The following is a 57,671-nucleotide window of genomic DNA, read 5'->3' as shown; positions in this document are numbered from 1 at the left end:
GCGATGGCAAAGCAATTTAACCCCACGCAGTATAATGCAGACGAATGGGTACGCATGGCGAAAGATGCCGGGATGAAATATTTGATTATCACGGCCAAACACCACGATGGTTTTGCGCTCTTTGAAACAAAAGCGAGTAAGTGGAATATGGTGGATGCGACGCCTTACGGTAAAGATGTTTTGAAACCTTTGGCCGAAGCCTGCCGAAAATATGGCCTGAAACTTGGCTTTTATTACTCACAGGCGCAGGATTGGAATAACCCCGGTGGATCGGCTGCTCGTAAATTAATGCGAGAAGGCTGGCCTAATCCAGATTCAACCCGTATAGATGATTACACACTAGCACATCATGGCCATTGGGATCCCAAACAAGAAACGGCGAGTTTTAGTGACTATATCAAAAACGTATCTGTGCCTCAGGTCAAAGAATTGTTGAGTAACTATGGGGATATTGCTGTGCTATGGTGGGATACACCAACCAATATGACCGACGAAGCCGCAAATATGCTTCAGGACCAATTGGCATTACAACCCAATATTATCACAAATGATCGATTGAAACGGCCTAATTTCCCCGGCGATACCAAAACGCCGGAGCAAAAAATTCCAGATTGGAGTGAACTCGAAGGCAAACATTGGGAAACCTGTATGACCATGAATGGCACTTGGGGCTACCGCACATCAGATCATAAATGGAAGTCTGCCGAAACCTTGATCCGCAATCTCGTTGATATTGCTTCCAAAGGTGGAAATTACTTGTTGAACGTTGGTCCAAAACCCGATGGATCCTTTCCACAGGAGAGTATAGAACGTTTGGCTGTTATTGGCAAATGGATGAAAGCCAATAGTGAAGCAGTCTACGCGACCAAGAGTAGTCCTTTACAGCCATTTGAATGGGGGAGATGTACCATGAAGGAAGATGGAAAGCGGACTTATTTGTATGTCTCTGTATTTGACTGGCCAAAAAATGGCATAGTTGAACTTCCGATTGAAAATAAAGTTTTAAAAGCTAGTCTTTTAGCCAATAATCAAGTGTTAAAGGTAAAATCGAATGCCAATGGTATTCAGATTGCCGTGCCTGAGCAGGCCATTGATGCTGTTGCTACAGTGATTAAGATCGAAGTGGCTGGCAAATTTAAGCGCGAAAAAGGGGCCGGAGCAAAAAACATGAAAACTGGAGCTTTGGACGAGTAAGGCCGATAAGATGAAAAGCAGATACTAAAATAGCATAATGAAGAAAAGTAGATTGAATAAAATAATTGCGTTGTTGTTGACTTTTGGAGTTGCTCAACTCCACGCTCAGGAAGTTAAGCGGATTGATCAAGGCTGGGATTTCTTAAAGAGCGATCTGGGGGGAATCTGGGAAGCTGTAAGACCGGTGGGAGCCGGTAATCCCGAGTCTGTTCCACTTTGGGAGCAGATAAATCTGCCGCACTGTTATAATGCGCTGGACGCTGTTGATCCAGCTATAAATTATTATCAGGGGCCAAGCTGGTACAGAAAATCGCTGGAGATCGATAACCCCTATTTAAATGGTCACACCCTTCTTCATTTTGAAGGAGCCGGACAAAAGACAGCTGTTTATATCCATACAAATAAAGTTGGGGAGCACGTTGGCGGATACGACGAATGGACTGTGGACATTACAGATGCCGTTGAAAAGTTTAAAAAAACAGCCGCTTTTAAAAAACAGTTTAAGGGCAAAATACCGCTTTCAATTCGTGTGGATAATTCACGTGATCTCGAAATGATCCCTTCTGATCTGTCTGATTTTAACGTCTATGGAGGTATTTACAGACATCTAAACCTGAAATATGTTCCGCAGACAGCTTTGGAGCGTGTGTTTGTTGAGGCGTCAGTAGGGGCCGATGGTAAGCAGGGAGTGGTCAACGTCCGCGGACGGTTGATGCCATTTTCGGCTCAGACAAATTTTGAAGTCGAAACGCAGCTCTATGACCCCGCTGGAAAAATCGTGCAAACCCAGCAACCACAGGTAAATAGGGGGACGTTGAATCTTGAATTTGGACAATTCCTGGTCAAGAAGCCACAGCTTTGGAGTCCTGATCAACCGGCTTTATACCGTTTAGTTACGACAATCAAAAGCAATGGACAAGTATTTAAAGAAGAGAGTGTCTTTGGCTTTAGACATGTAGCGTTTAAAGAAAAAGGTTCTTTTCTGCTGAACGGGAAAAGGCTTTTGCTTCGTGGTACCCATCGTCATGAAGACCATGCCGGCGTTGCTGCAGCAATGACTGACGATCAGATTCTACAAGAGATGACCCTGATGAAAGAGATGGGCGTAAACTTTATACGCTTGGGACATTATCAGCAGAGTCGTAAAGTGCTTGAGGCCTGTGATAGTCTGGGCATTTTGGTTTGGGAAGAGATTCCATGGTGCAGAGGTGGATTAGGTGGTGAGGTCTATCAACTTCAGGGAAAACGGATGTTAACCCATATGATTGAACAGCATTATAATCATCCATCGGTCATTATCTGGGGGCTTGGTAATGAAAATGATTGGCCTGGTGATTTTACGGAGTTTGATCAGGCAAAGATAAGGGCTTATATGAGTGAACTCAATGATTTAGCTCATCAATTGGACCCGAGTCGGAAAACAGCAATACGACGTTGTGATTTCTGTAAAGATATTGTTGATGTTTATTCGCCCTCCATTTGGGCGGGTTGGTATAGAGGTGTTTATACCGACTATAAAACAGCGTCCGAAGAAGAAATGAAAAAGGTAAAACATTTCCTTCATGTGGAGTGGGGCGGGGATAGTCATGCAAGACGACATGCAGAAGACCCTGATCGCGCTTTAACTAAAATCAAAGGTGATGGCACAACAGATGAACGGGCAGGCGATGCGTCGCTCATTGGTGGTGCAGCACGGGTTTCTAAAGATGGCGATTGGAGTGAAAGCTACATCTGTAATCTCATCGATTGGCACTTAAAGGAACAAGAAACAATGCCTTGGCTCACGGGAACAGCCTATTGGCCATTTAAAGATTTTTCAACTCCGGTCCGGCCAGACAATCCTGTGCCTTATGTCAATCAGAAGGGTGTTGTTGAACGGGATTTTACCAAAAAAGAATCGTACTACGTATTCCAGTCGTATTGGACAGCGAAACCAATGCTGCATATTTATGGCCATACTTGGCCGATCCGTTGGGGTGAAAAAGAGGAGTCGAAAATGATAAAGGTATATTCCAATGCCAGTGAGGTTGAGCTTTTTGTCAATGGAGAAAGTCAAGGATTAAAGAAAAGGAATAGCCAAGATTTTCCAGCGGCAGGTTTGCGCTGGATGGTGAAACTGAACGAAGGAAACAATCAGATTAAAGCTGTCGCGAAAAACGGACGGGAAATTCTAGTGGATGAAATTGAACAGCAGTATCAGACAAAAAAATGGGGTAAACCTGCCAAATTACTTGTCGAACAGATTGCTGCGGAAGGCGAAGTAATCACTGTGCAAGCCCAAATTGTGGACGATACCAATACCCCCTGTCTCGATGCAAAGGACTGGATCTATTTTGGTTCAACCGGCGATGGTCAGTTGATCGTCGATCAAGGCACTTCTACGGGGTCGAAAAAAGTACAGGCCTACAATGGTCGTGCATTGATTAAACTTCGACTGCCTTCGGGAACAGCCGTGGTATCAGGCAGGATGGAAGGATCAAAGAGTACCTTGTTAACAATAGAAAAATAGTACAAGATGTTAAAAGCAACGAATCATTTGAACTTCTTTTTACTGCTTGGCCTCCTGGGGACGATTGCTCCATGCCGTGCACAAAGCAATTCGCCGCAGCTGAAGCTTTGGTATAATCAGCCGGCCTCACTGTGGGAAGAAGCACTGCCACTTGGAAATGGCACAACAGGAGCGATGGTCTTTGGAGGGCTAAGTAAAGATAGGTTTCAAATTAACGATAATACGCTGTGGTCGGGTGAACCCGATGCGGGCAATATTCCAAACGGCCCGCAGGTTTTACCCCAGGTGCGCCAAGCCATCTTTGCTGGAAAATATGAAGAGGCAGCAGTTCTTTGGAAGAAAATGCAAGGACCTTATTCTGCTCGGTATCTACCCATGGGCGATTTATGGTTGGACTTTCATCAGGACGAAAAAAAGGTCAAAGATTATAAACGGGAGCTGGATCTTGAACGAGCGATCAATCAGGTGAGTTATTCGTATCAAGGTGTTCGATACCAAAGGGAAAGTTTTGTCAGCTTTCCGGATAAAGCATTGGTGGTTCGATTGAAAGCGGACAAGAAAAAATCAATTACCTTGGATCTTTCCTTGACCAGTAAGCTCCGATATAGCGTTTCGATCCAAGGTGATAATCAACTGACCCTTCAGGGTAAGGCGCCGAGTTTTGTCGCCAATAGGGATTATGAACCTCAACAGGTGCTGTACGATAGTGTTGGCGGAAAAGGGATGACCTTTGCGATGCAGGTCAGTGTAAAAACTACCGGTGGTGTAGTGAAAAAAGAGCAGGATAAGCTTAAAATTATAGGCGCTGATGAGGTGATTTTATTTTTGACAGAAGCGACAAGCTTTAACGGTTTTGATAAGTCTCCGAGTCAGGAAGGTAAAGATGCCACGCTGCTCGCAAAAAAACGCATGAATACGGTCTCCAAAAAGAATTTTCATACCTTACTTGCAAACCATCAAAGGGATTATCAAAGGCTATTCAATCGTGTAGCCTTTGCGCTGACCGGTACTTCTGTTCATGATAAATTACCTACAGACCAGCGTGTCATGCAGTTTTCCAAAGGACCGGCCGATTTGGGACTTCTGACGCTGTATTATCATTTTGGACGCTACTTGTTGATTGCCAGTTCTAGGCAAGGAGGAAGGCCTGCAAATTTACAGGGGATCTGGAATGATCATGTGCAACCACCGTGGGGAAGTAATTATACGACCAATATCAATACAGAAATGAATTATTGGCTTGCGGAAAATACCAATCTTGCAGAATGTCATCAGCCTTTGTTTGATTTTATGGATGAGCTGGCGATCAACGGGGCTAAAACAGCATCGGTAAATTATCATATCGATAAGGGCTGGGTTGTGCATCATAATTCCGATCTATGGGCTAAAACTTCCCCTCCGGGCGGATATGATTGGGACCCCAAAGGAATGCCACGCTGGTCGGCATGGCCTATGGCAGGTGCCTGGTTGAGCACACATTTATGGGAACACTATCGTTTTACGGGTGACAAAACTTTCTTGAAGGAGAAGGCCTACCCATTGATGAAAGGGGCGGCCCAATTTATGCTGCAATGGCTGATTGCTGATCCTGGAAGTAAATATCTCGTGACCAATCCTTCCACTTCACCTGAAAATACAATTAAAATAGCAGGTAAAGAATATCAATTGACTATGGCCTCTACCATGGATATGGCGATCATTCGTGAGCTTTTTACAGCTGTTATTCGTTCATGTACGATATTGGGTATTGATCCTGAATTTAAATCGGCTCTAGAAGAAGCGAAGGAAAAGCTTTATCCCTATCAGGTGGGCCAATATGGACAATTACAAGAGTGGTTTAAAGATTGGGATGATCCAAAAGATCAGCATCGGCATATTTCCCACTTATTTGGTTTATACCCGGGCAATCAGATCAACCTTGCGGAAAACAAGGCTTTGGCTGCGGCCGCCAAGCGTTCATTGCTTTTGAGGGGCGATGTCAGTACCGGCTGGTCGATGGCCTGGAAGACAAATTGGTGGGCGAGGCTTCAGGATGGAAATCATGCCTATAAAATCCTCAAGGATGCCTTAAATTTTATCGATCCTAAATTGGATCGTGCTCAGATGAGCGGTGGTGGAGCTTATCCGAATTTATTTGATGCACACCCACCTTTTCAAATTGACGGTAATTTTGGTGCTACGGCCGGAATGACTGAAATGTTGCTGCAAAGTCACGATGGTGCTGTTCATTTATTGCCGGCTCTACCTGATGAATGGTCTGCTGGGACGATTAAAGGAATTAAGGCCAGGGGAAACTTTACCGTAGACATTGCCTGGAAAAATAACGTATTGACCGAAGCAATGATCGTATCCAATATTGGAGGTGTTTGTCGTTTGCGTACACCTTTACCCGTTAAAGTTGTCGGCATCGAATCAAATCAGGCAGCTGTCACAGACAACACGCTATTATATAAACCGGAACAACTACCGTATACGATCGCTGATCCGTCCAAATTGCCATCGTTAGCAGCTACGAAAATGTTCGAAGTTCAATTTGAGACGATAAAAGGTAAACGGTATCGTATTGTTCCGCTATAAATCAAAATCCAGGAAAAATGAAATCAAAATCAATTGTTCGCATCATGGGCTGTCTTCTTGGGATCGCAATTTCCCCCTTATTTTTGAAGGCAAAAATTAAGAAAGGTGTTTTTGAGCAGGAGATCATCCAGACACTGCGTCCTGTTATCCTAAAGCAGTCCAAATGGGCGATGAAGCAGAAGCCATTGACTGTCACAGCATATAGCGCGGTCCGGAGTGCCGGGGGTATTCATGATTTTTATTCTGAAGGCGATTATTGGTGGCCCGATCCCAAAGATCCAGCTGCACCCTATATCCAACGGGATGGGATGACTAATCCGGCCAATTTCGTTGAACATCGTAAAGCAATGATCCGCTTCAGCCGAATCGTGGGTGCACTGGCCTCAGCCTATCGTTTGAATCCGGATAAAAAATATGTACAGCAGGCACTTCGTCATTTAAAGGCTTGGTTCGTTGATGCAGAAACGATGATGAATCCGAATCTTCTTTATGCACAGGCTATACAAGGGCGTTTTACAGGGCGCGGAATAGGTATTATTGATACCATTCATCTGATGGAAGTTGCACAGGGCGTAAAGATATTTGAAAATGACCCCAATTTTCCACAGGCAGCCAAGGATGCGATACATCGTTGGTTTGCGGCTTATTTACGCTGGCTTACAACGCATCAATATGGAATCGATGAAATGAATGCCGCCAACAACCATGGTACATGTTGGGTGATGCAGGTAGCCGCATTTTCGAGTTTAGTGCAAGATACTGTATTACTCAATACATGTGCAGATCGTTATGCGCATGTGCTGCTGCCGAATCAAATGGAAGCTAATGGAAGCTTCCCGAGAGAATTGCAGCGGACAAAACCTTATGGATACGCGTTGTTTAATCTGGATGCGATGACCATGATCTGCCAGATTTTGTCCAAGACCAATACCCCCCTTTGGCAGTATACATTGTCTGATGGGCGGACCATAAAAACGGGGATTGATTTTATGGTCCCCTATATTGCAGCTAAAGAAAAATGGCCTTATCAGAAAGATGTCATGTATTGGGATCAATGGCCAATTGCACATCCGGCACTTGTCTTTTCGGCAGTGGCTTTCCAGAATAAAGACTATCTGCAGCTTTGGGAGAAGCTTGATCATGCACCCGAACAAGAAGAGGTTATTCGAAATTTACCCATTCGAAACCCAATTATATGGCTTTGATTTTCCTAGCCCCCTTATAAAATAACTTAACCATTTCACCTTAAAAACCTACAGATAACATGAATGTTAATGCGACGTCTTTGCGAAGATATACCCTCTTTTTGCGCTTTCGAAATTTAAAAAGGTCATCTATTGCCAAAGCACTCTTTTTGACTGGAATTTTGTGTGCTTTTCAACATGTTGAGGCACAGGGCACAAAGCAGCTGCAAAAAGCTTGGGGGCTCGCAGATCAACAAGCCCAGCTACTTTATAAAGAATTGCAGCTCTTGAAAAAAAGTGATTCATCCTTGGTATCGCCACGTACGCTTTCCTCAGATAACGAACTTGTTGCCGTGAAAAGGGGGGACTGGACCAGTGGTTTTTTTCCTGGCGTCCTGTGGTATCTCTACGAAAAATCGGGAAAACAAAAATGGAGAGATCTTGCTTCAGAAACGACAAGGTCGATCGAAGCGGAGCAATTTAATGGAAAGACCCATGATATGGGCTTTAAGATCTACTGTAGTGTAGGAAACGGTTATCGGTTAACCGCAAATCCACAATACCGGGAGGTGCTTGTTCAGGCCGCTAAAACGCTGGCAACCCGCTTCAATCCGACAGTCGGCTGTATACGTTCGTGGGATCACAATAGCCATCGCTGGGATTTTCCGGTCATCATCGATAATATGCTCAATCTAGAATTGCTGTTTGAAGCAACCAAACTCACTGGAGATTCTACTTATTATCATATTGCGGTGAGCCACGCCAATACAACGCTAAAAAATCATTTTAGGCCAGATTACAGCACCTATCATGTAATAGACTACAATCCGAAAACAGGAGCTGTGCAGCATAAAAACACCCATCAGGGCTTAAGTGATGAATCGACATGGTCGCGAGGTGAAGCCTGGGCACTGTATGGCTATACAATGTGTTACAGAGAAACAGGAGATGCGAAATATCTGCAGCAAGCCGAAAAAGTTGCGCAGTGGCTGTTTGCACATCCCAATATGCCGAAAGACTTGATCCCTTACTGGGATTTCGATGCGCCTCATATTCCAAATGAACCACGGGATGTGTCGGCAGCGACAGTCATAGCGTCGGGGCTGTTGGAATTAAGCACGTATAGCAACCAAGGGAAAGATTATCGTGCAAAAGCACAGACCATATTGGCTAACCTGATAGACAATTACATGTCGCCGCCAAATAAAAGTAAAGGTTTTATATTATTACACAGTACAGGATCGAAACCTTCCAATACTGAAGTGGATAAACCCTTGAGTTATGCAGATTATTACTTTTTGGAAGCACTGCATCGGCAAGAAGATCTACAGTCCGGAAAAGTTCAATCGGATCTGGTCCGGAAAAATCCAGCGGGACAACTGATCTATTTTCCAGATGCACAGGGAAACGTAATCCCCGACTTTAGCCATGTGGGCTATCATCAAGGTGATCAAAAGCTGCCCAATGTTCCTGTTGTGATTACTGTAAAACCCAGCGTAAATGGCGATGATCAACAAATTATACAACAAGCCATCGATGCTGTATCTGCAAAACCACTTGATAAAAATGGTTTTAGAGGTGCTATTTTGTTAAAAAAAGGCCTGTACAATATACCTGGAAGCCTGGAAATTCATGCCAGCGGTGTCGTGTTGAGAGGGGAGGGTGATGCAATAGGGCAAACCCTGCTTAAAGCCACAGGCCAGGACCAACGCAGCTTATTGAAGATTTCGGGTACGGGCAGCTATTCAGTGGACCAAGCTAGAAAACAGTTTGTTAAGAATGGATATGGACCTGTAGGGGCTAAATATGTCCTAATCGATCATGCGAAGGAAAGGAAAGTGGGCGAGCACGTACTGCTCTCGTATGAGATGAACGACGCCTGGATCGAAGCGCTTCGAATGAACCAAATTGAAAAAAGAGAAGGGACGAAACAATGGACAGCGCAGGAATATAAGCTAAATTTTGAACGTACTATTTTGGCCATTAAAGGTGACTCCGTATTTTTTGATAATCCCTTGGTGATGGCGATTGATCCGAGGTATGGAAAAGTGGCTGTCATTCCTTACACCTTTGACGGACGTATAAGTGAAGTTGGAATCGAAAATATACGTTTCGAATCCGATTTTGTAAGTGATGAAGACGAAAACCACGGCTGGATTGCAATTGATATGGATAAAATAGCGAATGGTTGGGTGCGCAATATCACCGCACGTTATTTTGGCTATGCAGCGGTGAGCCTTGGCGCTTTTGCCAAACAGATTACAGTAATGAAGTCGCGGTGTCTGGATGGAAAATCTCAAATTACAGGTGGCCGAAGGTATTCATTCAATAATGACGGTCAGCTTAATTTATTTAAAGAACTTTATACCACGGAAGGACGCCATGATTACGTAACAGGGGCTAGGACCCTCGGTCCAAACGTTTTTAGCCTTTCTAGCGCGGAGCGAACACATGCGGATATCGGTCCACATCATCGATGGGCTGTTGGCACCTTATACGATCAAATCGTAACGGATGGTGAAATTAATGTTCAAGACCGGGGTAACTGGGGAAGTGGACATGGCTGGGCCGGGGTGACACAAGTCTTATGGAATTGTACGGTCAAAAGTGCTGCAGTACAACAGCCCTGGGCTTCCGGACAAAATTTTGCCATAGGAGTAAAGGGAGAAAAAGTTGCTGGAAGATTGAAAAATAGAAATGCTGGTTACTGGGAAAATCAAAACAGCATAATGTCGATCAGCTCACTTTATGAGCAACAATTAAAAGATCGATTAAAGTGATTCTTGTTCGTGTTTATTCAATGGAATGATTATTTTTATCATCCATTTCAATTATATACCTTATGATGCCATTACGTGTTTTTATGCGCTGTTTTTGCTGTGCGTTAGCTTTAATTTCTGTTTTGCATGCGCAGGAAAAAAACTATCGTTTTTTACACTTGGATGTCAACGAAGGTTTGTCTCAAGGCAGCGTTTTCGCTATAGCCCAAGATCATTTGGGTTTTATGTGGATCGGTACCCGTGATGGCTTAAATAAATACGACGCCCGAAAGTTTACGATTTATCGCAGTAATCCGCAAGATAGCCTTTCCTTAGAGCACAACTTTATTCAAGCAATTACGGAAGATAACAAAAGGCGGCTTTGGATAGGGACAATGACAGGTTTGAATTTATACAATCGAGAATCAGACAATTTTATCCGTATACCATTACCTACGGTAGAGAGTAGCAGTGGGAAAATGGATGTCAACGTTCACCAGATTTTTCAGGATTCCAATGGAAAGATTTGGATTGCGACAAATATAGGCTTGTATAAGATTAAAGAGGGCCGGCATCCTGAAGCGGAATTGGTCTTCAATGAGATTACCGTTGAAAGAAGCCAGGGAAAAGAATACTATCGTAATTTTCGAACCATGTATGAGGATCGCCGCAAGCGATTATGGTTTTGTACTGATGATGCCATTGTACTCATGCAAGCCGCATCGAAAGATGGAAATAGCTTAAAGGTGCTAAGGACTTACTTCAAAGAGAAATCGGTAGATAATAAGATTAATCAACGGTTTCAGGCGGTTTTGGAGGTTAGTCCAGGTATATTTTGGGTAGGTACAAAATATAATGGTATTCGGATTATCAATGAGAATACAGACCAAATATCCTCGTTAACCGAAGAGGGAAATCATACAGGTTTGGCCAATCAAGATGTGCGGTCCTTAAAAAAAACAGATGATGGAAAGATTTGGATTGGAACATTCAATGGCCTATATGTTTATCAAAACGGAAAATTGCTTTTTATCCAGGCAGACGATGGAAATCCCAATAGCTTAAGCAATAATTCCATTCGCCCTATATTTCAAGATAAGCGGGGGTCTATTTGGATTGGAACCTATTTTGGAGGGGTTAATATTTATGACAAGGATATTCCTAATTTTCAGAATTTTACCCATCAATCTAAGCGCAATAGCCTAAGTTACAATGTGGTGAGTGCATTTGTTGAAAATGCTATGGGAGAACTTATGATTGGAACTGAGGGGGGCGGACTGAATTATTTTAATCGGCATACGAATTCGTTTTATAGTGAACGTCACGATAAAAATAACCTGAATGGATTAAGTCATAATAATGTGAAGTCTATCTGTTTGGATAGGGAAGGGAATTTATGGGTGGGTACTTATGATGGTGGGTTGAATTTAAGGCGAAAGGGGCAGCAAGGCTATGAACATTTTCGTTTCGATCCCAATGTAAGTAATGGCCTGGCAAATAATAATGTGTATGCGATCTTAGAGGATCGTAATGGCGATATTTGGATTGGTACTTTCGGCGGAGGACTACAGGTACTTCGTAAAAACCAGAAAGCAGGAACTTTCCAGACATTTGATGTTGCCAGAAAGCAGTTGAGTTCCAATATGGTGCGCACTTTACTAGAGGATTCAAAAGGTAATCTTTGGATTGGTACTTCAAATGGTTTAAATCTAAAATTAGCGGGGACCAATAAATTTGTTTCCTTTCTAAATGACAAGAAAGATTCCCTTTCAATTAGCGGAAATGATATTGTGAGTATCCATGAAGATCGGAAAGGACATATTTGGATCGGTACGTATATGGGCGGGCTGAATCTTTATCTTCCAGAGAAGAAAGCGTTCAAAAGGTTTAATGAGCGAAACGGATTACCGATCAACAATGTTTTTGCTATTCTAAGTGATCTGAAAAACAAATTGTGGTTGAGCACAAATACGGGGATTTCTTGTTTCGATCCCCTATCTGGTCATGTGCGAACCTATACGAAGATCGATGGTCTCCCTGGTAACGAATATATTCAAAATGCAGCAGCAATGTTGCGGGATGGAAAACTTGCCTTTGGAAGCTTCTCGGGCTTCACCCTATTTAATCCGGATAGTTTAAGTGTCAATAATTATATTCCCCCCATTCAGTTTACGGAGTTGAAATTATTCAATAAAACAGTTCTTCCGGGCCTCGATGGTGTTATCCCTAAAGATATATCCATGATGGATGAATTAACTCTTGATCACAATCAAAATGTTTTTAGTTTGGAATTCAGTGTATTGAATTATGTTCATCCGGAGAAAAATCAATATGCTTATTATCTAAAAGGCTTTGACCAAGACTGGAATTATGTGAGCAATCCCGTGGCTACTTATACCAATTTAGACCCCGGTACTTACGAGCTTTGGGTAAAAGGGGCCAACAACGACGGGGTATGGAACGAAAAGGCAACGGTTTTGAAGATTAAAGTGCTGCCAGCGCCATGGAGGACATGGTGGGCTTATAGCGGCTATTTTCTTCTTTTTGCTGCGGCCAGTTTTTTGGTTATCCGATTTTTCCACGGTAGAAACAAACTGAAACAAGACCTTTTGATTCGGCAAATAGATTCGGAAAAACAGGAGGAGCTTCATGAAGCAAAACTGAATTTCTTTACCAATATCTCCCATGAATTCCGTACGCCATTGTCATTAATTATTGGACCGTTAAATCAATTAAAAGACGATCGTTCGCTTTCAGCATATGCCCAGGAACACCTTGGTTATGCAACAAGAAATGCGGATCGCTTGATGAATCTGGTTAATCAGCTGCTTGATTTCAGAAAACATGAAGGCGGAAAGATGAAATTGTTTTGCCAAAAGGTTCATGTTGCTGCGTATTTGGAAAACATTCGCCAGAATTTTTACTTTATTGCCGAGAAAAATAATATTCAGTTTTTCCTGGATAATAAGGTAAGCCCTGATTATGTTGGAGGTTTTGATCCGGAGCAATTTGAAAAAGTCCTTGTCAATTTGATTTATAATGCGTTTAAATTTACGGACAAGGGGGGTAAAATAAAGATACAGGTTGAGCTAGAAGGGGAAGGCGAGTTGGAGAAATTGCTTGTTTCCGTTTGGGATTCTGGGCGTGGAATCCCAGCCAAAGATATACCTTTTGTATTTGAACAATTTTATCAGGCCAATGCAAAAGGCCTGTCGGCTACCAATGGCGGAATAGGTTTGGCACTTTGTCGTTCGATCATACATCTGCACGGCGGAAAGCTCACTGTTGAAAGTAATATGGCACAGGAGCCGGCAGACTTCAATACGGTATTTCGGATCAGCCTGCCACAGGGGAATGTCCGCATCGAAGAGCTCATGGCTTTGGACGGTACTGTAGCCACAGTATGCTCAGACCCTACAGATGCCGATATGCCACATGTGGATGCTATAAAAACAGAAATAGAGCCTTCTGCAGCGGATGAAGATAAGCCAATCATACTTGTTGCCGAGGACAATGTGGAGCTTCGTTGTTTTCTATGTGAAAACTTACGAAAAAAATATATTGTTTTAGAAGCTAATGATGGTATTGAGGCGCTGGAATTGGTACAAGCAAGACAGCCCGATATTATCATTTCAGATGTAACGATGCCCAACTGTGATGGAATCACACTTTTGCAGCAGATTAAAAACGATAGTAGTTCAAATCATATTCCTGTGATTCTTTTGACAGCTCGTACAGCTGATCCTTATATCACAGAGGCGTTTGAAATCGGTACAGATGATTACATTACCAAGCCCTTCAGCATGCCGCATCTCATTCAGAAAATTTCAAACATCATACAGACGCGGAAACGATTGGAGGAAAAATTTGTGCAGAATTATCTTCTTGGAGCACAGGGAACAGATCTGCCTGAAAGAACTCGTTTCTTGGATCAGGTATTGAAGGTTGTCGAAGAAAATCTGGGCTGTGAAGATTTTGGAGTGCAGGATCTTACAAAAGCCATCGGCGTGAGCCGCTCTGTTTTGTACCGCAAGATTAAGCAGCAAACAGGACTGAATTTGGTTGAATTTATTAATATGGTACGTCTTAAGAAAGCAGCCTATATTTTAGTGAACGATACTGGTTTGAGTATCAGTGAAGTGGCTTATCAGGTCGGGTTCAATGATCCAAAGTATTTTAGCAAAACATTTAAGAAATTCTATAAGGAGAGCCCACGTACCTATGTTGAAAAATTCGGTATCAAGGAAAGCAGCAATTAAAAAATAAGCAAAGGTCTTCCTAATTTGGTAAGCATAAGCAGCCCTAAAAGCAGACCGAAGTTTTTTTTGCAGGCAAAAAAAAAGGTTTTCAAACGGGGAGAATGAAAACCTTCAATAACCAATTATAAACCTAAATTATGATGCTACAAATATAGTTGTTTTTAATACTATTTTAAAAATAATTCACCTTTTAAAAACTGTTTTGTGGCTGGTCAGCTACAGGCTGTTGTTGCGCTGTCGCTGGAAGAACCAGCGCATAGCTTATACGCTTTTGACCAGCTTATGAATAACGTATAAAATGGTCAATCCCAACAGCGCAAATATGCCATAACCTAATCCAATTTGAAACTGCGAAGAAGGGTTTACCAAGCTTACGGTGATGTAACTGAGTGAAGAAGTAAGGAGGTAGGTAATTCCGCCAACCAATCCACCGGCAATACCTGCCGACAATGGAAACCTACCTAAACAGTAGCTGAAATAATTGTTAAAGATAAATCCTGCAGTGCAATGTACAGCAAATGCGAAAAATGTTAATGTATATAGGTTTGACAGGTAAGGTGAAACGATCAGCATACAGACAATCAGACTGATCTGAATAAAATTGGCGATTCTCAACTTTGGAACCAAGGCTCTTTTAATAAGGGCTTTACCAATAAAACCACCACACATCCAAGCTAAGCCCATAATAAGTGAGGTATAGCCGGTTGTAATCGCACTATATCCCAGTTGATGTTCAATAAAAAAAGGACCACTGAGATTGTAGAACATGACGAGACCGTAGGATATGCCGCACATGAGTATACCGAACGTAAAATCGTTGCTTTTAAGCATCATTTTAAATTCGCCGATCAGGTAGTTGATATGGAGTGGTTTTTTCTGTTTGATTGTTTCGCCGGAAAAGATCAGTTCAAGGATGAAAAGTACGGCACTGTAAACGGCCAGAACCATAAAGTTAGAACGCCAACCAAATTGTGTTTGGAGGTAGCCGCCAATAAAAGGAGCGACAATCGGCCCGATCGACCAGACGATGGTCATAATGCTGAGGTAGTGTTTGCGCTGCTCGCCTTCATAGACATCCACAAAATAGGCTCGTTTTGATATGACCACAAATGCCGATAAGATTCCCTGAAGGATGCGCATCAGGTAAATAACCCAAATATCTTGCGTGCTTGCTGTGATCCAGAAACTGACAATGAAAAGGAAAAGAGATATCAGGTTGATGCGATATCTTCCCCAAGCGTCAACTAATGCTCCTGTAAAGAATTGAGCAACACCATAGCTGATTAGAAAAAGCGAAAGTGTTAACTGGATTTTGCTTTCGTTCAAGCCAAGCTCCTGGGCCATTTGTGGCATTGACGGAAGATAAATGTCGGTGGCAAGTCCCGTAATCGGAACAAGTGCAAATGCTAGTATCGTCGGGATAAAAGATTGCTGTGGTTTAGTGTTTTTTTCCATCCTTTAATTTTTTAAATTACCCGTCTCTATGGACGTTTACGTTGCCAGCCACTTTTTCTCTTTGGCCCTGTAAATATGATGTCGACAAAAGTAGCTTCATTGCCTGTTTCGAAAGATATAGAATTCAAACAAATTATTGTGAAAATCAAACAGACTTATTGCGGAAGGCTAAAGGTGGTACACCAGCATGTTTTTTGAAATAATTACTGAAGTTCGCCGGTTCTTCAAAACCTAAGGCATAAGCGATTTCATTGATGTTCCAGCTGCTATGTTGAAGGAGTGCCTTTGCTTCCTGTGTGATGCGCAGTGCGATGAGTTCTTGCGTAGTTTTTCCTGTATTTTGTTTCAAAGCCCTGTTTAGCGAATTGACATGGATGTTGAGCTGTTGCGCGTAATCCGTTGCATTTTTAAAACGAAGTAAATTTTCTGTGTCAATCGGAAATTGACGTTCCAATAGTTCTAGGAAAAGATGGGAAATACGCTGATTTGCGTTTTGGTAAGGTGATACACCCTCATTTGGCGCTAGTTTTAACGTTTCTAAAACGAGTAATTGTAACTGATTTCGGATAATTTCATATTTGAACGGAAAATCAGATCGTAGTTCCGTATTCATACGCTGAAAAATGTGATCGAAAAGATCGACCTGCTCGTTCGTTAAGAAATAAACCGGGCTACCACTTGGGTTGAAAAAATGACTTTCGAGAATGTTATGGTTATAATGTTTGTCTTCCTGAATGAACTTTTGTGTAAAAAGACAGAACCATCCCTTTTGATCAGGATTGTCTGTTTCCCAAGAGTAGGGAACGAGTGGACTTGAAAATACAAGTGCGGGACGGTCAATAGGGATCCACTGATCACCATAGTGCAATTGACCCTGGCCGATCATGAGGGATATTTTGAAGTAATCTTTTCTGTTGTAAGGTGATTTTAAAGGACAATGCTCACGTGAAAATAAGTTAAAATGAGAAATTTGTTCGGACGAGGAGCCAATTGGGTAATTGGATTCTCGAAATACCCGTTGATAGAAATCAATAATATTTTCGGAGGTTGCCATGATACAAAGTTATAAAAATCAAACATTTCATGCGGCGTACTATTTCTCCTAATCGGTCATTGATTCGTAAAATATGAATTGGAACAAAAAGAAAGGTCCCATAACCTCGTTAGCTATGACTAGCCCGGGTGATGAGACCTTATAAAAGGAAGCGATTATTAGGATCTCGATTTTAAAAATTCCTTGACAAATTCATCGTCGTTTAAGTCTGGGTAGTCTTTATATACACGATCAATTTCTTCTCGCTGTCCGATGGATAGATTTTCGTCGGGGTTTAGACACCAGATACCCTTCATCAGACCTTGTCTGCGGAGCACCTCATGTAAGCCTGGTATACAGCCATGGAATGCATTTGCTGGGTCAAAAAAAGCTGCATTACTGTCTGTTACAGCAATCGCTTTGCTTAGGAGATGACTCGCATGGAGGTTATTGGGGTCCTGTTTGTATGTTTTTATTTCCTGAAGGAGTTCAACAGCTTTTGCCGTCCAAACAGCCCAGTGGCCTAATAGTCCGCCTTTAAATTCTATGGCGACGTTTTCCCCAGCTACGGGGAAATTATACACGCTCATCAGATCGTTGACAATATTGTCATCATTGCCCGTGTACATGGCAATTTGATTTCGCCGGCTGGAGTTCGCTATAGCACGCATAACGTCTAATGTCTGGTAGCGGTTGAACGACGCACATTTGATAGCGACGACGTTGTCGATTTCGGCAAACTGCTGCCAAAAGGAATAGGAGAAAATACGGCCACCAACGGCGGGTTGAAGATAGAATCCAAAGACAGGAATAATGGCTGCTATTGCTCTGACTCGATCTAATATGGCATTTTCCGTCCAGCTCTGCAGGCCGCCCATACTCAAAAGTCCGATATCATAACCGTATTTAAGTGCAGTCGTTGCCTCCTGTACCGCTTGATCTGTGGCACCGCAGATGCCTGCAATTTTGATAAATGGTCGTTGGAGTTCCGCTTTCTCGACTTCTTCGCTAGCCCATCTCAATACGGTTTCAAAAAGGTTGATCTCGGGGTCACGGATTTCGAATTGGGTTGAATGTACAGCTACGGCGATTCCGCCGGCTCCACTGGCTATGTAATATTGAGTCAGGAGCCGTTGATGTGCCTCGTCAATGCTGCGGTCCTCATTTAAGGCAAGGGGGTGTGCCGGAATTACCGTCCCTTCCCAAAGCAACTGTTGTAATTTGTTGTCTAAAGTTTTCATTAGAATTTTCCTTTTCGTTCTTGAAAATGCGTGTCCTTATTCCATAGTTCGCCACCTTGGGTCAACCATTTGGCTGTAATGTCTATCGCTTCGCGTATGGTTGTTTTCGGATAGCCAAACAAACGATGGCATTCGGACGCATTGTTGAGTAAAGCGGTTCCGGCGGGTTCATTTACAAATATTGGCCTTGTGTTGAAATGCTCGGCAAACCGCTCTGCGATCCATCGTGTAGAAAGGATTTCAGGTCCCGTGACATTCAGTATTTTGGCTGGAGACTGACAGTGCAGTAGTGATCTTAAGGCAATTTCGTTGGCATCTCCCTGCCAGATGACGTTGACGTTTTCGGTTGTCAAATCTATTGGGAGCTGCCCTTTGACCGATTTGGCAATTTCTACGAGCACACCGTAGCGAAAATCCACCGCATAATTCAATCGGTAGATCAGGGTAGGTGTACCGTTTTTCTTCGAAAAATACTCGAATATACGCTCTCTCCCCAAACAGGATTGCGCGTATTCGCCGACAGGCTCCGGAGTTCTTTCCTCAGAAACGCCGCCATTGCTTATCGGTACAAATGGAAGTACGTTACCCGAAGAAAAAGCAACAATGTTGGAATCTTGAAAATGAGAAGCCACCATTCCGGGAAGATAGGTATTCATCGCCCAGGTAAAATCTTCATTTCCCGTGGTGCCGAATTTATGTCCTGCGAGGTAAATGACATTCGGGACCTGCGGGATCTTTTTGAGTTCTTCCTCATTCAGTAGGTCGCAGGCGATTGTCTTTATGCCTAGATCCTCCAGTTCCTGCTGAAGTTCTTTGGTTGAAAAACGCGAAACACCAATGACCTTTTTGTCTATTCCTGCAGCTTGAATGGCCCGCATGGCTAGCTTTGCCATGCTTGGCCCCATTTTTCCGCCAATACCTAGGAAAAGGATATCACCTTGTATCTTTTTTATATCTTCAATTAGATCTAATGATGGTGCAAGCAGCTGCTGTTCCAATTCCGCTAAATTGTTATGGTCCATGTCTGAATTATTTGATTAAATTATAGAGATTACTAAATGCAAGAAAAACGAGTAATATAAGTCCGAGTATAGCCCATAACCGCGTTAAGGGGCTGTTTCTGAGCGCGCCCATAATTTCTTTGTCGTTTGCGATCAGAAAGAGGATAATACCGATAAAGGGGACTAAAAAAATGGTGATGCTTTGCGCAAAAACAATAAGCTCCAAGGGAAGATTTCCGAAGATAAGCGCGATGGCAGATCCAAAAATCATGACCAAAGAAATAAAGAGTTTCACTTTAGGGTGATTGAGATCGTTGCCGAAGCCAAAGGTGTCGCCCAGTAAGGATCCGCCTAATACGGCATTGCCGATCAAGGAGGAAAAGGAGGCACCGAAGAGACCGATAAAAAAGAGGTGTGAAGCATAGGTTCCCAAAAGCGGTTCCAGTGCACGGCCCATCTCAGCGGCAGAATTTAACTTGATCCCTTGGGGGTGAAGCGTATTTGCTGCACAGACCATAACAGCTGCACTCATGATGCCAAGAATAATAATACCTATTCGGCTACCGATTATCTGTCGTTCAGTACGCTGTTTGTTGGTCGATAATTTTCTTCTTGATTGAACAAGATAACTTTGATAAAATGCACCCACAATCGAAAAGCAAGAAGCCGTAAAAGCAATTATTAAGCCTACTGATGAAGGAGGGATGCTGGGAATAAAGCCTGAGAAAAAGTCCTGTGCGGGTGTCTTTATCATAATCGCGGTGGAAAGAAAGGCAAATAACATCAGGATGATAAGTCCAAGCATAAGCTTTTCCAATAGCGCGTAGAAAGACTTGAAGAACAACAGTAGGATACCGATTACATTAAAAACGATGATCCATATTTTGGGGTTTGTCCCCGTGGCTTCCGAAACGGAAATAGAGACACCTGTCGCATTCCCCGATTGAAAACAGGTTGCAACGAGGAAGATTCCGAGGCCAATGATGATGGACGTTGTTTTACCAAATTTCTGGCGAATTAAAACAAGTAAAGATTCGTCTCTCGCGATACCGATACGTGCCGCCATATTGGTGAAAACCATCATAAAAAAGATGGCGACGACGACAACCCATAATAGAGAGAAGCCATAGTCTGCACCCATTTTTGATGTGATGGTCATTTTGCTGGGCCCGAAAACCAGGGCGGCGGTAATGATGCCGGGACCCAAGATGGATAGCCAACTTTTCAATAAAGAGGGTTTTGGCTCGAGGTTATTTTCCATGAGATTTATCGTAATGAGGTTAAATGCTGTTGATTGATTTTAGGGGCAGAATTTCCAAAGTGTGTGCGGATATAATTGGTGATTTCAATGACCTCTTCATTTTTCAGGAATGAAAAAGATGGCATTGCACTTTCGTATTTGACGTTGTTTATTGTTTTGTCTTTCAGTCCATGGAGGATAACCTGCAATAGCGGTGCTGGGTCGCCTTTGACAAGAGATGAATTGGCTAATGGAGGAAAGGTATTTGTAAGTCCTTTTCCATCTGCTTTATGGCAGGATGCGCAATAGGCTTCGTATAATGCCTGACCACTTTTGGCAGGGGAGTTGGCCGTGTTGGCTGCAAGGGGTTTAATCATTGGTGCAGAGGCTTTATCGGTAATACGGAGGCGGTAGATCACATCGTCATCGGGTTTTGGAAACCCCTTTTGCGGATTCCAGTCACGGTTGCTTGAACAGAAATAAATGTCTCCATTGGGTAAGGCCAATACGGACCTTAGCCGGCCAAGTTGATCTTTGAATAGGATTTTCTCATCGACGATCTGTTGACCATCGGCGGATAATTTTAGGATACGTAAAGACTGATTTTTTAAAGTCGAAAGCAATAGACTATGTTGCCATTCAGGGATAACATTAGAACCGTAATACGCCATTCCGGATGGTGCAACGACTGGGGTCCACGATTTAATGGGCTCCTGTCTTGGGGAGTTTTTGGCAATAGCTTTTTCCTTTTCCGTGTCAATCATTCCTTCAATCTGCGGCCAGCCATAATTTTTTAGCGGTTGGATCAGGTTGATTTCGTCCTCGATGGCATCGCCATGTTCGGAGGTGTAAATTAAGCCTTTTGGATCATGGGTAAGTCCCTGCATGTTCCGAAATCCCCATGCATAGACATAGCTATTTGCAATTGGATTGTCTTTTGGGATGCTCCCGTCGAGATTGAGGCGTAAGATTTTGCCATTTAATGAGGTGCTGTCTTGTGCAAAGGTATCACTTGCGGCATCTCCTGTAGCCCAATACACTTTTTTGTCTGTCGAAACAATAACCCTGGAACCGTTGTGTCCCGTGTTTCCAGGAATCTGTAAAAGCAATTTTGGGTTTGACAACGTGCCTGTCGTATTATAATCGTAACGATATAAATTAGAGAAAATGAGACTGTCCTTTTTGCTGGTGTAAGAAAGGTAAAGATAGGCCTGTTGCTGTTCGGGTTGATACAGCGCCATTCCCAATAGTCCCAGGGTGCGCTGGTGGTAAACGTCGGTGAGGCTGTCCACCAAAGTAACAGCTTTTGTTTTTGTATCCAGTCTTCGTATACTTCCTCCGATTTCAGAAAACAGAATGGCATCGTTGATCCGGTCATATTGTAAATCCCATGGCACATGGAGTTTTGTAGCTTCTTTTGATAGCGATAGTATGCTGTGCTCCAGTTGGATGTTATTTATTGGCTTACTTTCTCTTTCCGTCTCGGAAGAACAGGAGGATAGTAGCGGGACCAGCGATACAAGCCAAATATAGGTTTGTTTTTTCATATAGGATCTACGGTTATTCCTTTGATTTATTTGGTTAGTCAAATGTAGTTGAATAAAAATAAATATACAAAAAATAAGTAAAATTGTATACAAAAATATTTTATCAGCCTAAAGTAAATACGATTTAGTTTATAATTACACAGCTAAAAGAGCGGTGTTTTGGAATTGTCACGAATGTGTTAGCCACCCTATTTTTGTAAAAAAGTAAAAAAAATATTGAATTGTATACAAAAAATATATATTATTGTATTCACTATGATAATTAAGGAAATGCAATTTAGACCATATTAGGGTCGAGTGTTATGTTTCCTGAAAAAATACCAATAAACTAAAGAGCTTATAAATCATTTATTTAACCACTTTAACCTGAGTATTCATGATACTAAAGCAGATTAAAATCCGGGATGTAATAAACAGGAGTTGCCTTTTGGTGGGGCTACCTTTTATTTCGATGGCTGCATTGGCAAATGTACCTTCTTCCCTTAACAATGGAAAGATTCCGATCTCGGATGTTTTAAACCCTTCGTCGGGTTTAGCTAAATTTCAGCAGCAGCTTGTCGGGCAGGTGCTGGACGCCAAAGGGCAGCCACTGTCCGGTGTAGAAGTGCGTAACCTTAAAAATGCAACTGTTACCGTTACGGATCAAGAAGGTCGTTTTAAATTAACGGGGTCCGTTTCAGATCAGATTCAATTTCGGTTAATCGGTTTTAATACAAAAGTGGTGTCGGGGAAAGATGTGCAGGCTTTGGTGCTTGATGCGAGCGAAAATGCACTGGATGAGGTTGTTGTGGTGGGGTATGGTAAGCAGAAAAAAGGCAACTTGACCGGTGCTGTGGCCAGTGTTAATTTTGATCAATCGACCTCGAGTCGGGGTCTTTCCAATGCCTCGCAGGCATTGCAAGGTGTTATTCCTGGTTTGGCCGTAAGTCAAAACTCCGGAATGGCCGGAAATAATGCAGCGGATCTTTTGATCCGGGGATTGGGGACGGTCAACAGTGCTGGACCGCTGATCGTGGTCGATGGAATGCCCGATGTCAATATGAACCGTGTAAATGTGAATGATATTGAAAGTGTGACCGTACTAAAAGATGCTTCTTCCGCTGCAGTATACGGTTCCAGAGCGGCCAATGGGGTTGTATTGATCACGACAAAGTCTGGTAAAAGAAACAGTAGGACGGCTATTTCCTTTAGTGCCAACAAATCGCTGGTGAAACCTACCCGCTCTTTTGATTTTGTCAATAATTATGCGAAAGCAATGACGGCTACTCAAAGGGCACAAGCCTATAATACGGCCGCATCTGCATTCAATTTTAAGAATGGAACCATCGACGAATGGTTGGCTTTAAGTATGATCGACCCAAGATTATATCCAAGTACCGATTGGTGGGATGTTATTCTCCGCAATGGTCAAAGTGGGAATTATAATGTTTCCATTAATGGAGGAACTGAAAATAATAATTACTATTTGTCTGTCGGTATGCTGGATGAGAAGGGGATACAGATCAATAATGATTTTAAACGTTATAACGCTGCATTTAACTTCGAAACAAAAGTAACCAATACCATCGGTGCTGGGGTGCGGTTCTCCGGAAACTGGTCCGATTACCGTTATAACTACGAAGACGGTATGACTGCCAACTCGACAAGTGGGATGGATCTGTTTACCTCACCAGCAGGTATATTGCCTTATGATCCTATTACCGGTTTTTATGGCGGTGCAATGTCTTACAATGAAAGTCCGCAGGCCAATAATATTTATGCAGATTACATGACGCGCAACCAAAACCACATGAATCAAAAGCAGGCTTTGGTGAATGGTTATTTAAACTGGAAGCCATTTAAAGGATTTGAGGCTAAAGTGGATTATGCCCTAAATTATGATACGCGTTTTCAATGGAAGGCAGATATGCCGACAAAATTATATAACATCCGGACGGGATTGTCTATCCGGGATCTTGTACCGACAAATGATGGGATATATAACACAGACCGGAACAATTACAAAACCCAGCTGAACTTCAAATTGAGTTACGATCATAAGTTTGGCGCTAACCATGATTTCTCTGCTTTGGCCGTGTATTCAGAAGAATATTGGAATAATCGTGTTTTAGCAGGTAGTCGCTTAGATCGTTTGCACCCTAGTCTACATGAAATTGATGGCGCTTCTGAAGACGTGCAAAATGTGTCGGGATCATCATCGGCAGAAGGTTTGCGTTCTTATATTGGACGATTAAATTATACGGCCTTCGGAAAGTATATGTTTGAAGGGAACTTCCGGGTAGATGGTTCTTCACGTTTCTTGCCGGGTGATCAATATGGTTTTTTCCCGTCTGCGGCAGTGGGCTGGCGGATCTCAGACGAGGTATTTATGTCGGCATTTAAGGAAAAGATCAGGATGAGTTCGGCCAAATTTAGAGCTTCTTATGGTTCTTTGGGAAATAATAGTGGTGTCGGATTGTATGAGCAGAAGCAATCTTTGGTCTCTAGTCCTTATTATTTGATTGACAATAGTACAGGAACAGGGTCTGTTGTCAAAGGGTTGATCAATAAGAAACTGATCAACTATGACCTTACTTGGGAAAAGACACGCGTGTTTAATTTGGGTTTGGATCTTGGATTCTTTAAAAATAAACTGACTGCGGAGCTGGATTATTACGAAAGAAAGACAATCGGTATGAACAGGCCTTCGGATGTATCTATGCATCTGACGGGTTTATTCACTGCCCCCCGACGTAATATTGGTGATATGATGAATAAAGGGCTGGAAGCAAATGTTACCTGGAATGACCGAAAGGGAGATGTGGGTTACATGTTGAACTTTAATGTTGGGTATAACAAGAACAAGCTGCTGTCTTGGAATGAGCAGTTGCAAAGAGGTTCGGTATTTATTGATATGCCTTATAATTTTATCTATGCTTTCGAATCGTTGGGCATTGCTCAGTCTTGGGAGGATGTCTATAATGCTGTTCCTCAGGGCGCTTCTCCGGGAGATATTTTGTTGAAAGATGTCAATGGTGATGGCAAATTGGATGCGAATGACCGTGTGGCATATCCAGCTTATCAACTGGGTAGGCCAAAGGTGAATTACGGATTTAGAGGTTCGGTAGACTACAAAGGTTTTGATTTTTCTTTCCTGTTGCAGGCTGCCACAGGAAGAAAGGAATTTTGGATGAACAAAGCGAATTCGAACTTTTTAGGAACGGCAAATCAGGCTATTACTGAGGACCAGTGGAATAATATGTGGAGCCTGGACAATCGCGATGCTGATTATCCTAAGTTGCTTCCAAGTACATTAGGATCAACGAGTCCAAATGCGTATTTGAGCACATTTTGGCTGCAAAACATGTCTTATTTAAGGGTGAAAAATCTGCAGCTTGGCTATACTTTTAAGAAAGAATTACTGATGAAGCTGGGCATTCAGAAGTTGCGTGTATTTGGTTCGGTAGATAATTTAGCGGTGTTGACGAGCTTTAAAGGCTTAGATCCGGAGAAAAGTACCTATACCAATGATGCTTATCCGATGACGAAGAGTTTTGTGGTTGGACTGAATGTAGACTTATAATATTTGAACTTATGAAATCGATATATAACATATTGTTTATTTCTTCTTTGCTGCTTCTTGGTTTGTCCGCGTGCCGTAAAGATTTGTTGAATCAGAATCCAACAACAACGCCAAGCTCCGAAACGTTCTGGGTGGACGAAAATGACGCGCTTGCTGCGTTAATGGCGAACTATTCCATATTTAGGCCTTGTTTTGATCGCGACTATCATTTTGATGGACATGGAGATTTCCTTAAAATGTACAATACTGGTGCGGCGCCTATTTCATTAACGGTCAATAGTCCGATGAATTATGGCTCCGGTGCATCGGCAATGTATAGAGCATTGTATGGATCTATATTCAGTTCTAACTTTGTGATCGAAAATACCAATGCGCGTTTGTTGCCCGTAGCAAAAACTGATGCTGTAAAACAAACCCTGGAAACTATTGTGGCGGAGGCCAAGTTGTTGCGCGCCATTGCATACTTTAGATTGATTTCCCTATGGGGTGATGTGCCTTATTTTTATAAATCGGCACCAGCTCCCATAGAAGCTGATACGGTGCGGAGAATGCCTATTGCACAGCTGAAAGATTCTATTATGGCCGATTTGAACTATGCAGTGGACAAATTGCCCAACAAGGGGTCTGCAATTGGTCGTGCCGGTAAGCCTGCTGCATTGGCCTTTCGTGGTAAGTTTCAATTGTATTGGGGTTCGTGGAAGAAAAATGGATGGCCTGAATTGGATGGATTTGTACAATCTGCTGCAGATGCTAAAACGGCATATACTGCGGCCGCTGCGGATTTTAAACGTGTGATCAATGATTTTGGCATCAAAATGTTTAGAAATGGTGATCCGGGTCAATGGGGTGAATTGGGGAAGGCTGATGTGCTCCCAAATTATTACTACATGTTTATACCTTCTACGGGCAATTTGAGCCAAGATGAAGAGATGGTCATGGTACTGACGCATGGTGGTGTGGGAACAAAACAAAGTGAGGAATACCAGCGGGTATGGACGGGGCCATTGGTGTCTTTAGGACAGAATCAGGCGATTCCGCGCTATGAATTGGCCGACCGTTACCAATCTACCATTACGGGAGATTTCTTGCCAAAGATGGTTCAGCTAGATCCAGTGAAAAATCCTGCAGCACGTACTACGGCAAATTCAGCGGTGAACCCTGAATCGTACCGAAATCGCGATTATCGCATGAAAGCGACTTTGTTGTGGGATTACGAATTGATTATGAGTATGAGCCCTACGGAGACCACAGGTTATATTCCCTTTGTCTACAAAACTTGGGGAGCTGCGGTGACAGTTAACGGTGTCTCCTACAAAACTTCCTTTACCGATAATACCACAAATCTCTCGGGATTGCAATCGCGTAAATTTGTGCGCAATTATGGTGGTGTGGCGCGTAGTGATGGAAATTACAATTGGCCTTTGATGCGCATTGCTGACGTATACCTGATGTATGCTGAAGCAACCAATGAGATTGGTGGTCCACAGGCGGATGCAATTGATTTGGTTAATAAGGTTAGGCGTCGTGGTAACCTACCTGCGCTTGCTGGAGCTAAAACCTCGTCTCGTGATGCATTTTTTGATGCCATCGAGCAGGAAAGAATTGTTGAGTTGTTTGGCGAAGGACAGCGCGCATTTGACTTGAGGAGATGGCGTAAACTGGAAACAGTGTTTGGCAAACCTTATGGTGATGGAAAATGGTTCCAGGATAGTTTTGGAAATAATTGGGAACGCTTTTTCTTCAATGAGTCTGAATTGACTTATCAAAAGTGTTATATCTATCAAATTCCGGAAACAGAACGTTCGCGGAATCCAAATTTAACACAAAATATACCTTGGAAATAATATGGTAACACTTGACTGTAATAAAATGAAATATACATTATTTTTAATCGGTATGCTGTTCGTTAGCTTGTCCGGTTGTAAGGATGATTATCCAATGGATGAAGATGGTTTGTTGATCACGACCAGGTCGGAATGTTATGTCAGTAGTTTTGAACTGTTGGGCGCCGATTTTCAGACGGTACGGACAAAAGCTGCGTTGGTGGATACCGTTGAGCAAACCATAAAAGTGGAGGTGCTCTTTGGTACGGATTTGAAAAATCTATACCCACAGTTTTCATTGGTCACCGATGCGGTGTTAGATCCTAAGATTTTAGGAAAACAAGATTTTTCCAATTTGGATACGCCACGTGAATGGACTGTCGTGTCTGGAAATAGAAAGGTTCGTAAGACGTATAAAGTTTATTTGACAGTACAAAAATAAGTAAGCTGATGAAAACAAATTATTTAAAAATAGGGCTGTTGTCCATCGGATTTGGGCTCTTGTTGTTAGGTTCTTGTAAAGAAGAAGCTTATGAAATTCCAACAGCAAAAGATGGTTTGCAAAACGATATTATTAAGCGCTCTTTAGGGCCAAATGTGGTTGGGGCTACCATAGATTTTGCTTATGCTGCGGCGATTTTGCCAGATCAGGGGAAACTTACATCAATTTCTGTAGAAGCCAGTATTGCGGGTGATGAGGGTACTGTACTTGAAAACAAATCGTACTACACCAGTAGTACGGGGGCAGATATAGGTGTTGTTGTTGGCGACCCTGCTACAGTAAATGGGAATAACATGGAGGTGAAATTTACAAAAGATACCTCCGCTTCAACGCTGCGTTATAGCTACAAAATACCGGCAGCAGCAAAAGGTAAATCGGTCACTTTTACGTTTAGGGCGAGGTCCAGTAATGGGCAGGAAATTGCCTTGAAGACCGAAGCTTATGCGATTCGTAATATGGATATGGCCTTGGACCTGATCGGGAAAGACGGCGCGGCCTGCTTTTTTTCTGTGGCTGACTTAAAATGGTATACTGCTACCGAAGCGGCAGCAAACCCGGATAAGATCGATTTGATCTATTTGTATCGGGCGTTGCCAACGGTGACTTACGCACATTCTTTGGTTGCTCCCACGACGGATGCCAGTTATTTGCCGAGCTTCACCTTACCTGTGGGTCTGACAAATAAAACGAAGATCGTGAAGGCTTGGACGGTGCGCGATCAACAATTGGCGCGATTGCAATACAGTGTATTTGTGGACGATGTGGATTTGAAAGATAAATCGTTCGTAGATGCGCCAGATTTTGCGATTAATTTAAAAGCTGAATCAGGAATATGGCTGCAAACGGCTGATGGTAAATACAATGCTTATGTATTTGTCAATAGCGTCAATAATACCACGAAAGAAATGAAGATCAGTGTAAAAAGGTTGCAAGTAAAATAAAGATATGGGTGCAAGGATATGGCTAAAAGTTAAAGGTACTTTTTTGGGGATCGCTTTTATGGCGATCCTTGGAACGTCCTATGGGCAGCAGGCAAAGGTTACTTCGATAAAAGGAAATGGACAGCGCCTGCAGGTGCAGGTGGATGTTCCGACGGCTGGTGTCTATACCTTGGTTTCTGAAGGTGAGGTTACCGATTTGGATAAAATTAAGGCTGCAGATAAAACAGGTATGATGACGCTGTATGCGATGATTGATGTTCGTGCTGCACGATCGACCAAACGGATCGTATTTGACAGCTTTAAAGGTGCGAAGCAAGATCTTGGTAAATTTTATTTTGAGAAAGGGAAGCAGACGGTCGGTATGCAATTGCCTGCTTATTTTAAGGTTAAAGCTGTTTCGATCAATGCCTTTGTGCCTCCGGTTGCGCCAGCTGCAGCAGAAAATTATAAACCAAAGATTGTTCCTCCTGCAGGTCACCCGAGGCTATGGGTTAACAAAGAATCATTGCCGGTCGTTAAGGGGCGGTTGGAAGAAGCGGAGCATCTCGAAGCTTGGGGGAAAGTGAAAACACTTGCGCAACAACCTGTTCAATTTATTTTTGATCCGAATAAGGAAATGTTTTACGATGAAAAGCTCGAGCGTGCTATTGAATCAAAAGCGTTTTATTACCTCATGTCCGGTGACGAAAAAATAGGCAGGGAAGCGGTCAGGCTGGCCGATCAATACTTGACAATGTTGGAGTTCGGGAATGTTTCCTATGGTGATATTACACGCGAGTTGGGACGTGCAATTTATACGGGTGCACTGGTGTATGACTGGTGCTACGCATTATTGGATGTGCACGTTAAGACCAGTTTACATAAAAATATGATGCGTCTGGCGCAAGATATGGAAATTGGCTGGCCTCCCTTTTTTGGTATCGAAAGTATTATCAATGGGCATGGGAATGAGGCGCAGGTGTCGCGCGATCTGCTGGCAATGAGTATTGCTTTATATGACGAGGATCCGGTACCTTACAAGTATACTTCGTATTCTATTTTGGAAGAGTTGGTGTCCATGCGCAAGTTTGAGTATCAGTCTCCGCGTCATAATCAAGGTGTTGATTACGGTGGCTATCGCTTTGGGTGGGAAATGCATGGAGCCTGGTTGTATTATCGCATGCTCGGTTATCCGGTTTTTGACGATAATATCAAGAATATGCCCTATTATTGGCTGTATATGCGCACGCCTGACGGAAAAATGTTACGCGACGGCGATATGTTCAATGTAAAGTACAACAGCAGTGCTGATTTTTATTGGAAAAATCCACAGACCATGCTGCTTTGTTATGCCTATTCAGGCAATCCGGTAATTAAGGCTGAGTTTGTCAAGCAGGGCGGTTTGCCCGACAATCCAATCTTGTTTCTCCTCTTGGATGATCCAAAATTGAAGCCTGATTTTGATCGCGAGAAAATGCCGTTGACGAAAGATTTTGGACCTATTTTAGGGTCTATGGTTGCCCGGACAGGCTGGAGCGAAGAGAACGGAAGTTCCGACGTAGTTGCAGAAATTAAGGGGGGCGGTTATCATTTCGGCAATCATCAGCATGCCGATGCAGGTGCACTGCAGATTTATCATCATGGTATTCAGGTTGGTGATCTTGGGCTGTATCTTTCGTATGGTTCCCCTTATGATTTTAACTTTAATAAGCGGTCGGTTGCACACAGTATGCTGTTGGTGCGTGATCCTGCGGAACCGCTTTTATTCAGGACCAAAACAAACGATGGTGGGACTCGGTTTAGCCAGCGTTTTCCGCGCAGGGTTGACGAGGTGTTAAATGATTCCTGGTATCATACCGGAGAGATCAGGGCTTCCGCATTTGGTAACGATCCCATTGAGCCGAGCTATAGCTATTTCAATATGGATCTAACAGCGGCATATACTGCTAAAGTAAAATCCTATGCGAAAAGTTTTCTGTTTTTGAATTTGAAAAGAAAGGATGTGCCTGCTGTCATTGTCTTATTGGATGAGCTTAAGACCAATGATAAGAAATTCGAACCCTATTGGCAGATCAATACGCTTGAAAAGCCTGTACGAAGTGAAACAGGTTTTGTGTTGACCAGTAAATTTAAAAACGCAGCCGGTTCTACTTATGTTGATTTGCTGAAGCCTCGGTTAAAAGAGTGTGCGGTGAAACTGTATTCGGGTGATTCGACTGCTTTTGTTTTTGGTGATCTTTATCAGGTTAACTCTCCATGGCCAGAGGCTAGGGGAACACGGATTATGGTTTCACCCAAGCAGGAAAGTGATCAGGCCAGTTACGCTTCGGTTTTTCAGATGACGGAGAGTGGTTCTTCAAAATTACCGGTGTATTCGGAGGAAAAGGCGAATTATTACCTCATAAGAGTGGCTGATCGTTTACTGGTGGTGGCCAAACCAAATCAATATCTTGATGAGCCCATTGAATTTGTGGTACCGGGGGATCAACAGTATGAAGTTGTTGTGGTCGGTTTGAAAGATGGTTTCTGGAATATGAAAAGTTCATTAAAAAATAGTAGCTTTAATATAAATGTCCTGAAAGGGAATCATACAACCAGTTGGAAATCTAAAGCCGAAACTATTTATTTGTCGCCGGGAAGACAGTATGGAGCCCAAGAGGGAAAGATTAATTAAAGAATACATTGTTTAAATTTTTTTAATGATTTTGTATTCTTATTTTTGCATAAAATTGTATACAATATGAAAGAGGATTCGCTTGCCTATAAAGTTTATTTAGAAGTACGTAAGAAAATTTTGTCTAGTCAGCTGGCTGGCGGGGCAAGATTGGTGGAGAGTGCTTGGGCGGATAAGATGGCGGTGAGTAGAGTGGCTGTTCGTGAGGCTTTTATGCGTTTAGCAGGGGAGAGTCTGGTTGAGTTTGGTGAAAAAGGTGGCTGCTTTGTGAAGAAAATGACGGTCGAAGATGTGAAGGATATTCGTGAGCTGCGTGAGCTGTTGGAGATAGGCGCATTAAAGATTCTGTTTTCAAAGAAAAGTAAAGAGCTTATCGAAGATTTAGAACTGATCTGCAACGATTTTTCCGACATGGTCAGTAAAGGCTATTATGGTGGTGCTTGCGAGGCGGATGTTCGTTTTCATGAGCGTATTATTGAGGGAACTTGCAATTCAAGGTTGATTTCTATTTACAAGAATAGTAACATCCCCTTATTCCATATGAAGCTCGGGGCTATTATGGGGCAGATGGAAGATTACCTGGATACGGAGAAGGAGCATCGCGCTATTGTTGATGCGCTGAAAGCGGATGACTGGAATAAAGCTTATACCACCTTGGTTCATCATTTGGATCGGGGCGAGCAAGAAGCCTTGGAACTGGTTTAATGTTTTTTTGATTTTTATAAAGGGTCTATTGTTTACAATAGACCCTTTTTTGTGCTGTCCCACTGCAACAATTGCCCTTTTTCAGCTTCTGTAATCATAAGTCCCTGAATGCCTTTTGGGTCTAAAGCACAATTTGTTGGATTCTTCCCCGGCGTAGGTATTTTCTCGATCGTCTTGTTTTTGGTGTCAATGGATAGGATATGTTGCGATCCATAAATCGCTGCAAAAAGATAATTGTCGTTCGTGAGAGCTATGCCGTCCGGGCCGATATTACCGCCTGTTTCTATGAATTTTTCGATGTTTTCTACCTGTTGTGTCAAGCTGTTCCAGTGCATTTTCCAGATCCATTTTGTGCCTGTTTCAGCAACAAAAAGTGTGCAGTTGTCTGCTGCAAAGGCCAATCCGTTTGGGTAAAAAAGGCCTGTGTGGATCTTCGTAAGCGCACCATGTTTATGTAGACAGCAGATGTAGCCTGTGCCATCTTCCAGGTCACTTCCCGGGCAGGAGAATAGTAGGTTCCCTTCAGTATCAAAACATAAGTCGTTGGGCATTTTTAATGGCTTCCCTGCGATTTCCGTGACTATTGTCGTCGTGGTTTTGTCGAAGGGATCATAGCAACGGATGCTGTTTTGTTGTGAGTCGCAAAACCATATTATGCCGTTTTTGTCGATTGCAATTCCGTTGGGATGTCCATTCACAGCTATTCTGCTATACTGATTGTCTTTGTAATAGACCAAGTTTCCTGCTTCTTTCTCCACAAGCCATATTCCACTCTCCCGGTCGAAAGCGGGGCCTTCTGGAAAAAGAAGTCCTTCAATGAGAATGTTCATTTTTAAAAATTTTAAAATTTATTTTAAATGTATACAAAAATATTGTAATTTGGTATACATAAAATAAGGTGTATTTAAATACAAATTATTGATGACTGCAACATGTGTGGCGGTGATCGTCCAATTATAACAATAACAAATAGCAAAACTTTTAATAGGCATGCAAGAAAATGAAAAATCAGCCGCGATACTGCGGGAGAATGCAAGATGGATACCCGGTGGAGTGGTATCGTTAAATCGGAAGTCAGATCCGAATATCTGCTTCGTCAAAGGGAATGGTAGTTTGGTCGAAGATATTGACGGGAACAGCTACATAGATTATCAGGCTGGATTTGCAGCATCCTTTCTGGGGCATAATGATCCTGATGTGAACGCCGCAGTGTTACAGACATTGCAGGAGCAGCAGGTATTGATGGGGGCTGGGCCAACGCTACTGGAAGGTGAGTTTGCGGAGCTTTTTTGTCAGTCTGTTCCTTCGGTGGAGAGCGTTCAGATTACAACGACAGGGTCGGAAGCGACTTACCATGCGATCCGTATTGCCCGTGCGGTAACAGGGCGTGATCATGTGATTGTTATGCAGGGGGGCTACAATGGCTGGCATAACGATGTGGCCTGCAATGTGATCAGTCAGCGTGCAGATGTTGGCTCATATCAAAGCCCGGGGGAATATCCATTCGATTCATTAAGTGCTGGTGTTCCCAAAAATCACAGCGATTTAGTACACATTGTCAACTACAACGATTTGGAAAGTGTGCTGTATGTGGTTCAAAAATACGATGTTGCCTGTATTTTGTTGGAGCCTATTCTTCAGAATATCGGTATTGTAAAGCCAAAGGAAGGTTACCTGGAAGGCTTACGCAAGATGGCTGACGAGCATGGATTTCTGTTGATCTTTGATGAAGTGAAAACTGGATTTAGACATGCGCTGGGGGGCTATCAGTCGATCTGTGGTATTCAGCCGGATCTTTCAACTTTCGGAAAGGCGGTTGCAAACGGCTACCCATTGGGTGTTATTGCAGGCAAGAAAAAATATATGGATTACTTTGTGGATCCTGATAAGTCGAAGCGGGTGATGATTGCCGGTACTTTTAATGCCTTTCCATTAACGACTGCGGCGGCGATAGCAACATTGAAAAAATTAGGCAGCTCTGAGCATCGAGTTTATGAGCACGTAGAAGCACTTGGTGCGCGTTTGGAGCAGGGATATAACGAAATATTTCCTAAATTAGGCGTACCATTTTATGTCGCACGTCAAGGATCTGCCTTCTGTACATATTTTATGGACCATGCGCCAGTCAATTTTCATGATATTTTGGATAACCACAACTTTGAACTGGATACCCAATATCGTAAAAAGCTTATTAAAGAAGGGATTTTCAATTTCCCGGCACCAATTAAACAAGGAAGTATCTCCTTTGCGCATACGGAGGATGATATAGACAGAACGTTGGAGGCAACTGAACGCGTAATAAAAAGTTTGTAAACCCTAACTATGAAAATAACCGCTATTGAAACCTTTGTGTGCCATGCGCGCATGCGAAATTGGATTTTTGTCAAAATTATTACCGATCAGCCCGGACTTTGGGGCTGGGGCGAAGCCACCTTGGAATGGCATACGCAAAGTGTGGTCGGAGCAATCAAAGATATTTCTCAATTGTTGATCGGTGAAGATCCGCGTCGTATTGAATACCTGTGGCAGATGATGTATAGACAACACTTCTGGCATGGAAACGGGATCGTTCGTGGCACGGCCATCAGTGGCATCGACATCGCCTTATGGGATATTCTAGGTAAAATTCACAATGTCCCTTGTCACGAGTTGTGGGGAGGCCGTGTGCGTGATTATATCCGTTTGTATTGTCATTTAGGTGGAGGTCGCATGGAGGATTTTTATGAGACTGCTCCGGATGATGCCAAACGATTTGGTGATCTTGCGCTGAAAGCTGTTGATGAGGGTTTTACCGCTTTTAAATCGATGGCTGTCCCAGAGACAATGTCGTTGGAAGGTCTTCGTCCAATTAAATATGCTGAAGCTTGCGTGAAGGCCATGCGTGACGCTGTCGGCGACGATATTGATATTATGGTGGATTGCCATGCACGGCCAAGCCCACGGATGGGGATGCAATTTGCGAAAGCATTGGAGCCTTATGGCCTGTATTTCTTTGAAGAGCCATGCTGGCCAGAGTCCATGGAAGATATTGCCTTGATTCAACGGGCGGTGACGACACCTATAGCTTCAGGCGAACGTTTGATCGGAGTGCATGCATTTCGGGATATGCTCGAGAAGCGGGCAGTGAGTGTGATTCAACCTGATATTACCCATTGTGGCGGTCTCTCTGAAGCGCGTAAGATCGCAGCTTTGGCTGATGCTTACCGTGTATCTATGGCGCCACATAACCCTCAGGGACCTGTGAGTACGGCCGCCTCCATTGAGCTGGGATTTGCAACACCATCTTATATTATTTGCGAAAGTGTGCATAAGGACGTTGAATGGCGCCAGGACGTGGTTACCGAAGGGTTTACAGTTCAAGAGAAAGGGCGGATTGTTCTGCCAAATAAGCGCGCCGGTTTGGGTATTGAAATCAATGAAGAAGAGGTAAAGAAGCATCCTTTTCAACAGGAAATATTGCAGCGAACCTTCTATAAAGACGGTAGTGTAGGGGATTGGTAGTCTAAAAAGAGCGATAATGGAGGAATATAAGAATAAAGTCGTATTGATCAGTGGGGGACTTGGTGATATCGGAAGGGCTATGGCCGAAGCATTTTTGACCCAGCAGGCAATTGTATGCATCTCGGATCGGTTTGAGCCGCAGGTGGCGAGCGCGCGGTGGCCCTTGTTGGATGGTGCTGGAGCACGTTTGTTTTATGATCAGGTCGATGTTGCAGACGCCAGGCAGGTTGACGCCTGGGTACAACGCATAAGGCAGGAGTTGGGCGCAATATCCATCTGTATCGCGAATGCCGCATGTGTCACTATTAAAGACTTCAGCACGTTAAGCAACGAGGAATGGAAGAATGAAATGGCCGTTAATCTCGACGGTTCATTCTTCCTGGCGAATGCCTGTGCGAAGTCATTTGTGGAGACTGGGCTTGCGGGTTCGATCGTTTTTATGGGTAGCTGGGCTGCACATGCCGTGCATCAAAATTTACCGGCCTATAGTGTCTCTAAGGCTGGGCTACGTATGCTTTGCCAGGCCATGGCTCTTGAATACGCAACATATGGAATTCGTGTCAACGAAATTGCACCAGGCTATGTCAATGCCGGGTTGAGCAAAGTGGTATGGTCATCAAACGCCGAACTTCAAATGAAAGCAAAGGCTGTGGTGCCACTTGGCCAGATTATAGAAGCCGAAGAGGTTGCTAAACAGGTGCTATGGATCTGTTCGGACAATTGTAAACATATGACTGGTACCGCAATTGTGATGGATGGTGGACTGTCTTTGATTAGACCTTAACGTATGAAACAGAAAGACCTCTTGAAAGAAACGACGGGTAGTTTGTACGGACGATTTGGACTTAGCCAATGTGATATTACTCCACCGATCGGCATCTATTCCCGTAATTGGGGGGCGGCTGCATTTGACCAGGCAACGGCTGTTCATCAACCTTTGATGATGCATTGTCTATATATGCAATCCTGCGATGGCTTGCCAGCAATCCTGCTAACCGCTGATTTAGGCTGGTGGAAAAATGCAGCTGATGAACAAAATCTGCGATTAGCATTGCTCAGTCATTTTAATCTGGCTGAATCGCAGCTGATTTTTGCGCTATCGCATACCCATGCGGGGCCTAGCGTCTGTTCGACAGATGCAGCGCAACCTGGAGGTGAACTGATTTTGCCGTACCTTGAATTCCTCAAACAACAGGCGATATCTTGTGTTGAAATGGCACAAAGTGGTTTATTTAAGGGGAGTCTAACCTGGAACTATGGTGTATGTGATTTGGCAAGCAACCGCGATCTGGAAGTGGATTCTCATTATCTGATTGGTTACAATCCATTGAAAGAAGCAGATACAACCTTGTTGGTCGGACGGCTGTATGATGAAACTGAAAGCTTAAAAGCGGTTATTTGTAATTATGCCTGCCACCCAACCAGCTTTGCTCACGAGAATGATCTGCTCTCGCCCGATTTTGTGGGCGAAATGCGAAATACAGTAGAACGCTCCTTATCCGTGCCTTGTCTTTTTTTACAGGGCGCGTCAGGTGATTTAGCTCCACGGAGACAGTATGTAAAGGATCCAGCACTGGTCGAAGCCAACGGAAAGCAGTTGGGTTATGCTGTTCTCGCGACGCTGGCCCAGGAACAGCATGGTCATAAAAACTGGGTTTTTAAGGAAGCCTTGATTTCGGGGGCTCCACTGGCCTGTTGGGGATTTCGGGAACAGACTACTTCAATCGATCTTAAGCAAAGGGTATTATCCGTCAAAGTGCCTTACAAAAAGCTGCCTAGTCCCGAAGCAATTTTGAGTGAATACGAACGCTGTACGGATCGTGTTATGAAAGATCGCCTTTGGCGGAAATATAATACCCGTAAATCCATTGGAGATCAACAAGAAGCTATTATTCCGGTGTGGATCTGGAAAATGGGAGATGCTGTGTTGGTGGCGCAGGCCAACGAAGCCTATTCCTGTTATCAAATTGAAGTGAGAGCCCAATTTCCAGATCATACGATCGTTTTTATCAATATCGCGAATGGCTATGTGGGGTATCTCGCACCGAAGGAGCTTTATGATAAGGATATTTATGCCGTGTGGCAGAGCCCCTATGCCAGCGGCGGTCTTGAAATACTTATTGAACAAACTAAATTAGGAATTCAAACATTATTGACCGATGAAACTCGATTGGATTGATGTCGTTATTTTTGCCGTATATATTATTGGTATAGTGGTATTGGGCTTATACGCTTCGAAAAAAAACTCCGCCTCTAAGCGGGATTATTTTCTTGCGGGTGATAAGTTGCCTTGGTGGATGATTGGCGGAAGTATCATCGCCGCAAATATCAGTAGCCATCATCTCGTTGGCGCTATGGGGGCTGCTTATAGTCGCGGTTTTGTCGCGATTACCCTGGAATGGGGAGCGATTCTAATCGGTTTTAATGCATTATTATGGATATTTCTCCCTTTTTATATCCGCAATGGTTTCTATACGATTCCTGAATACCTCGAAAAAAGATATGGCAACGCTACCCGCGTGTTGTACGCTATTTTGATCCTGTTTACCTATGTTTTTGTGGAGATTGGGGCCGTTCTTTATTTAGGTGGTCTGTCGTTGCACGCTTTATTCGGCATTCCTATTTTATACAGTATTTTTGGAATGGCAATTTTGACCGGTTTATATACCGTTTTAGGCGGTCTAAAAGCGGTGATATGGACGGAGATGGTACAGCTTGTCATTTTGGTGCTGGGCGGAATAGTATTAACTTTTGCCACCATTGATGCGGCAGGAGGTTTTCAGTCTGTGGTAGAATCCTCCAAGGATTGGAAAATGTTTTATCCCGCATCTGATCCTGACTTTCCCTGGACCATGTATTTAGGCGGACTGTTGTGTATCAGCGTGTTTTATTGTGCTACGAACCAATTTATTGTGCAGCGCGTATTGGCGGCAAAAAATGAATGGCATGGGCGCATGGGTGTCATCTTTGGTGACTATCTTAAATTTTTGGTTCCCTTGATTATTACTATTCCGGCGTTGGTGGCTCCAAAATTCCTGCCGCATCTCGATCAGCCTGATTTGCTGTTTGCGACACTCGTGGAAACCTTATTGCCCAAAGGTCTGGTTGGTTTGGTGATGGCAGGGTTAATTTCAGCTATCATGTCCCATATTTCAGGAGCGATCAATTCCTGTACAACGATTCTGACCGTCGATATCTATAGCCAGTATATTAATAAAAATGCAAGTGACTACGAAGCAGTCCGTTTTGGTAAGCGCGCCGGAGTCGCTATTATCGTGCTCGGAATCATGAGTGCGGTTGTACTGATCAGTTATTCGGATAAACCAGTTTTCCTTTATTTGATGAATCTATACGGTCTTTTTACACCAGGCATTGCAACGATGTTTTTAATGGGGGTTTTTTGGAAAAGAACCACATCGCAGGGTGCTTTGACAGCAGGTTTACTGACAATTCCCCTTTCTTTACTTTTGGAATATGCCTTACCTGAAATGCCATTTTTTAATAGAACAGGTATTGTATTCTGGACTTGTATGATTGCTTGCGCCGTGGTCAGTTTGTTGACACCTGCGGTCTCAGAAGCAAGGTTAAAAAATCTTGTGTTGACGGGCGATTCTTTTCAGGTGCCGGATCAAGATAAAGCCGCTTACCGTGGATTTCGAAATCCGACCTTATGGTGGATAATTATAACGGTGTTGGTGCTCTATTTTTATGTACGTTATTTTTAGCTTAACTTGTTGAAGTGTTAAACTTTTAAAACTTATCCAGATGATCGAGCCAATACTGAAAGAATTAAATACCAAGATAGAGAACATTTTTCCGAAAATCGTTGCAATACGTCGACATATTCATCAGCATCCTGAATTGTCTTTCCAAGAATACGAGACAAGTGCCTATATTCAGCAACAACTCGGGGATTTGGGGATACCATTTGAGATTGTCGCTCAAACAGGTGTTGTGGCTGTGCTGACCGGTCAAAAATCGGCAAGTGATGATATTGTGGTATTACGGGCAGATATTGATGCTTTACCGATAGACGAGCAAAATGATGTGGGATATAAATCGAAGAATAGTGGTGTCATGCATGCTTGTGGTCATGATTTTCATACGGCTAATCTATTGGGGGCCGCATCTATATTAAATGATTATAAAACGGAGTTTTCCGGTAAAATTGTTTTGCTATTTCAGCCTGCTGAGGAAAAGATTCCTGGCGGAGCGATTCAGGTTTTGGAATCCGGGATTCTGGAATCTTTCGGTGGAACGATTAAAGCTGTGCTGGGTTTACATGTAAGTCCCCGTGTTTCTGTAGGAAAAGTCGGTTTACGTTCCGGGCGATTTATGGCCTCGAGCGACGAGTTCTATTTTACCATTAAGGGACGCGGTGGCCATGCTGCGGAGCCACATCGGGCTGTTGATCCCATTATGATCGGCGCGCAGTTACTCACCACCTTACAGCAAGTTGTCAGTCGGAAAGCCAACCCTGATGTACCATCTGTATTGACCTTTGGTCGTTTTATTGGAGATGGCGCGGCCAATGTTATTCCCGAGGAAGTCAAATTAGCCGGAACATTTCGTACAATGGATGAGGTATGGCGCAAGGAGGCGCTGGAAATGGTTGCTGAAATAGCGGCGACGCTTCCCGTATCGCTTGGTGCAAAGGTAGAAGTTGAAGTCCGGCATGGTTATCCCGCGCTTTATAATGATCCCGCGTTAACGCAAAAAGTCAAAACGATTATCGCGGAGACGATGGGGAATAGTGTGCCACAAGATCTCGAAATCTGGATGGCGGCCGAGGATTTTGCTTATTATTCTTATCGTTATCCCGCCTTGTTTATGTTGATAGGCACAAATAATGACGATTCTGCCACACAATATGGTCTTCATAATCCACAGTTCAATCTGGATGAAAAGGCTTTCGAAACATCAATCGCTGTTTTAGTCAATGCAGCTATTTCCCTTTTGAATGAATCAAATGAATAGAAAAAAATTCTTGATGGCCTCCTTTGCATTTGGATTATCCTATGCCGTTAATGCGAATAATAAGGTGTTCTCGGAGCATGGTAACGTAAAAAAGATAGGGATCATTGGGCTAGACATTACACACGCTGTTGCTTTTACAAGAGCGATTAATACGGCTGCTAGCAATCATCCCTACGGAAAATACAGGGTTGTTGCGGCTTATCCCTACGGAAGCAAAACAATTCCCTTAAGTATTGAGCGTATTCCGAAAATTACAGCGGAAGTGCAACAGCTCGGTGTTTCGATTGTATCAAGTATTGCCGAGCTATTGAAAAAAGTGGACTATGTGTTTTTGGAGACTAATGATGGAAATCTTCATCTGGAGCAGGCACTTCAAGTAATCAAAGCTAAAAAACCTTTATTTATTGATAAACCAATAGCGAATTCCTATAAAGACGCTTTCCAAATTTTTCAATCAGCAAAAAACTACGATTGCCCTGTTTTTTCATCAAGCTCCTTGCGTTATATTACCGGACTTCAGGAGTTGGATAGGACTAAGGTAATAGGCGCAGATGTCTATTGTCCGGCAGTAACGGAACCTTCGCATAAGGATCTGTATTGGTATGGCATCCATGGGGTCGAAATGTTATTTGCATTGATGGGACCGGGATGCCGCTCGGTAAAGACTATTCAGGAACAAGGTACCTCGTTTTATGTTGGGGAGTGGGCGGATGGAAGAGTTGCCTCACTTCGGGGTATTCGCGAGGGAAAGGATGATTTTGGTGGAACGGTTTTTTTGAAAGATCAGATTGTCCATTTGGGACAATTTATGGGATACGGCCCATTGTTGGATAAGATCCTTCCGTTTTTCGAAACGGGTGTAAGTCCGGTTGACGAAAAGGAAACTCTGGCAATATGCGCATTTATAGATGCAGCCGAAGAAAGTAAATTAAACGGCGGAAATATTGTTCAGCTTCAAAAATAGGGGGCAAGCCTGCTTAATAATTACTCGTCACCGTAATCAACAATGGACTATTAAAAATTGAGGCGGGTGATATGACCGTTTCATTCAGCGGAACATTGTTACCATAACGTTCTTTCAGCTTAGTTTTCACTTCGGGGCTGCTTAAATCAAAATCTTTTAGTTTCTCAAGCTTCCCAACTTCGATGTTCGCTCCACGCTGGTATATTTTCCAGATCAATTCCGAGCAATAGATCTTATCGTCTGACCATTCGAATGTCGCGTCGTAATTTTTGCTGATAAAATCTTTGCCGATTGCTTTCATTTTGGCCAGTGTCGAATTGGTCAGTACCTGGTCTGCATTTTTGAGGCGTTTAACCGCGTAATGCTGCTTTTCGCCACGCACAATCCAGTGTTCTAACTTAGTTACAGTTACGGGCTGTACGGCTTCCAGTACATAAGGTTTACCGTTCTCATAAAAAATAATTCCACAATGGGAATACGGAGAACGCGTTGCTAATTGGATCGCCTTGCATTGCGGTGAAATAGAAGACTGAAAGATCATATCGCCATCGTTGAACTGGGGTAGTTTTGAATTAGCCTTCGATTGCTTGGGAACCATTGGCTTTTTTTGCGCATGAACTGGTAATGTCAGCACTGCGATGATCAGAAGATAACTAACAAGAGATATGAGGTAAATAAGTGTCTTTTTCATTGTTTTATGTATGATTTACTGAAATAGTTTAATGATTTTCTTTGACTTGGTCTTTTCGGCGAGTTGAAAAGCAGATAATACGTCGGATTCATATTGATATACTTTCTCCGTGGTGGCACCTTTCTGCAAAAGATAATCTATGGCAATGTTGTTTTTCATTAAGATCGCTTTTCCAAGTAATGTACATTGTGTGAAGCTATAATCCGCTTTAACTTCATCTATACCCAGACGGTTTAGACTATTTAAAGAGGTTTTACGGATAAAATCCATATCGTTTTTTTCTATTGCCGCCTTCAGTACTTCGAAATCATCGACTTGTCTGTTTCTCGTCAGAAATAAGTGATGAAATTGTTTGGCAATAGCATACTGATCCTTTTCTAAAATCCGATGAATGGCATTGCTGCTAAATTCCTCTACTGTGGAAAATCCATGCAGCTGACTAAAAAATAAAAGTATATTTTCAAAAGGGAGCTTGGTTGCCTCCAACTGCATTAGGCCGCCCAAATCGTTCGTGTCGAATAAGTTCTCCATGTGTTTGAGGCTGTCCAAAGCGATGAATTGAAATTCAGGTTGGTAGTCCGCGAGCCAATCGGAGGATTTGGATATGACAAAGTTGTTATCAGTAACCCTATAGTTGATGGCGGTAGCCGGTTCGGCATAGTTGATTATTGTTATTGTGCTGTCTGATAGTTCATAATATTTTGAACGAAGATGCTCTGCCGTTGCGGTCGGGAAAAGCCTGTTGAGATCGATCTGTATGGCATATACGCCCATGGTGTCCACCGGCAAATTATAACAAAGCGTCCCTTGGTCCGTAATGTAAAAGGGTAATCTGTTTCCTGGCTGCTGCTGTGACTGAAAAACGATCTTGTTTTGATCTGCAAACAACGATGTTGCGAGACCGGTCAGTAAGCAAAGCATGCAAAGACCTGTTTTTAACCACAGGCGATTCGTCGGATAAAATGATTGCATAACTAATCGTGGTATTGTTCTAAAAACAGATTGATCTGATTGGTTAATCCAAACGATTCGGTTTCCAATAAATTGATCTCAGCTTGTATCTCAAGTGTAGTCGGCGATAAAGTTTGTTTTTGGTAGACCTGAATGTCCAGTTCCAAAACCGCTAATTGTAATGCTAGAAGCTGTTTACCTTCTGTTGTATTGAGTTGTAGTTCATTAAAAGCATGTTTTAATCGTTCTAATTCAGCGATTGATTTTTGGATGTCATTTTCATCGGCCTTGCCGAAGTTTGGATAGGCTTCTCCCAGCGTACGAAAAGCATCGAGGTATTCTTCCTCGGACATTTCATAAATATTCGAATAGAGCATATTGTACGCATCAATGGCGTCATAGGTATCCGCATCCATTAAGTCTTCGCGATAGTCCTCGACCAATTGTTTGATGTCTTGAGATTCAATCTGTAAAATTGACTCAATATCCTGTTTGATAAGATTGGCTAATTCCATGCTTTATGCTTAAGTAATTCAAATTCTTTGCTAGCACATTTGTGGGCTGACAAAGAATTTTGTGACTTTGGTATAGACAAAGATCATGTTTTATCGCAAAATTTCAATCCCTATAATCAGCTAATTTTTATTGGAACTGTCTCTCGGTGGTTTTTTATCACCTGAACAGCTCCTATAGGCTTGTGCAGTCAATATTTCCATCACATTTTTTTGTCTTGTAGGACGTGTTTTCTTTCTACCCGTTAATCGAACGAAGAGCGGGAAACCGTAGTAGCAAACAGGGATCAGAGCGATATCAAATTCGACATTTTAACATTGTTTGTTCAGTGCTTGTTCAGTGATCGTTCAGTGCTTGTTCAGTGATGACTCAGTGTAGACTGTATAATCAGTGACTAATGACTGTCTAAATACTGATTAAAAATTGTTTTTAGATATGACTTGATATCCATATGTTTCGATTTAATACTTATCTTGATCAGCTATACGCTAATCAGGAAATCAGTTTCATGTTTACTATTTAGAAATGGGGGATGAATTTTTCGCTACGCTGTTTTATTTAAATTATTTTACTGATATACAGTGTTATATGTATTGTTGTTTGATTTTATGAGTAAAAAGTACTCAATATATTTTGCAAGCTTAAATTTAATCTTCATATTTGTTGAGTAAAAAGTACTCAATAGTAGAAAGCAAAATTAAAAGCTATGATTGTATTAAATAAGCATCAGATAGTCACAGAGCAATTTCCAAATGGGGAGACAAAAGTGAAAGATTTTGATCAGTTGATCTTAAAGAACAATCTCATTGAATTTACTTATCAGGAGGATGGAGATTTAATCCGCTTGCTTTTTGTCAAAAAGCGATTGGATGAAATACCTACCGAATCTTGCAGATTACTGATCCGTTATATGCCCTATAGCCGTATGGATCGCAAAATTGAAGGTGATTTGTTTACATTGAAATATGTGTCGGAGTTTATCAATAGTTTGCAATTTGATGCGGTATCTGTTGTCGAACCGCATTCCAATGTGACATTGGAGCTACTGGCGAACAGTGTAGGGATTTATCCGGCATTGGACTGGTTGCCACAATTAATGGAAAAACTTGAGTTTTCGGAATCAGATCGGATTGTTTTTCCGGATAAAGGAGCTGCCGCACGTTACATCAACAGCGGCTATGAAAATAGCTGTATTTTTGAGAAAAAGCGGAATCCACAAACAGGCCGGATCGAAGGCATGGAACTTAAGGCCGGAGATATTCCGCTCGGCGCAAAATGTATTATTGTCGATGACCTGTGTTCGGCAGGGGGAACATTTCTTTGGGCAGGGAAAATATTGAAAGAAATGGGAGCCAGTGCAGTCTATCTTTTGGTCACGCATTGCGAACCCCGAATTTTTAAAGGGAACCTGCTGGATGATGATTCACCGATAACCAATGTCTTTACCACCAATTCTATGATGGATACCAAGCACCCCAAAATAAATTATATCAACTTAACGACTGAAAGCTATGTTTAAATCAATGAGCATGAATCCAATACTTTGGACAGATGGTTATAAATTGTGCCATAAGGATCAATACCCTGCACATACGCAATGGGTTTATGAGACTTGGACGCCGCGCATGTCCCGCATAGAAGGCATTAGTCATGTTGTATTTTTTGGATTGCAGGGGGCCTTGGCCGAAATCACGAATTCATTTGATGCAAACTTTTTTGCTCAACCGGAAGAGGAGGTCGTGGCGGCTTACGAAGAGGCAATAGCAGCTGTTTTTGAAAATACAAACACGAAGTTCGCATCGATGCATGAATCGAAACATATTCGCGATCTACATCGACTGGGGTACCTTCCAATCAAAGTAAATGCTTTGCCTGAAGGCAGCCTGGTGCCTATTGGCGTGCCAATGTTTACCATTGAAAATACACATCCCAATTTTTTCTGGCTTCCTGGTTATCTGGAAACACAATTATCGGCCTATATCTGGTCACCGATGACAGCAGCGACAATTGCAGATCGCTATAAAAGATTATTGACGGGTTTTGCCGAGAAAACGGGCGACGTCAATAAAGTCTTTACCCAAGCCGGTGATTTTTCCATGCGTGGTATGGGCTCTCCTGAAACGGCTTATCGTACAGCTGGGGGGCATCTGTTGAGCTTCGGTGTCTCAGCTACGCTTTCCGTTAGGGAGTATCTGAAATCCTACTATCATGCAAAAAGTGATGTGATGATGTATACCCCGTCTACGGAGCACAGTGTGATGTGTTCCTACGGTGAGGATGAAGTCGAGGCATTTCGGCATCTGATCACCAAGGTATACCCAAGTGGAAATATTTCCATTGTATCGGATACATATGACCTCTGGAATGTAGTTGACAACGTATTGCCGAAACTGAAAGATCTTATTATGGCTAGGGAAGGAAAAGTTGTTATTCGCCCCGATAGTGGCGATCCTGTAAAAATTATCTGTGGTGATGTGGCATCTGATCGCAGTACCGTTCGGAAAGGTATCGTCGAACGTTTATTTGAACTTTTTGGCGGTACGACCAACAGCAAGGGATTTAAGGAGCTGGATCCACATATCGGAGTGGTTTATGGTGATTCCATTACAGTGGATAGAGCCGATAAAATATGTCAAGCTTTGCTCGATAAGGGCTTTGCTTCCACCAATACCATATTGGGAATAGGCTCTTATACCTATCAATATGTTACACGCGATACTTTTGGTTTTGCGTTAAAAGGAACTGCCGAAATTGTCAATGGAGAATTTAAAGCAATTCAGAAACGTCCGGCTACAGATACCGGAAACTTTAAGAAGTCACAAAAGGGTATGGTGGCTGTGGTATTCGAAAATGATGAATTTCGTTTAATAGATAACCTGAATCCAAAAACTATAGCTGAACTGGAAAGTAGAAACCTACTCCAAACCTGTTATTTGGATGGTGAATTTACGCACACAACGCGTTTTGAAGAAATAAGGAATAGATTGAAAACTGAAACAATTCGAGTATATGGAAAATAGCGTAAACAAACCGTTTTTCATCCAGGATGAAAACGTTGCACAGTATGCACAATTGATGGCATCCTGGATTGCTCAGCAAGTGAAATCTGCAGGCCGTCAGGGACTTGTATTAGGAATGAGCGGTGGTATCGACTGCAGTGTTGTGGCCTGCTTATGCCGTCTGGCACAAGTAGATGTTCACTTGGTCATGATGCCCTACGGCAGCGATATGAATAATAGTAAAAGCCATCAGCATGCGATGGAGCTTATTCAGAAGTTTGATTTTCCGTTTCATGTGTTTGACATTCAGTCTGCTGTGGATGCGTTGGCAATTCATCAAGAACAATTTGTCGCGGAAGCCACAGCCGCTAACCGCGCCTTGAGCCTTGCAAATATTCGCCCACGTGTTCGCATGACATATTTGTATCAGTTTGCGCAACTGGGCAGCAGATTTGTTATTGGTACGGGGAATATGGCCGAAGCTACGGTAGGTTATTTTACGAAATGGGGCGACGGCGCCTACGATCTGAATCCGTTGGCAATGGTTACCAAACAGGAAGTATATACCTTGGCAAAATACCTGGGCGTACCCGAATCTATTCAGTATAAAAGTCCGTCTGCCGGCCTTTGGGAAGGACAGACAGATGAAGATGAATTGGGAATGACTTATGCGCAAATCGATGGGTTTATTTTGAAAGGTACATCGGGCAACCCGGTTATAGATGAACTTATTCGTAAACGTATACAACAATCTGCGCACAAGTTTGCAGCAGTGCCTACGTTCAAGGGTTAATTTTAACTAGTTAAGGCAATCGGCTAGTTATGGCAATCGACGCAAGCACTTCATAGCAGCTAACAAGAGACAAAAACTATGCTTTAATGAAGATGATTTTTAATTGGAGGAAAAGTTTAATGGCCTCATCGTTTTGCGTAATAAATGCGGCGTTGAAATAAATATTGATGAAAGAAAATGAATAGCATGATAACACCATTTGATCAGATTGTCGATGTGCAGCATATTGCCAGCGGCAAAAGGGATAATATACCGGCAATGCTGGCATTGGCAGAAAAGGAGCAGGTCAGGCCTGCAGCTTCGGACGTGAAACGGACGCTGCTTTTGGCAATAGATGTTCAGAACGATTTTATGGAATCTATTGGGAGTCTTGCGGTCAATGGTTCCAAAGCAGATGTTCAGCGTCTAACACAATGGATGTACCGTAATTTGGGCTCGCTGACACAAGTGATGTGCAGTCTTGATTGTCATTCGATGATGCAGATTTTCCATGCCGATTGGTGGCTGGATACGGAAGGAAATCATCCGGAGCCATTTACCATCATTCGCTATGCTGATGTCCGCGATGGTATCTGGCGTGCTGTGAATGGCCATACAGCCTTAGCGCTGGATTATCTTCAGCATTTGGAAGCTGAGGGAAAAAAACAATTGTGTATCTGGCCATATCACTGTTTGGAGGGGACCTCTGGCGCACAGCTTGAGAGTCAATTTACGAATATGCTCTATTTTCATAGTGCTGTGCGTCAGGTAAAACCAGTCTTGGTTTACAAATGACAGGATCCGAATACGGAAATGTATGGTATTATTAAAGCCGAATATGATGGTCATAAATTCGTAAACCATGCTGTACTTGAAGCAATACGGGCACACGATGCCATTTATATCGCGGGAGAGGCATCAAGCCATTGCGTATTGGCTTCGGCGGTGCAGATTTTGGAGTATTTTGAACATGATCGGTCCATCACCTCCCGTATTACCTTATTGATAGACTGCATGTCGCCGATTGCCGGATTTGAAGAGCAAACCTTCCTGCAGTTTGATGCTTTAAAAGAAAAATATGGGATACAGATCAAATTGTCAACCGAAGTAAATTTGTAGTACATGGCAAGCTCAGCAAAAAAATATGTATATGAATATCCGAGGCCTGCAGTAACGGTTGACTGTGTGATCTTCGGCTTTGATAAAAACCAGCTTAAGGTATTATTGACCAAACGTGCAATAGAACCTTTCTTGGGAAAATGGGCTTTTCCAGGTGGTTTTATTCAGGAAGAAGAAACCGCCGACGACTGTGCGCTTCGTAAACTGCAGGAGGAGGCCGGTCTCAAGGATATTTTCCTTGAACAGCTTTATACATTTTCAGACTTAGCGCGTGATCCGCGCGGAAGAGTGATCAGCATTGCTTATTATGCGCTTGTCAAGCCTGAAACGTATATTTTGGAAGCGGGTGCGGATATTGAAGCTGTAAAATGGTTTGGCATTGCTGAAAATAAAGACCTCGCTTTTGACCATAAACAGATCTTGAATACCGCCATCGAAAGGCTCAAAGGGAAAATACGTTATCAGCCGATCGGTTTTGAGCTGCTGCCCGAACAGTTTACCTTGCCCGATTTGCACAATTTGTATGAAACTGTTTTGCAACGGTCAATTGACCGTGGGAATTTTCGAAAAAAAATCCTCAGCATGGGTTTATTGATCGACCACAGCGATAAGCAGAAAGATCGGCGTGCCAGGGCTGCGAAGATTTATAGTTTTGATAGGGTAAAATATAAAGAACTTACTGAATCGGGGTTTTATTTTGAAGTATAAGTAGAACAGGGGGAGCAGGCAGAAATGAAATAATTCGTATAAGGTCATTTATTAATAATCGGGATTGTTTTATTCTCCTGATCTGTTGCTATTCGTGAATACCAACGAAATCAAGCCGGTGCTAACCCTGAAAATCACCACAATCATGTACTTCAAATTGATCGATCAAAGATTTCTGGGTGTAGTATTTTGCGATACGTTTATTCTTTAGCAACAGCGAATCCCCCTTGATTTGTAATTCGAAAATAGGCTCTTTCTCTACTCGCTTGAAGATAAATTCATTGTGCTGGGTCTTTATGATTAGGCCTGTGTCGTTGCTGATAGCGGTAAATTCTTTAATCTGATAGATTTCATTGGAATCACAGACATTAACCAAAAGCAGCTGTTTTTTATTTATTTTGATTTCTGCAAGATCACAGGCATAACATATTCCTGAAAATTCGATACCATATTTCTTGAAACTATTTTTGCTCTCCGGCTGAAGAATATCAATCGGATAGAGCTGATTAAAAAAAGCCAGGTCATCATTGGATGTGGATTTCATCGCCTCCTTTTTCTGTAAAGTGTCTATACTGGCAGGGGTACTAACTGCAATAGTTGTTTTTTTAGCTTCATTCTTTTGCTGGCAGCTGAAAAACAATGCTATACAGGGTAGAAAAATAGTTTTTATAGTGAACTTCATGGTTGTTTTTAGTAATTATTGTTGTTGCCCATAAACATATAAATTGAGAAACGGTTTTTATTATTCGATCTCGACCCATTTCTTTTCAAAATAGATCGTGCACACCGGTATATCGGTTGAATCGATGAATTTAGCTTGCACAAAATCACCCTTTGTGTCCACATATTTTAGTTTCGAGCCTTTACTGTCTAAGCCAGCGGTATCGTAATATGCACCCAGTTTGAGTTGAAATGGATTGTGTTCCACATCGTTGGTAAAGATGGAAAATAAAAGTAGTTTTTTTGAGCCTATATCTGCCTGCTCATAGCCAAAGAAGCGATGGTCTAAACGTATATTGGAATGTAGGCGTATGATGCTGTCTTGAGAAGTTAGGTTTACATAAGCTGTGGTGACTTCATCAGATTCCAGTACACTTTGCGAATTGGCATGGTCAATGCTATCCAGTTTGGCGTGTTTTGGCAATGCGGTGTCTTTTAAGACAGTATCTTTGACTGGCCTTTCGGTCGTTTTTGCGGGTGCTAGGTGTGCTTCCTGTGGCTTTGATTTTTCCTGACAGGCAATTTGCAATGAAAGAAGTATCAATGCGCCGATATAATAACTGTATTTGAAATGATTCATTGTTCTTTCTGTTACAAAATCCAAACCAAAGTTGCCTAAAATAGACTGAGAAAAAAATCCCTGTTTTCCGCTAAATAAAAAAAATGATAAATACGGTATTTTTACAGCATTCGCATGATTCTTGTCGTATGGAATGGATTACTGCGATACAACGACAAACAGAAAAATTAGCGCATGGCACATCGTATTTATATCTATAATGTAAATCTCAATACCAAAGAAACATATCCTTCTTATCTGGCCGAATGGAATTATGAAATTCCTATCCTGATGCTACCTTTATTTTCCGCCAATATCCGGTCCAAAGGCAGCCAGCTTTATGCAAACAAGGAAGATGGGATCGCAAGGCTTCGCTATTTTTATGCGTTGTTGGCTGATAGGTATCAATTGCATTATAAAAAAATATATTTTGAGCCTGTCAATAGGATGTTTGAATTTTTGGAGGCTTTGCCTTTCGATACTTTTCAGATCGATGGACGGGATGTTTTTACCATGAATGAAGAAAATGACGCGGAGCAGGCCAAAGATTGGGTGGCGGAAATAAGAATGAAGGCCGCTTTGTATGAACAAGCGGTCGAAGAACAGTCCTTAGATCCGCTGGACCCGCTTGTGAAAGAGTCTGGTTATACTTCATTTTTAGATGCTCTTCAAACCGATTGGATTGATTATGGCTTGGGCTTATGGGCAGAAGAGCTTGTGCAGGAGAAAGGAGCAGAGGTTTTCGAAGCGGAAGGAAAACAAGGATTAAAAAATGCTAAAGGTGATATTTTGCTTGACGCGATTTATGATGAGATATTTGAATTCAACGATCAGGGGATTGCGGTAGTTCAATCAAATGGACAATATGGTTATATCAATGCTAGCGGCGCTGAGCTGCTGTCCTGTCAATATAGCGACGCTTTCGATGCGCGGCATATCAATGGTAACAATTACGCTGAAGTAGAAGTGGCAGGAAAACGTGGGGTACTGCATATGGATGCCAAACAGCTGAGCATACCTGCAATCTATGATGAACTCGACTGGATCGCCTATGGATTTATAAACGCAAGACAAGGGGATAGCCACAGTCTCCTTTCGGCTGAAGGACGATTGATTATTTCAGATCCTGCACCCGAGCCGTTTATGTATGACTATAACAAGCTGTTCTATAGCCGGCAAAAAGGAACGATAAAAAGGAAATATTACCGAATGGACGGTCAGTATTTAGGGACTTTTCTGGAAGGTAGTCTGGAGCCGCTAGCCAATGGATATTTTTGGATTAAACCTAATAAGCTACAGCCCAAAATTGCCGTCATTCAACCCGATGGTGATATTTTGGATGAAGGAATTGATCGGATTATAGTCTTGGATGGCTATCAAAGTGTTGCCTATCTCAAAAATAAAAGATGGCAGATTTACTCGCTTGCACAGGGGGTATTTCGACTGATGGATAGCCTGATAGATAAAGTAGCTGTAGATAGCATACAGCAATACCGTAAAGATATTTTTGTCGTAGGCTGTGCTCAAGGACAGGGGATTTATGATGCTCTTCGAGGAGAATGGTTACTTGAACCTGTTATTGCCCATCAGAAAATCGAACATTGCTTTTTGGATTTTATGCGCATACACTGTGCTGCGGGAATGCGCTATTTCGATACGAAGCTTAACTTTTGCAGTGAGCATTACGATTATATTTGTTCGCCTTTTCATTATCCAGCACCTGAGGCAATCTCAGGCGAACTCCTGTTGCTTTTTAAGGGAGAGAAGATCTTTCATCTCGACCTAAACCGGAATGTGATAGAGATACCCGAAACAGCATTCGGGCATTTATATACAGAACGTTATCAGCTACAGGGGCGTGATCAAAGCTATTTTGTGCAGTTTTATCAAGCCTGGACGAAACGCAAGGGTGATGGATATGAACAGTATTTCGATAATGACACACTGCTTGAAAGGGGGAAGAAGCTCGATGCTGAAGGGAAGGTCTCCGAAGCCATTCGGCTGCTCAAAATCGCGGCCGATCGGGGCAGTGCAGACTGCCAATATTTCCTTGGAAATATATATACAGATGCAGGCTACGATGGAATGGATATCGCAAAGGGAAAGTTCTTCTATGAACAGGCAATGGCGCAGAACCATGCTCAGGCATGGAATAACTGGGCCTTTCTATATGCGACAGCGCATGGTGTTGAATTGGATATTTCGAAGGCCTTAAAAGGGTATCAGCAAGCTGTTGCGCTTGGAGAGGCGCAAGCCATGACCAACTTAGGGAATTGGTATTACGAAGGAGCCTATGTGGAACAGGACTATGCCTTAGCCTTAGATTACTTTAAACAAGCTGAAAAAGCGGGTATCCCCAACGATGCGCAAATGGCAGAAATCTATTATCAAAAACAAGATTACGCGAACTTATTACGTTATTTAAAAAGGGATACCACAAATCAATTTGCTGCTATTTATTATGGGATTTTGTATGAGGAAGGACTGGGTGTTAAACAAAGTTTGCCAAAAGCCATCCGTTACTATGAACAAGCCAATGAAGAAAACGTGTACGCCTATGCTGTCAATCGTTTGCTGCAGCTGTATGCTGCGCATGGAGCTGCAGCAAACGCGGATAAATACGAGTTTTGGTTAAATTTTGCTAAAGAAAATACTGTTGAAATTGATCAATAGTAAGAGAATTATTATCGCATAGAAAATGGCTCATCGCATATATATTTACAATACAGATAAGAAGGATCAAGATTACTTTCCGCATTATTTAGGGGAATGGAACTATGTGATTCCGCCGCTTTTTTTACCCTTATTTGCTGCTAATCCGAAGGCAAAAGGTACCTTAGTTTATTCCGAAAAGGAGCCAGGAATCCGTAAGCTTCGCGCTTTTTATGATTTGCTCATTCGTGAATATAGGTTAAATTCAGATGCGTTGGCCATGGCAGCTATCGGGAAACTGTTCGATTTTTTGGACGGTTTGCCCTTTGATTACTTCCAGCTGAACGCGAGTGATGTATTTAACATGAGTGATGTTAAACATAGTCAACAGGCAAAAGATTTTGCATTTGAAATCTATGAGAAGAATTTGCCCTATGAAAAAGCAATCGAAAAACAGTCCATAGCTGAGCTCGAATCTATTTTGCTTCCCGCTGGTTATACTTCTTTTTTAGCGATGCTCGAGCTGGAATGGGGCAACTATGGCTTGGGCTGGTGGAATAGCGAAGCGATTGATAGTCTGGATAATCAATTTTTTGAAGACCAGGGGCTTTGGGGGATACGCAATGCAAAAGGGGAGGTGAAGGTCGAAGCAAGCTATCAGGAAATTGGTGATTTTGACTATGAAGGGATCGCTGTCATAAAGAAAAATGACCTGTTCGGTTATTTGAATAGGGGCGGAGAAGAAACTATTCCCTGTATTTATTCATCGGCAGCGCCAGCCCAATATGGAGTTGGATCAACCGTTGGTAAGGTGAGCGTGGCTAAAAAATACGGATTGATCAACGTCGGGAACGGAGAAATAATCATACCACTTGAATATGATGAACTCGAAGATTTTGCTTACGGTTATTACCAGGGAAAGAAAGATCAGCAATACTACATTATCGACGCCCAAGGTCAGTTATTTAATGTTTTTGGTACAGACAAGCCGTTTGACATAGATTATGATGGATTTATCTATCAAGATATTCCCGAAAATAAACTGCGTCATTATTATTCCAACAGAGGCATTTTACTTGGTGCTTTTGCCAGTGGTGCACTGAGCGAACTGCTGTTTGATTTTTATGCGGTGAATTTGAATAACAAAAAGAAAAAATCTGTTTTGTCTCCCGATGGAACTATCTTGGTCAAAGATGTTGATAAACTCAATGCTGGGAACGGTCGAGGTGCATTATTCTTTGCCGATTCCGGTAGCATTCGTTTATATAATCTGGAAGCCCGGGCCTATGTACTGCAAGACTTGGTAATGCAATCCATTCAAGGGGGGACTGATTTCGGTAATGGTGCCTGGGATTGCTATATCATCGAAACAGCTGCCGGAAGTGGGATCTATCAGGCTGCTGAAAAGGCCTGGCTGATCCCGCTCTCAACGCACTATGTGAAAATTGTATATGCTACTGTGATGGATTATTTTATTCTGAAAGACCATGCGGGAAGATATTACTATTTTGACGCAGTGCAAAGGGCCCTCAGCTCCGCCTATGATTATGTCTGTGCAAGCGTCAATCACTATCAGGATCTGATGTTATTGCAGGGTGACCTCTTGTATAAAAAAGGCTACGATGGTGTGGAAGTAATTCAGGAAGAGCAATATGGCCAATTTCTGAAGAAGCTGGACCAGTTGTCAGGGGAAGATTTTGATGCATGTAGTCGTTTTTTTGAACGATGGAAGACTGCAAAGGGCGATAATTTTGAATCCAGCTATGATAGTTATACCTTGTATCATATGGCCTTAGACTGCTACCGGCAGGGCGATGTTGAAAAGGCGATGCGCTATTTTACCTTTTCTGCCGACCAGGGAAATGAAAGCAGCATGCATGAACTTGGGAATATCTTTACGGATACCGATAGCGAAGACAATCGTTTTTTAGATTTGGACAGGGGAATTCAATATTATGAACAGGCCGCCCAAAAAGAATATGCCCCTGCCTGGAATGCAATTGGCTACCTCTTTCAGTATGGAATCGGCTATAACAAAGACTTGAAAAAGTCATTTGATGCTTACATGAAAGGAGCCGAATTGGGGAATGGCTATGCTTTGTCCAACTTAGGTTACTTTTATTCAAGTGGGACCTATGTTGAAGAAGATCTGGAAAAAGCCCTCACTTATTATCAGAAAGCGGAATTAAAATTAGTAGAAAACAACAGCAATATAGCCGCTATCTATTACAGTTTGGAAGATTACGATCGTCTATTGGTTTACTTGAAAAGAGATAAGGAAAATAGTTATTCCAATATCTATTATGGATTGCTCTATTATCAGGGACTGAAATTTAAAAAGGACAGTAAAAAAGCGATCCACTATTTTGAGCGTGCCAATAACTATGGCGTTTACGAAAGTGCCACAGCGCGCTTATTGGATTATTACCAGAATGATCCTACATTTAGAAATCAGGAAAAATTTGTCCATTGGTTAGGTTTTGCAAAAACCAATGAACTGGATATCGATCAGGATTTATTGCAATGGGATAATCAGTCCGATGATTCAAATGCAAGTTCTTCCTTTTTTAGTAAACTATTTAAAAAGAAAAAGTAAATCATGTTATCATCAGCAAATATAGATTTTAGTGGCATTCTGATCGACTTGATCATGATTGTTTTTTTTGGATTTGGAACGATTTATACGTTAACGGTAGGTATTGTTCATATCGTAAAGAAGAAAACACGAACCGCGGGGTATTATTTTCTGTCGTTTTTTCTGTCGGGCCTTATTGGACTCCTGATTGCAGGATTGCTGGCCTTTTTGTGGGCGATGTCATTGTCGTAAAGTGAGGGCAATAAAGTGAATTTAGCACAATGATCTTTTGACTGCCAGTCAAAAGATCATTGTGCTATGTAATTCCATCAATGGTTTTTGGCGTTGACAATATGCATGAGGTGGTGGTTGCAATGCCATGCATACAGGCCTATATTGACCTTTAAAGAAATTAGTCTTTTGGTAACGGGGTGAATAAAACCCCTTTCAAGTTGTTCAGCTGAAAGACTTTTCAGCAGTATGACCCAACGTTCATGTAGACCTTCAAGCAATTTTACCGAACTTTCTATTGGAATTATTTTGGCGTCGGGAAGTTCGGCCCACAATTTTTCTTCATATAATTTGATGGTTGGATCTTCTTCGGTTAGGGCCAATTTGAACCGGACAAAGCTATTCATATGGCTGTCGGCGCAATGGTGAACGACCTGACGTATCGTCCAGCCGTCAGGACGGTAACGCTTCTCTAGCGCACTGTCCGTAAGGTCGCCGACTTCGGATTTTAACCGAGCCGGAAAATCTGCAATTGTCTTGATCCAGTCATTCAACAGGGAGCTGTCAATTACATCGGGTATCGCGAAACGACCTATGGGGTATCTGAGTTTTTCTAATTCATGTTGCATAACCTAAAATTACTTAAAATAGATGCAAGGTTCCTAATCTTTATGTTCATGTTTTCGATGAATATTTTTTTTCGATAGGTTCTTGTGCAAGCTGTAATTTGGATGCGATAAAGAATTGTGTTAATTTCGGCAAAAATGCTAAGATCAATGATCCTTCTGTTTGTGTGGAGGATCATTGATCTTAGCATATAAAAGCACAAGAAATGAAAAGTCTAAAAGAACTGATTGATACAAGTAATTCGGGATGGAAGCTGGTTGAGGGCTGGTTGAAGGAAGCGACAAATTCATATGAAGTGCTTCCTCAAAACCCTAAGCGGGCTGATGAGGAACTTTTAAGGGCACAAATTACGACGAAATCTCCGATGGGGGCCATTATTCATCAAAGCGGTGGTATACTGATCGATGGTGGCTGGTTGCGAATTTTAGGCTCCGGTTCGCCAAAGCTGAACCGCGGAATTATGGAGTGGAATAAGGGCAAAAGTTTTGACAAGGAAGGCGAAAAAGGAGGATTTCTTCTTATAGCTGACGATGTTTTGGGTGGTTATTTTGCCATCAATGCCGGCGCTCTGGGAGACGCTATTGGACAGGTCTATTATTTTGCTCAAGATACCTTGCAATGGGAAAGTTTGGAATGTGGCTATTCGGACTTTGTTTTTTGGGCTTTGAAAGGGGATATCAGACAGTTTTATGAAACATTTAAATGGAAAGACTGGAGTGAAGACGTCAAATCGTTGAATGGTAATCAAGTTTTTTCGTTTTATCCTTTTCTATGGACTGAAGAAGCACGGGATTTTCGTAAAGTAGATCGCAAGCCAATGGCAATCGATGAGAACTACCATTTTACGATGGAATTTGCTGGCAGACGCTAATCGTTATTTTAATACGACAAACCCTTCAGCTTAATGCTTTAATAGGGTGATAGGAC

General features: G+C 42.5%; 42 protein-coding genes (1 of these 42 only partly in view). 29 read left to right on the top strand and 13 right to left on the bottom strand.

Translation table 11 applies throughout. From position 1 onward, the window contains the following. From B4N43_RS07205 to B4N43_RS07180, 6 genes are all read left to right on the top strand, one after another. Positions 1–1,194, top strand: partial view of an alpha-L-fucosidase gene (locus tag B4N43_RS07205; RefSeq protein ID WP_145329466.1) — the 3' portion only. It extends 252 nt beyond the left edge of the window; the window shows 1,194 of its 1,446 coding nt (coding positions 253–1,446); its start codon lies off the left edge, out of view; its stop codon occupies positions 1,192–1,194. A 37-nt stretch (positions 1,195–1,231) separates the two neighbouring features. After that, on the top strand, positions 1,232–3,703 hold the full coding sequence (locus B4N43_RS07200) for a glycoside hydrolase family 2 TIM barrel-domain containing protein (protein WP_286733785.1): 2,472 nt from the start codon (positions 1,232–1,234) through the stop codon (positions 3,701–3,703). A gap of 6 nt (positions 3,704–3,709) precedes the next feature. Further along, positions 3,710–6,280 (top strand): glycoside hydrolase family 95 protein, encoded by a 2,571-nt coding sequence (locus B4N43_RS07195; protein ID WP_286733783.1) that lies wholly within the window; start codon positions 3,710–3,712, stop codon positions 6,278–6,280. Positions 6,281–6,297: 17 nt separating this feature from the next. Next, entirely contained in the window at positions 6,298–7,485 is a 1,188-nt protein-coding gene (locus B4N43_RS07190) for an alginate lyase family protein (protein WP_244294541.1), read from the top strand. Between the two features lie 59 nt (positions 7,486–7,544). Then, positions 7,545–10,244 (top strand): glycoside hydrolase family 88 protein, encoded by a 2,700-nt coding sequence (locus B4N43_RS25425; protein WP_312459753.1) that lies wholly within the window; start codon positions 7,545–7,547, stop codon positions 10,242–10,244. Between the two features lie 62 nt (positions 10,245–10,306). Further along, positions 10,307–14,482, top strand: a complete 4,176-nt coding sequence (locus B4N43_RS07180; RefSeq protein ID WP_286733780.1) for a hybrid sensor histidine kinase/response regulator transcription factor — start codon at positions 10,307–10,309, stop codon at positions 14,480–14,482. A 261-nt stretch (positions 14,483–14,743) separates the two neighbouring features. Here B4N43_RS07180 and B4N43_RS07175 read toward each other — a convergent pair whose 3' ends face one another. The 6 genes from B4N43_RS07175 to B4N43_RS07150 all read right to left on the bottom strand — a co-directional run bounded on the left by B4N43_RS07175 (position 14,744) and on the right by B4N43_RS07150 (position 21,999). Continuing rightward, complete coding sequence (locus B4N43_RS07175) at positions 14,744–15,937, bottom strand: MFS transporter (RefSeq protein ID WP_075991888.1); 1,194 nt, start codon at positions 15,935–15,937, stop codon at positions 14,744–14,746. Positions 15,938–16,082: 145 nt separating this feature from the next. Further along, positions 16,083–16,991, bottom strand: a complete 909-nt coding sequence (locus tag B4N43_RS07170; RefSeq protein WP_286733779.1) for a helix-turn-helix domain-containing protein — start codon at positions 16,989–16,991, stop codon at positions 16,083–16,085. A gap of 158 nt (positions 16,992–17,149) precedes the next feature. Continuing rightward, the gene (locus B4N43_RS07165; protein ID WP_286733777.1) at positions 17,150–18,211 is read right to left on the bottom strand and encodes a dihydrodipicolinate synthase family protein; all 1,062 of its coding nucleotides are present in this window, start codon (positions 18,209–18,211) and stop codon (positions 17,150–17,152) included. Beyond that, a complete protein-coding gene (locus tag B4N43_RS07160) occupies positions 18,211–19,233 on the bottom strand; it encodes an NAD-dependent epimerase/dehydratase family protein (RefSeq protein ID WP_075991891.1) in 1,023 nt (340 codons plus the stop codon). The genes B4N43_RS07165 and B4N43_RS07160 overlap by 1 nt, the downstream gene beginning before the upstream one ends. Before the next feature lie 7 nt (positions 19,234–19,240). Continuing rightward, the gene (locus B4N43_RS07155) at positions 19,241–20,473 is read right to left on the bottom strand and encodes an Nramp family divalent metal transporter (RefSeq protein ID WP_088160971.1); all 1,233 of its coding nucleotides are present in this window, start codon (positions 20,471–20,473) and stop codon (positions 19,241–19,243) included. Positions 20,474–20,478: 5 nt separating this feature from the next. Beyond that, positions 20,479–21,999, bottom strand: coding sequence for a PQQ-dependent sugar dehydrogenase (locus B4N43_RS07150; RefSeq protein WP_088160972.1), 1,521 nt, complete (start codon positions 21,997–21,999; stop codon positions 20,479–20,481). 376 nt (positions 22,000–22,375) lie between these two features. Here B4N43_RS07150 and B4N43_RS07145 point away from each other — a divergent pair, with 376 nt between their 5' ends. From B4N43_RS07145 to B4N43_RS07120, 6 genes are all read left to right on the top strand, one after another. Next, positions 22,376–25,561, top strand: coding sequence for a SusC/RagA family TonB-linked outer membrane protein (locus tag B4N43_RS07145; protein ID WP_145328612.1), 3,186 nt, complete (start codon positions 22,376–22,378; stop codon positions 25,559–25,561). 11 nt (positions 25,562–25,572) lie between these two features. Continuing rightward, positions 25,573–27,405 (top strand): RagB/SusD family nutrient uptake outer membrane protein, encoded by a 1,833-nt coding sequence (locus B4N43_RS07140; RefSeq protein WP_286733774.1) that lies wholly within the window; start codon positions 25,573–25,575, stop codon positions 27,403–27,405. A gap of 25 nt (positions 27,406–27,430) precedes the next feature. Then, entirely contained in the window at positions 27,431–27,826 is a 396-nt protein-coding gene (locus B4N43_RS07135; protein ID WP_046676362.1) for a hypothetical protein, read from the top strand. Between the two features lie 8 nt (positions 27,827–27,834). Further along, entirely contained in the window at positions 27,835–28,827 is a 993-nt protein-coding gene (locus B4N43_RS07130) for a DUF4466 family protein (RefSeq protein WP_286733772.1), read from the top strand. A gap of 4 nt (positions 28,828–28,831) precedes the next feature. Then, positions 28,832–31,480 (top strand): hypothetical protein, encoded by a 2,649-nt coding sequence (locus tag B4N43_RS07125; protein ID WP_286733771.1) that lies wholly within the window; start codon positions 28,832–28,834, stop codon positions 31,478–31,480. A 66-nt stretch (positions 31,481–31,546) separates the two neighbouring features. Continuing rightward, entirely contained in the window at positions 31,547–32,185 is a 639-nt protein-coding gene (locus B4N43_RS07120) for a GntR family transcriptional regulator (RefSeq protein WP_075991898.1), read from the top strand. A 32-nt stretch (positions 32,186–32,217) separates the two neighbouring features. Here the strand turns inward: B4N43_RS07120 and B4N43_RS07115 are convergent, their stop codons facing one another. Then, a complete protein-coding gene (locus tag B4N43_RS07115) occupies positions 32,218–33,015 on the bottom strand; it encodes an SMP-30/gluconolactonase/LRE family protein (RefSeq protein WP_286733770.1) in 798 nt (265 codons plus the stop codon). Positions 33,016–33,175: 160 nt separating this feature from the next. Here B4N43_RS07115 and B4N43_RS07110 point away from each other — a divergent pair, with 160 nt between their 5' ends. Genes B4N43_RS07110 through B4N43_RS07080 form a run of 7 tightly spaced genes read left to right on the top strand, consistent with a single transcriptional unit; the run spans position 33,176 to position 41,627 of the window. Continuing rightward, a complete protein-coding gene (locus B4N43_RS07110) occupies positions 33,176–34,498 on the top strand; it encodes an aspartate aminotransferase family protein (RefSeq protein ID WP_075991900.1) in 1,323 nt (440 codons plus the stop codon). Between the two features lie 9 nt (positions 34,499–34,507). Next, complete coding sequence (gene dgoD, locus B4N43_RS07105) at positions 34,508–35,686, top strand: galactonate dehydratase (protein WP_088160977.1); 1,179 nt, start codon at positions 34,508–34,510, stop codon at positions 35,684–35,686. 16 nt (positions 35,687–35,702) lie between these two features. Beyond that, entirely contained in the window at positions 35,703–36,470 is a 768-nt protein-coding gene (locus tag B4N43_RS07100) for an SDR family NAD(P)-dependent oxidoreductase (RefSeq protein ID WP_286733766.1), read from the top strand. Between the two features lie 3 nt (positions 36,471–36,473). Further along, complete coding sequence (locus B4N43_RS07095) at positions 36,474–37,865, top strand: hypothetical protein (protein ID WP_286733763.1); 1,392 nt, start codon at positions 36,474–36,476, stop codon at positions 37,863–37,865. Continuing rightward, entirely contained in the window at positions 37,846–39,411 is a 1,566-nt protein-coding gene (locus B4N43_RS07090) for an SLC5 family protein (protein ID WP_088160980.1), read from the top strand. Before B4N43_RS07095 ends, B4N43_RS07090 begins: the two co-directional genes overlap by 20 nt. 40 nt (positions 39,412–39,451) lie before the next feature. Beyond that, positions 39,452–40,663 carry a M20 metallopeptidase family protein gene (locus tag B4N43_RS07085; RefSeq protein ID WP_145328602.1) on the top strand — a complete coding sequence of 404 codons (1,212 nt, stop codon included), beginning with the start codon at positions 39,452–39,454 and terminating at the stop codon, positions 40,661–40,663. Next, a complete protein-coding gene (locus tag B4N43_RS07080) occupies positions 40,656–41,627 on the top strand; it encodes a Gfo/Idh/MocA family oxidoreductase (RefSeq protein ID WP_244294510.1) in 972 nt (323 codons plus the stop codon). The genes B4N43_RS07085 and B4N43_RS07080 overlap by 8 nt, the downstream gene beginning before the upstream one ends. Before the next feature lie 13 nt (positions 41,628–41,640). On the opposite strand, the gene B4N43_RS07075 is transcribed toward B4N43_RS07080, so the two are convergent. Genes B4N43_RS07075 through B4N43_RS07065 form a run of 3 tightly spaced genes read right to left on the bottom strand, consistent with a single transcriptional unit; the run spans position 41,641 to position 43,784 of the window. Beyond that, a complete protein-coding gene (locus B4N43_RS07075; protein WP_286733759.1) occupies positions 41,641–42,318 on the bottom strand; it encodes a YiiX family permuted papain-like enzyme in 678 nt (225 codons plus the stop codon). A 15-nt stretch (positions 42,319–42,333) separates the two neighbouring features. Continuing rightward, positions 42,334–43,290, bottom strand: a complete 957-nt coding sequence (locus B4N43_RS07070) for a hypothetical protein (protein WP_145328596.1) — start codon at positions 43,288–43,290, stop codon at positions 42,334–42,336. A 2-nt stretch (positions 43,291–43,292) separates the two neighbouring features. Beyond that, on the bottom strand, positions 43,293–43,784 hold the full coding sequence (locus tag B4N43_RS07065) for a hypothetical protein (protein ID WP_145328594.1): 492 nt from the start codon (positions 43,782–43,784) through the stop codon (positions 43,293–43,295). A 704-nt stretch (positions 43,785–44,488) separates the two neighbouring features. Between B4N43_RS07065 and B4N43_RS07060 the strand changes: the two genes are divergently transcribed. The 6 genes from B4N43_RS07060 (at position 44,489) to B4N43_RS07035 (ending at position 49,380) form a co-directional block, all read left to right on the top strand. Continuing rightward, positions 44,489–45,301, top strand: a complete 813-nt coding sequence (locus B4N43_RS07060) for a hypothetical protein (RefSeq protein WP_248933388.1) — start codon at positions 44,489–44,491, stop codon at positions 45,299–45,301. A 10-nt stretch (positions 45,302–45,311) separates the two neighbouring features. After that, a complete protein-coding gene (locus B4N43_RS07055) occupies positions 45,312–46,802 on the top strand; it encodes a nicotinate phosphoribosyltransferase (protein ID WP_286733756.1) in 1,491 nt (496 codons plus the stop codon). After that, the gene (nadE, locus tag B4N43_RS07050; RefSeq protein WP_075991911.1) at positions 46,792–47,574 is read left to right on the top strand and encodes an NAD(+) synthase; all 783 of its coding nucleotides are present in this window, start codon (positions 46,792–46,794) and stop codon (positions 47,572–47,574) included. Before B4N43_RS07055 ends, nadE begins: the two co-directional genes overlap by 11 nt. 186 nt (positions 47,575–47,760) lie before the next feature. Then, entirely contained in the window at positions 47,761–48,348 is a 588-nt protein-coding gene (locus B4N43_RS07045; RefSeq protein WP_286733755.1) for a hypothetical protein, read from the top strand. Positions 48,349–48,366: 18 nt separating this feature from the next. Further along, a complete protein-coding gene (locus B4N43_RS07040) occupies positions 48,367–48,672 on the top strand; it encodes a hypothetical protein (protein WP_286733753.1) in 306 nt (101 codons plus the stop codon). Between the two features lie 3 nt (positions 48,673–48,675). Continuing rightward, positions 48,676–49,380 carry an NUDIX hydrolase gene (locus B4N43_RS07035; protein WP_075991913.1) on the top strand — a complete coding sequence of 235 codons (705 nt, stop codon included), beginning with the start codon at positions 48,676–48,678 and terminating at the stop codon, positions 49,378–49,380. A 121-nt stretch (positions 49,381–49,501) separates the two neighbouring features. Here the strand turns inward: B4N43_RS07035 and B4N43_RS07030 are convergent, their stop codons facing one another. Continuing rightward, positions 49,502–50,062, bottom strand: a complete 561-nt coding sequence (locus B4N43_RS07030) for a hypothetical protein (protein ID WP_286733751.1) — start codon at positions 50,060–50,062, stop codon at positions 49,502–49,504. A 60-nt stretch (positions 50,063–50,122) separates the two neighbouring features. Further along, positions 50,123–50,680, bottom strand: coding sequence for a hypothetical protein (locus B4N43_RS07025; protein WP_286733749.1), 558 nt, complete (start codon positions 50,678–50,680; stop codon positions 50,123–50,125). A gap of 174 nt (positions 50,681–50,854) precedes the next feature. Here B4N43_RS07025 and B4N43_RS07020 point away from each other — a divergent pair, with 174 nt between their 5' ends. Genes B4N43_RS07020 through B4N43_RS07010 form a run of 3 tightly spaced genes read left to right on the top strand, consistent with a single transcriptional unit; the run spans position 50,855 to position 56,138 of the window. After that, on the top strand, positions 50,855–53,332 hold the full coding sequence (locus tag B4N43_RS07020; RefSeq protein WP_286733747.1) for an SEL1-like repeat protein: 2,478 nt from the start codon (positions 50,855–50,857) through the stop codon (positions 53,330–53,332). Positions 53,333–53,357: 25 nt separating this feature from the next. Continuing rightward, entirely contained in the window at positions 53,358–55,907 is a 2,550-nt protein-coding gene (locus tag B4N43_RS07015) for an SEL1-like repeat protein (RefSeq protein ID WP_286733746.1), read from the top strand. A 3-nt stretch (positions 55,908–55,910) separates the two neighbouring features. Continuing rightward, complete coding sequence (locus B4N43_RS07010) at positions 55,911–56,138, top strand: hypothetical protein (protein ID WP_120334747.1); 228 nt, start codon at positions 55,911–55,913, stop codon at positions 56,136–56,138. Positions 56,139–56,215: 77 nt separating this feature from the next. Here B4N43_RS07010 and B4N43_RS07005 read toward each other — a convergent pair whose 3' ends face one another. After that, complete coding sequence (locus tag B4N43_RS07005) at positions 56,216–56,746, bottom strand: YfiT family bacillithiol transferase (RefSeq protein WP_075991918.1); 531 nt, start codon at positions 56,744–56,746, stop codon at positions 56,216–56,218. A 203-nt stretch (positions 56,747–56,949) separates the two neighbouring features. Between B4N43_RS07005 and B4N43_RS07000 the strand changes: the two genes are divergently transcribed. Further along, positions 56,950–57,615 (top strand): DUF2625 domain-containing protein, encoded by a 666-nt coding sequence (locus B4N43_RS07000; protein ID WP_075991919.1) that lies wholly within the window; start codon positions 56,950–56,952, stop codon positions 57,613–57,615. Positions 57,616–57,671 lie beyond the last annotated feature (56 nt).

Source organism: Sphingobacterium sp. UBA1897 (genome assembly GCF_002337775.1).
Lineage (GTDB): Bacteria > Bacteroidota > Bacteroidia > Sphingobacteriales > Sphingobacteriaceae > Sphingobacterium > Sphingobacterium siyangense.
Note: the sequence above shows the minus strand (reverse complement) of the source record. Positions and strands in the feature narration are given on the sequence as shown.

Bases quoted from the DNA above. Each gene is read 5' to 3' on its own strand.
- B4N43_RS07200 (WP_286733785.1), top strand. From the start codon at position 1,232: ATGAAGAAAAGTAGATTGAATAAAATAATTGCGTTGTTGTTGACTTTT.
- B4N43_RS07195 (WP_286733783.1), top strand. From the start codon at position 3,710: ATGTTAAAAGCAACGAATCATTTGAACTTCTTTTTACTGCTTGGCCTC.
- B4N43_RS07190 (WP_244294541.1), top strand. From the start codon at position 6,298: ATGAAATCAAAATCAATTGTTCGCATCATGGGCTGTCTTCTTGGGATC.
- B4N43_RS25425 (WP_312459753.1), top strand. From the start codon at position 7,545: ATGAATGTTAATGCGACGTCTTTGCGAAGATATACCCTCTTTTTGCGC.
- B4N43_RS07180 (WP_286733780.1), top strand. From the start codon at position 10,307: ATGATGCCATTACGTGTTTTTATGCGCTGTTTTTGCTGTGCGTTAGCT.
- B4N43_RS07175 (WP_075991888.1), bottom strand. From the start codon at position 15,937: ATGGAAAAAAACACTAAACCACAGCAATCTTTTATCCCGACGATACTA.
- B4N43_RS07170 (WP_286733779.1), bottom strand. From the start codon at position 16,991: ATGGCAACCTCCGAAAATATTATTGATTTCTATCAACGGGTATTTCGA.
- B4N43_RS07165 (WP_286733777.1), bottom strand. From the start codon at position 18,211: ATGAAAACTTTAGACAACAAATTACAACAGTTGCTTTGGGAAGGGACG.
- B4N43_RS07160 (WP_075991891.1), bottom strand. From the start codon at position 19,233: ATGGACCATAACAATTTAGCGGAATTGGAACAGCAGCTGCTTGCACCA.
- B4N43_RS07155 (WP_088160971.1), bottom strand. From the start codon at position 20,473: ATGGAAAATAACCTCGAGCCAAAACCCTCTTTATTGAAAAGTTGGCTA.
- B4N43_RS07150 (WP_088160972.1), bottom strand. From the start codon at position 21,999: ATGAAAAAACAAACCTATATTTGGCTTGTATCGCTGGTCCCGCTACTA.
- B4N43_RS07145 (WP_145328612.1), top strand. From the start codon at position 22,376: ATGATACTAAAGCAGATTAAAATCCGGGATGTAATAAACAGGAGTTGC.
- B4N43_RS07140 (WP_286733774.1), top strand. From the start codon at position 25,573: ATGAAATCGATATATAACATATTGTTTATTTCTTCTTTGCTGCTTCTT.
- B4N43_RS07135 (WP_046676362.1), top strand. From the start codon at position 27,431: ATGAAATATACATTATTTTTAATCGGTATGCTGTTCGTTAGCTTGTCC.
- B4N43_RS07130 (WP_286733772.1), top strand. From the start codon at position 27,835: ATGAAAACAAATTATTTAAAAATAGGGCTGTTGTCCATCGGATTTGGG.
- B4N43_RS07125 (WP_286733771.1), top strand. From the start codon at position 28,832: ATGGGTGCAAGGATATGGCTAAAAGTTAAAGGTACTTTTTTGGGGATC.
- B4N43_RS07120 (WP_075991898.1), top strand. From the start codon at position 31,547: ATGAAAGAGGATTCGCTTGCCTATAAAGTTTATTTAGAAGTACGTAAG.
- B4N43_RS07115 (WP_286733770.1), bottom strand. From the start codon at position 33,015: ATGAACATTCTCATTGAAGGACTTCTTTTTCCAGAAGGCCCCGCTTTC.
- B4N43_RS07110 (WP_075991900.1), top strand. From the start codon at position 33,176: ATGCAAGAAAATGAAAAATCAGCCGCGATACTGCGGGAGAATGCAAGA.
- dgoD (WP_088160977.1), top strand. From the start codon at position 34,508: ATGAAAATAACCGCTATTGAAACCTTTGTGTGCCATGCGCGCATGCGA.
- B4N43_RS07100 (WP_286733766.1), top strand. From the start codon at position 35,703: ATGGAGGAATATAAGAATAAAGTCGTATTGATCAGTGGGGGACTTGGT.
- B4N43_RS07095 (WP_286733763.1), top strand. From the start codon at position 36,474: ATGAAACAGAAAGACCTCTTGAAAGAAACGACGGGTAGTTTGTACGGA.
- B4N43_RS07090 (WP_088160980.1), top strand. From the start codon at position 37,846: ATGAAACTCGATTGGATTGATGTCGTTATTTTTGCCGTATATATTATT.
- B4N43_RS07085 (WP_145328602.1), top strand. From the start codon at position 39,452: ATGATCGAGCCAATACTGAAAGAATTAAATACCAAGATAGAGAACATT.
- B4N43_RS07080 (WP_244294510.1), top strand. From the start codon at position 40,656: ATGAATAGAAAAAAATTCTTGATGGCCTCCTTTGCATTTGGATTATCC.
- B4N43_RS07075 (WP_286733759.1), bottom strand. From the start codon at position 42,318: ATGAAAAAGACACTTATTTACCTCATATCTCTTGTTAGTTATCTTCTG.
- B4N43_RS07070 (WP_145328596.1), bottom strand. From the start codon at position 43,290: ATGCAATCATTTTATCCGACGAATCGCCTGTGGTTAAAAACAGGTCTT.
- B4N43_RS07065 (WP_145328594.1), bottom strand. From the start codon at position 43,784: ATGGAATTAGCCAATCTTATCAAACAGGATATTGAGTCAATTTTACAG.
- B4N43_RS07060 (WP_248933388.1), top strand. From the start codon at position 44,489: ATGATTGTATTAAATAAGCATCAGATAGTCACAGAGCAATTTCCAAAT.
- B4N43_RS07055 (WP_286733756.1), top strand. From the start codon at position 45,312: ATGAATCCAATACTTTGGACAGATGGTTATAAATTGTGCCATAAGGAT.
- nadE (WP_075991911.1), top strand. From the start codon at position 46,792: ATGGAAAATAGCGTAAACAAACCGTTTTTCATCCAGGATGAAAACGTT.
- B4N43_RS07045 (WP_286733755.1), top strand. From the start codon at position 47,761: ATGATAACACCATTTGATCAGATTGTCGATGTGCAGCATATTGCCAGC.
- B4N43_RS07040 (WP_286733753.1), top strand. From the start codon at position 48,367: ATGTATGGTATTATTAAAGCCGAATATGATGGTCATAAATTCGTAAAC.
- B4N43_RS07035 (WP_075991913.1), top strand. From the start codon at position 48,676: ATGGCAAGCTCAGCAAAAAAATATGTATATGAATATCCGAGGCCTGCA.
- B4N43_RS07030 (WP_286733751.1), bottom strand. From the start codon at position 50,062: ATGAAGTTCACTATAAAAACTATTTTTCTACCCTGTATAGCATTGTTT.
- B4N43_RS07025 (WP_286733749.1), bottom strand. From the start codon at position 50,680: ATGAATCATTTCAAATACAGTTATTATATCGGCGCATTGATACTTCTT.
- B4N43_RS07020 (WP_286733747.1), top strand. From the start codon at position 50,855: ATGGCACATCGTATTTATATCTATAATGTAAATCTCAATACCAAAGAA.
- B4N43_RS07015 (WP_286733746.1), top strand. From the start codon at position 53,358: ATGGCTCATCGCATATATATTTACAATACAGATAAGAAGGATCAAGAT.
- B4N43_RS07010 (WP_120334747.1), top strand. From the start codon at position 55,911: ATGTTATCATCAGCAAATATAGATTTTAGTGGCATTCTGATCGACTTG.
- B4N43_RS07005 (WP_075991918.1), bottom strand. From the start codon at position 56,746: ATGCAACATGAATTAGAAAAACTCAGATACCCCATAGGTCGTTTCGCG.
- B4N43_RS07000 (WP_075991919.1), top strand. From the start codon at position 56,950: ATGAAAAGTCTAAAAGAACTGATTGATACAAGTAATTCGGGATGGAAG.